Annotated in this window: 43 protein-coding genes and 1 tRNA gene (2 of these 44 cut by a window edge); 26 read left to right on the top strand and 18 right to left on the bottom strand. The window is 62.5% G+C overall.

Features of this window, described 5'->3' with window-relative positions; all coding sequences use genetic code 11:
* Together P5205_08970 and P5205_08975 are read right to left on the bottom strand one after the other, a co-directional pair.
* Positions 1 to 1270, bottom strand: partial view of a glycoside hydrolase family 38 C-terminal domain-containing protein gene (locus P5205_08970; GenBank protein ID HSA10487.1) — the start only. It extends 2993 nt beyond the left edge of the window; 1270 of the gene's 4263 nt are visible here — the first part of the coding sequence; the start codon lies at positions 1268 to 1270; its stop codon lies off the left edge, out of view.
* Between the two features lie 339 nt (positions 1271 to 1609).
* Positions 1610 to 2869, bottom strand: a complete 1260-nt coding sequence (locus P5205_08975; GenBank protein HSA10488.1) for an OFA family MFS transporter — start codon at positions 2867 to 2869, stop codon at positions 1610 to 1612.
* A 210-nt stretch (positions 2870 to 3079) separates the two neighbouring features.
* Here P5205_08975 and P5205_08980 point away from each other — a divergent pair, with 210 nt between their 5' ends.
* The 6 genes from P5205_08980 (at position 3080) to P5205_09005 (ending at position 9137) form a co-directional block, all read left to right on the top strand.
* Entirely contained in the window at positions 3080 to 4243 is a 1164-nt protein-coding gene (locus P5205_08980; GenBank protein ID HSA10489.1) for an ABC transporter substrate-binding protein, read from the top strand.
* Positions 4244 to 4324: 81 nt separating this feature from the next.
* Positions 4325 to 5218 carry a branched-chain amino acid ABC transporter permease gene (locus P5205_08985; GenBank protein HSA10490.1) on the top strand — a complete coding sequence of 298 codons (894 nt, stop codon included), beginning with the start codon at positions 4325 to 4327 and terminating at the stop codon, positions 5216 to 5218.
* Between the two features lie 4 nt (positions 5219 to 5222).
* Positions 5223 to 6338, top strand: a complete 1116-nt coding sequence (locus P5205_08990; protein HSA10491.1) for a branched-chain amino acid ABC transporter permease — start codon at positions 5223 to 5225, stop codon at positions 6336 to 6338.
* Between the two features lies 1 nt (position 6339).
* Complete coding sequence (locus tag P5205_08995; GenBank protein HSA10492.1) at positions 6340 to 7149, top strand: ABC transporter ATP-binding protein; 810 nt, start codon at positions 6340 to 6342, stop codon at positions 7147 to 7149.
* A 6-nt stretch (positions 7150 to 7155) separates the two neighbouring features.
* Positions 7156 to 7878, top strand: a complete 723-nt coding sequence (locus P5205_09000; protein HSA10493.1) for an ABC transporter ATP-binding protein — start codon at positions 7156 to 7158, stop codon at positions 7876 to 7878.
* Positions 7879 to 7949: 71 nt separating this feature from the next.
* Positions 7950 to 9137 (top strand): hypothetical protein, encoded by a 1188-nt coding sequence (locus P5205_09005; protein ID HSA10494.1) that lies wholly within the window; start codon positions 7950 to 7952, stop codon positions 9135 to 9137.
* A 48-nt stretch (positions 9138 to 9185) separates the two neighbouring features.
* On the opposite strand, the gene P5205_09010 is transcribed toward P5205_09005, so the two are convergent.
* Complete coding sequence (locus tag P5205_09010; protein ID HSA10495.1) at positions 9186 to 10277, bottom strand: agmatine deiminase family protein; 1092 nt, start codon at positions 10275 to 10277, stop codon at positions 9186 to 9188.
* A gap of 316 nt (positions 10278 to 10593) precedes the next feature.
* Between P5205_09010 and P5205_09015 the strand changes: the two genes are divergently transcribed.
* Positions 10594 to 11376: a hypothetical protein gene (locus tag P5205_09015; GenBank protein ID HSA10496.1), complete on the top strand. Its 783-nt coding sequence runs from the start codon at positions 10594 to 10596 to the stop codon at positions 11374 to 11376.
* Positions 11377 to 11395: 19 nt separating this feature from the next.
* Here P5205_09015 and priA read toward each other — a convergent pair whose 3' ends face one another.
* The gene (gene priA / locus P5205_09020) at positions 11396 to 13741 is read right to left on the bottom strand and encodes a primosomal protein N' (GenBank protein HSA10497.1); all 2346 of its coding nucleotides are present in this window, start codon (positions 13739 to 13741) and stop codon (positions 11396 to 11398) included.
* Between the two features lie 44 nt (positions 13742 to 13785).
* Here priA and P5205_09025 point away from each other — a divergent pair, with 44 nt between their 5' ends.
* Genes P5205_09025 through P5205_09035 form a run of 3 tightly spaced genes read left to right on the top strand, consistent with a single transcriptional unit; the run spans position 13786 to position 16769 of the window.
* Positions 13786 to 14688, top strand: coding sequence for an ABC transporter permease (locus tag P5205_09025; protein HSA10498.1), 903 nt, complete (start codon positions 13786 to 13788; stop codon positions 14686 to 14688).
* A complete protein-coding gene (locus P5205_09030; protein HSA10499.1) occupies positions 14685 to 15479 on the top strand; it encodes an ATP-binding cassette domain-containing protein in 795 nt (264 codons plus the stop codon). Before P5205_09025 ends, P5205_09030 begins: the two co-directional genes overlap by 4 nt.
* Before the next feature lie 12 nt (positions 15480 to 15491).
* Entirely contained in the window at positions 15492 to 16769 is a 1278-nt protein-coding gene (locus tag P5205_09035) for an MlaD family protein (GenBank protein ID HSA10500.1), read from the top strand.
* 58 nt (positions 16770 to 16827) lie between these two features.
* On the opposite strand, the gene P5205_09040 is transcribed toward P5205_09035, so the two are convergent.
* The 3 genes from P5205_09040 to P5205_09050 form a co-directional block, all read right to left on the bottom strand.
* On the bottom strand, positions 16828 to 16998 hold the full coding sequence (locus tag P5205_09040; protein ID HSA10501.1) for a hypothetical protein: 171 nt from the start codon (positions 16996 to 16998) through the stop codon (positions 16828 to 16830).
* A 674-nt stretch (positions 16999 to 17672) separates the two neighbouring features.
* Positions 17673 to 18407 carry a M48 family metalloprotease gene (locus tag P5205_09045; protein HSA10502.1) on the bottom strand — a complete coding sequence of 245 codons (735 nt, stop codon included), beginning with the start codon at positions 18405 to 18407 and terminating at the stop codon, positions 17673 to 17675.
* A gap of 227 nt (positions 18408 to 18634) precedes the next feature.
* Complete coding sequence (locus P5205_09050; protein HSA10503.1) at positions 18635 to 19828, bottom strand: PIG-L family deacetylase; 1194 nt, start codon at positions 19826 to 19828, stop codon at positions 18635 to 18637.
* Positions 19829 to 20054: 226 nt separating this feature from the next.
* Between P5205_09050 and P5205_09055 the strand changes: the two genes are divergently transcribed.
* Entirely contained in the window at positions 20055 to 21557 is a 1503-nt protein-coding gene (locus tag P5205_09055; GenBank protein HSA10504.1) for a sulfatase-like hydrolase/transferase, read from the top strand.
* Positions 21558 to 21634: 77 nt separating this feature from the next.
* Here P5205_09055 and P5205_09060 read toward each other — a convergent pair.
* Positions 21635 to 21708, bottom strand: a tRNA-Gly gene (locus P5205_09060).
* A gap of 128 nt (positions 21709 to 21836) precedes the next feature.
* On the opposite strand from P5205_09060, the gene P5205_09065 reads away from it, so the two are divergent.
* The 3 genes from P5205_09065 to P5205_09075 all read left to right on the top strand — a co-directional run bounded on the left by P5205_09065 (position 21837) and on the right by P5205_09075 (position 25025).
* Complete coding sequence (locus tag P5205_09065) at positions 21837 to 23225, top strand: dihydroorotase (protein ID HSA10505.1); 1389 nt, start codon at positions 21837 to 21839, stop codon at positions 23223 to 23225.
* A gap of 21 nt (positions 23226 to 23246) precedes the next feature.
* Complete coding sequence (gene carA, locus P5205_09070) at positions 23247 to 24395, top strand: glutamine-hydrolyzing carbamoyl-phosphate synthase small subunit (GenBank protein ID HSA10506.1); 1149 nt, start codon at positions 23247 to 23249, stop codon at positions 24393 to 24395.
* A 114-nt stretch (positions 24396 to 24509) separates the two neighbouring features.
* Entirely contained in the window at positions 24510 to 25025 is a 516-nt protein-coding gene (locus tag P5205_09075) for an FHA domain-containing protein (protein HSA10507.1), read from the top strand.
* 1 nt (position 25026) lies between these two features.
* On the opposite strand, the gene hemB is transcribed toward P5205_09075, so the two are convergent.
* A complete protein-coding gene (gene hemB / locus P5205_09080) occupies positions 25027 to 26034 on the bottom strand; it encodes a porphobilinogen synthase (protein ID HSA10508.1) in 1008 nt (335 codons plus the stop codon).
* Between the two features lie 305 nt (positions 26035 to 26339).
* Positions 26340 to 26597 (bottom strand): hypothetical protein, encoded by a 258-nt coding sequence (locus P5205_09085; GenBank protein HSA10509.1) that lies wholly within the window; start codon positions 26595 to 26597, stop codon positions 26340 to 26342.
* A gap of 149 nt (positions 26598 to 26746) precedes the next feature.
* Between P5205_09085 and P5205_09090 the strand changes: the two genes are divergently transcribed.
* On the top strand, positions 26747 to 28942 hold the full coding sequence (locus P5205_09090) for a hypothetical protein (protein HSA10510.1): 2196 nt from the start codon (positions 26747 to 26749) through the stop codon (positions 28940 to 28942).
* Between the two features lie 544 nt (positions 28943 to 29486).
* On the opposite strand, the gene P5205_09095 is transcribed toward P5205_09090, so the two are convergent.
* Entirely contained in the window at positions 29487 to 29903 is a 417-nt protein-coding gene (locus P5205_09095; GenBank protein ID HSA10511.1) for a YlbF family regulator, read from the bottom strand.
* A gap of 272 nt (positions 29904 to 30175) precedes the next feature.
* Between P5205_09095 and P5205_09100 the strand changes: the two genes are divergently transcribed.
* The 3 genes from P5205_09100 (at position 30176) to P5205_09110 (ending at position 39451) form a co-directional block, all read left to right on the top strand.
* Positions 30176 to 31354 carry an anhydro-N-acetylmuramic acid kinase gene (locus P5205_09100; protein HSA10512.1) on the top strand — a complete coding sequence of 393 codons (1179 nt, stop codon included), beginning with the start codon at positions 30176 to 30178 and terminating at the stop codon, positions 31352 to 31354.
* Between the two features lie 13 nt (positions 31355 to 31367).
* Positions 31368 to 32468: a sugar kinase gene (locus tag P5205_09105; GenBank protein ID HSA10513.1), complete on the top strand. Its 1101-nt coding sequence runs from the start codon at positions 31368 to 31370 to the stop codon at positions 32466 to 32468.
* Positions 32469 to 32716: 248 nt separating this feature from the next.
* Complete coding sequence (locus tag P5205_09110; protein HSA10514.1) at positions 32717 to 39451, top strand: M36 family metallopeptidase; 6735 nt, start codon at positions 32717 to 32719, stop codon at positions 39449 to 39451.
* A 68-nt stretch (positions 39452 to 39519) separates the two neighbouring features.
* On the opposite strand, the gene P5205_09115 is transcribed toward P5205_09110, so the two are convergent.
* Both P5205_09115 and P5205_09120 read right to left on the bottom strand, forming a co-directional pair.
* On the bottom strand, positions 39520 to 41181 hold the full coding sequence (locus tag P5205_09115; protein ID HSA10515.1) for a DUF4038 domain-containing protein: 1662 nt from the start codon (positions 41179 to 41181) through the stop codon (positions 39520 to 39522).
* Positions 41182 to 41388: 207 nt separating this feature from the next.
* Positions 41389 to 42456: a serine hydrolase domain-containing protein gene (locus P5205_09120; protein HSA10516.1), complete on the bottom strand. Its 1068-nt coding sequence runs from the start codon at positions 42454 to 42456 to the stop codon at positions 41389 to 41391.
* 118 nt (positions 42457 to 42574) lie between these two features.
* Here P5205_09120 and trxB point away from each other — a divergent pair, with 118 nt between their 5' ends.
* The 3 genes from trxB to gnd all read left to right on the top strand — a co-directional run bounded on the left by trxB (position 42575) and on the right by gnd (position 46980).
* A complete protein-coding gene (gene trxB / locus P5205_09125; GenBank protein ID HSA10517.1) occupies positions 42575 to 43501 on the top strand; it encodes a thioredoxin-disulfide reductase in 927 nt (308 codons plus the stop codon).
* 628 nt (positions 43502 to 44129) lie between these two features.
* Entirely contained in the window at positions 44130 to 45398 is a 1269-nt protein-coding gene (locus tag P5205_09130; protein HSA10518.1) for a hybrid sensor histidine kinase/response regulator, read from the top strand.
* Positions 45399 to 45525: 127 nt separating this feature from the next.
* Positions 45526 to 46980, top strand: a complete 1455-nt coding sequence (gene gnd, locus P5205_09135) for a decarboxylating NADP(+)-dependent phosphogluconate dehydrogenase (GenBank protein HSA10519.1) — start codon at positions 45526 to 45528, stop codon at positions 46978 to 46980.
* Between the two features lie 147 nt (positions 46981 to 47127).
* On the opposite strand, the gene P5205_09140 is transcribed toward gnd, so the two are convergent.
* Positions 47128 to 47898 carry a DUF1080 domain-containing protein gene (locus P5205_09140; GenBank protein HSA10520.1) on the bottom strand — a complete coding sequence of 257 codons (771 nt, stop codon included), beginning with the start codon at positions 47896 to 47898 and terminating at the stop codon, positions 47128 to 47130.
* A 110-nt stretch (positions 47899 to 48008) separates the two neighbouring features.
* Here P5205_09140 and P5205_09145 point away from each other — a divergent pair, with 110 nt between their 5' ends.
* Positions 48009 to 48317 (top strand): DUF167 domain-containing protein, encoded by a 309-nt coding sequence (locus tag P5205_09145; GenBank protein ID HSA10521.1) that lies wholly within the window; start codon positions 48009 to 48011, stop codon positions 48315 to 48317.
* Here the strand turns inward: P5205_09145 and P5205_09150 are convergent.
* Together P5205_09150 and P5205_09155 are read right to left on the bottom strand one after the other, a co-directional pair.
* Positions 48314 to 50677, bottom strand: a complete 2364-nt coding sequence (locus P5205_09150; GenBank protein ID HSA10522.1) for a serine/threonine-protein kinase — start codon at positions 50675 to 50677, stop codon at positions 48314 to 48316. The two genes, P5205_09145 and P5205_09150, sit on opposite strands and share 4 nt — an antisense overlap.
* A 45-nt stretch (positions 50678 to 50722) precedes the next feature.
* Entirely contained in the window at positions 50723 to 51478 is a 756-nt protein-coding gene (locus P5205_09155) for a sigma-70 family RNA polymerase sigma factor (GenBank protein ID HSA10523.1), read from the bottom strand.
* A 221-nt stretch (positions 51479 to 51699) separates the two neighbouring features.
* Between P5205_09155 and P5205_09160 the strand changes: the two genes are divergently transcribed.
* On the top strand, positions 51700 to 51999 hold the full coding sequence (locus tag P5205_09160; GenBank protein ID HSA10524.1) for a DUF167 domain-containing protein: 300 nt from the start codon (positions 51700 to 51702) through the stop codon (positions 51997 to 51999).
* Positions 52000 to 52017: 18 nt separating this feature from the next.
* Here the strand turns inward: P5205_09160 and P5205_09165 are convergent, their stop codons facing one another.
* Positions 52018 to 52878 (bottom strand): fumarylacetoacetate hydrolase family protein, encoded by an 861-nt coding sequence (locus P5205_09165; protein ID HSA10525.1) that lies wholly within the window; start codon positions 52876 to 52878, stop codon positions 52018 to 52020.
* Positions 52879 to 53073: 195 nt separating this feature from the next.
* On the opposite strand from P5205_09165, the gene P5205_09170 reads away from it, so the two are divergent.
* Complete coding sequence (locus P5205_09170) at positions 53074 to 54072, top strand: sodium:calcium symporter (GenBank protein ID HSA10526.1); 999 nt, start codon at positions 53074 to 53076, stop codon at positions 54070 to 54072.
* A gap of 8 nt (positions 54073 to 54080) precedes the next feature.
* On the opposite strand, the gene P5205_09175 is transcribed toward P5205_09170, so the two are convergent.
* Positions 54081 to 54506: a hypothetical protein gene (locus tag P5205_09175; protein ID HSA10527.1), complete on the bottom strand. Its 426-nt coding sequence runs from the start codon at positions 54504 to 54506 to the stop codon at positions 54081 to 54083.
* Between the two features lie 209 nt (positions 54507 to 54715).
* On the opposite strand from P5205_09175, the gene P5205_09180 reads away from it, so the two are divergent.
* A complete protein-coding gene (locus P5205_09180) occupies positions 54716 to 56605 on the top strand; it encodes a hypothetical protein (GenBank protein HSA10528.1) in 1890 nt (629 codons plus the stop codon).
* 77 nt (positions 56606 to 56682) lie between these two features.
* Positions 56683 to 57671, top strand: the 5' portion of a protein-coding gene (locus P5205_09185) for a Gfo/Idh/MocA family oxidoreductase (protein ID HSA10529.1). The gene runs 325 nt beyond the window's last position; the window shows 989 of its 1314 coding nt (coding positions 1-989); the start codon lies at positions 56683 to 56685; the stop codon falls past the right edge of the window.

The raw sequence follows: 57671 nt of genomic DNA on the forward strand, positions 1-57671 counted from the left end.
GGTCGGCCCACTGGTTGTTGCTGTCCTTGGCGAAAGTCTTGATCCGGGCCGGCTCAGCCTGCCGCATGATCTCTTGGAAAAACATCGCCATCGTGGCTGAAACCAGGCGCGGATACGCGTAACGGGCGTTCCACCGCCGAATCTTCTGCACGTTGTCGAGCGTGATGAGCTGGAAATCCGTTCCATCCTGGCACAGCAGCGTATCGTAAGGCCAATTGCTGCCCAGGCGTGCGATGAGCGACTGGAGGTGATTCTCGCTGGCGTCGCCGAGGTTGTCCCCGGCATAACCGCCGTAGTCAATGGAGCGAACCAGCACCTTGCTCCCGCCGTCCGGCCCCTGCCAATAGAACACCGGCTCCGCCGAAGCCGGCCGCAGACATTGCCCGACGCCGTTATGGCCATGAAACAGATAAGGCACTCCGGCCTCGGCGCAATACGTCGCCAGCGGCCAGGTCAGGCCGATCACATCGTCAATCTGCGCCGTGTTCCCCCGCGCCACGCCGAGCAAATCGGGCGTGTGCCGGCCGCCGAGATAGAAGAGCCGAGCCATCAACTCCTGGCTCATCTGTTCGGTGTTGGCCGTGTTGTGCAGGGCGCCGACCTGGATTCGGCCCTCCCGAATCCGCCGCGCCAGCTCAACTGCATCCGTTTCGCTGTGGCTGCCCAGGAAGCTGGTGATCGGCTCGCTGGTCTCGATCACATACCGAAACTTGCTATCCTCGTCCCAGCCGTCGGTTTCCGCGCAGAACTGCAGCGGGCGCTCGATATTGGCGTGGCGAATCTCGGTGCGCAGCCGGTGCGGGTAGTTGCCGAAACCCAGGTCATGGTGCGAATACGAGACGCAGTAGACCTTCCACTTCTTCTGCGGCCGCCAGCCGAGCTCATGCCGGGCGAGCACCCCCGCCGCCCCCTTCGGCAACAACTCAACAATAAGTTTCGCGGGCGCGGCGAGGTCGGGGACGTGGACGGTGTTGGTTGACCTGCCCGCCGGCACCTCGCCAAGGTCTTCGGTGTGCGCAACGGACCCCAGAGTCATCCTGACCTCCAGGGCGGCGGCGGCGCCGGCATTATTGAGGTGCAGCTTGGCGACCTGCCGCAACGGTTGGCCCGACTCCACCCGGGGAAAGAACGGAGTGGCATCCACCCGCTCGATTGAAATCTGCCCTAGGGCCTCGACAGGACAAAACCAGAGGAACCAGGCCGCCAGCGCAAACCGACAGCCGTTGATAACCCTCGGAAGAACACAGCCTGCGGGATGCAACTCGTTCATGGCGGGCAAGTGTAACGATAGCCCCGTGCAGTTCAACAACAGGGCACAGAAAGTGATCCACCCGGCAAGTTGCTTGCCGGGAAGGCCGCATTGCCTCAAATCCCCGCTGCTTCGGCAAAAGCTGTCGCACCGTCATCACTTGGGCGGCCAACCCGGTTGCTGCTCGCCATCCGGCATCTGAAACCGCCCAGTCCTGGAGGGAAATCCCCCGCCCACAAGGGAGTCTCACCGTATCCTAACCGGATCCACACCGTATCCACACCGTAGATACAGCCTTGACATCCCCGCCAGGCTCAAATGCTGCGCTTATACGGGGGGTAGTCAGCACAAGTTGCTTTTTTACAGCACGTTATGAAGTCCGTTCGGACTTGCGCCCTTCTGTCGGCTGGGAGTCCTCAAGACCAGGGCCAGCGCCGCGCCCAGCAGTAACATGATTCCGCACGTGACAAACGCGTAGGAATAGGACCCGAACAGATCGCGGACCCGCCCTCCAAGGACTGAGCCAGTCACGCCGGCCACCCCAAAGGCGGTGAAGACCAAGCCGTAATTGACGCCCAGGTTGCGAACGCCATAGAAGTCCGCCGTGGCGGCCGGGAAGAGCGTGAAGATCGTGCCGTAGCACAGCCCGGTGCAGGCGGAGCCTAACAGCAACAGGGCGGGAGTTTTATACTGGACGAAGAGAAACATGTTGATCGCCTGCAGGATGGACGCGAGGACCATCGTGTTGGTGCGGCCAATGCGGTCGGAAACGAAGCCGCTCAGAAAGCGGCCGCAGGTGTTGAAAACCGCCACCACCATGACCAGCACAAAGGCGCTGTCCCATTCGGGCGCCTGATCCTGGGCCACCAGTGTGACATTGCCGATTATCAGCAGACCGGCGGAGGCCGACAGCACGAACATGAGCCAGAGCTGGTAGAACTGTCCGGTCCGCAGCATCTCATGCCAGTCCAGCTCGCAGCGCGGCGCGGATTCCGGCCCGGACTGAGCCTCAGTAGCCGCCGTTGGGGCCGGCGCGTAACCGGCGGGTGGATTGGCGAGCAGTTGGGCCAGCAGGGAGACCAGCACAATGGTGCCCAGGCCCAGGATCAGAAATGTCTGCTGAATGCTGGTGATCTTGAGCAGGTAATCGGTCAAAGGCGACATATACACCGCGGCAAGCCCAACTCCGCTCACCACGATGCCGGTGATCAGCCCCTTCCGGGCCGGCGCGAACCATTTGATCGCCGGCGGCGTAGTGGCGCAATAACCCAGCCCGATGCCCATTCCCCCGACCAATCCGAAAGTGACCATCATCAGCCCGTAGGTGTGGACAAAGGAGGACAGCACCATGCCCAGGCCGAAGATGATGCCTCCGAGCATTGCCACATAACGCGGCCCGATCCGGTCTTGCCAGCGCCCGGCGAAGATCATGGTGATCGAAAAGGAAGCGGCGGAGGCGGCAAAAGGCAGCACGGCCTGAGTCTTCGTCCAATGCCACTGCACCGCCAGCGCTTTGCCCATGACACTCCAGGCGTAAAGGGCGCCGATAATCAGGTTGACTCCCAGCGCCGCCAACACCACGGTCCAGCCGCGCATCGGGGGCAGTGTTCGTTCCTGCATATAGGTCGCCGGCGTTGGTCAGTGGACGGTCGTCGAGCTGTTCGGGGCGCAAGCCTACGGCCCAAACCCCCGCCTGGACAATAACATTCCCGGCGTTGACATTGGCCCAATGCCTCTGGCAATCTGCCGTGGCTGGCACGGGTGGGCCGCGATGGGGCCTCAAACCCGGCCAGGCCTTTGCTGGTCGCTCAACATTAAACTCAAACTGATATGAAAAGAATTCCAGCAGTACTAATCGGAGTCTGTTCGCTCTGCGTCCTGTTGTTCTCCCCCGGATGCGCCCCACCCGACTCCTCCCAGCCCGTCAAGATCGGCGCCCTGTTTTCCGTCACCGGCCCTGCCTCCTTCCTGGGCGCTCCGGAGGAAAAGACGGTGCAAATGCTGGCCGAGAAGATCAACGCGGCAGGAGGCGTCAACGGGCGAAAGCTGGAATTGGTGATCAAAGACACCGCCGGCAGCACCGAAAAGGCGGTCTCCTTCGCCAAGCAGTTGATCGAGGAGGAGAAAGTCCTGGCCATTATCGGCCCCTCCACCAGCGGTGAAACCATGCAGATCAAGGCCATCTGCGAAGAAAACCAGGTGCCCCTCGTCTCCTGTGCCGCCGCCGAGACCATTGTCAACCCGGTGGCCAAGTACGTCTTCAAGGTACCCCAGAAGGACAGCCAGGCCGTGACCTGGATTTACCGCACGATGAAGGAAATGGGCATCAGCAACATCGCCATCGTGAGCAGCACCGACGGCTTCGGCGCGGCGGGCAAAAAGCAGCTCGAGGACCTGGCCAAACCGGAAGGCATCACGATTCTCGCCAATGAAGTGTATGACAAGCAGGCGACGGACCTGACCGACGTGCTGACCAAGATCAAAGGCAATTCAAGCGTGCAGGCGGTGGTCAACTGGTCCATCGTGCCGGCCCAGTCCATTGTGGCTAAGAACATGAAACAGCTTGGCCTGAACGTGCCGCTGTTCCAGAGCCACGGCTTCGGCAACCTTAAATATGTCCAGCAAGCCGGCGCCGCCGCCGAAGGAATCCTCTTCCCCGCCAGCCGCTTGCTGGTCGTGGAAGATCTGCCCGCCAACCACCCGCAAAAACAGGTGTTGGCTACTTACAAGAAGGACTACGAGACCCGCTACAAGGAAGACGTCAGCACCTTCGGCGGGCACTCCTACGATGCGCTGATGGTGGTGGTCGAGGCGCTCAAGAATGCGGGTGAGCCCGACCGGCAGAAACTGCGCGACGCCCTCGAGAACCTCCAGGGCTTCGTCGGCACCGCCGGCGTGTTTAACTTCTCCGCCACCGATCACACCGGCCTCGATCTGACTGCCTTCGAGATGCTGACGGTCAAAAACGGCAAGTTCACCCTCTATAAAAAGTAGCGCCGATGATGCCGGCTGGATTTGACGGCACCACGCCCCGGCGGACTGGCCGACCGGGGCTTTTTCCTTGATGCGCGGCCAATGGAAAGCGGAAGCCTAGCGCTGCAGTACCTGCTGTCCGGCGTCACCAAGGGCAGCATCTATGCCGTGGTCGCGATCGGGTTCAACCTGATCTACAGCGCCACGGGCGTCATCAACTTTGCCCAGGGCGAGTTCGTCATGCTCGGAGGAATGGTGGCCGTTACCCTGGCGCATTACGTGCCGGTCCCGGTGGCCGTCGCCGGCGCGGTGGTCATTGTCGCGCTGGTTGGCTGCGCGCTCGAGCTGGCGCTGTTCCGCCGCCTGCAGCGGCATTCCGTCCTCCACCTGATCATCATCACCATGGGCTTGTCCATCGTCATCCAGGAAGTCGCGCTGCATATCTGGGACGAAAAGGTGCGTTCACTCCCCTATTTCACTGGCAGCGAAGTCTCCTCCGTCCGGTTCCTGGGCGCGGCGATATCACCGCAGGTCTTGTGGGTGCTGGGCACGGTGGCGCTGGTCGTCCTGGTTCTGCATCTGTTCCTGCGCTACACCCTTCAAGGCCGGGCCATGCGCGCCTGCTCTTCCAGCCCCGAGGCCGCCATGCTCGCCGGCATCAACATCCCCAACATGCGCACCCTCTCCTTCGGCTTGAGCGCCGCCCTGGGCGCCCTGGCGGGTTGCGTCATCTCCCCCATGACGATGACGCACTACGAAATGGGCGCGCCGCTGGCGATCAAAGGCTTTGCCGCCGCCATCCTCGGAGGGCTGGGCAACCCGATGGCCGCCGTCGCCGGCGGGTTGCTCGTCGGGGTGCTGGAGTCCACCAGCGTAAGCTGTCTCCCCGCCGTCTATAACGATGTCACCGCCTTTGTCATCCTGTTGCTCGTGCTCTTCGTCCGGCCGCAGGGGTTGTTTGGCGCGCCGGCGGCGGACACCGTGAGGGAGCACTGATTCGATGCATCGCTGCCGAGAGATTCTTCTCTTCGCCCTCTTCCCCATCGTGGTGGTGGGCGCCCAGCTCGTCATGCGGGCGACCGGAACGGAATACTGCCTCACGCAGCTGACCATGGCGATGTATTACGCCATAGTGGTCATCGGGTTGTGCCTCCTGATGGGGTATGCGGGCCAGGTATCGCTCGGGCACGGCGCATTTTTTGCCATTGGCGGCTATACCTCGGCGGTCCTGACCACGCACGACTTGTCCCGCTTCAAAAGCGCCCTCTGGACCGGCTGGCTGGAGCAGGCGCGCCTGCTCGTCGAGAAGCAGGACCTCTATGGCAACGCATCCCTGACCGTGTCCCCGTGGACCGCCTTTCTGGCGGCCATGCTCGCGACGTTCCTCATCGCCCTGCTCATCGGCTATCCGGCGCTCCGCCTGCGCGGCCATTACCTGGCGATGGCCACGCTGGGTTTCGGCCTGATCGTCAGCAAGATGCTGCTGGGCAGCAATATCACCGGCGCCGCCGACGGCATCAACGGCGTGCCCGGGTGGACGCTGCTGCCGGGGCTGACGGTCACCGGCAAGCGCGCCGCCCGCGTCGAGAACTACTACATCGCTTGTGGCCTGGCCCTGCTCGTGTTGTTGTTCCTGCGCAACCTCATCCGCTCCCGCATCGGCCGCGCGCTGCAAGCCATCCATGACGGCGAAAACGCCGCCAACGCCATGGGCATCAACACCGCCGCGTGCAAGCTCAAGGTCTTTGTGCTCAGCGCGCTGCTCGCGGCGATGGCCGGCGTCTTCTTTACCCATTACACCGGCGGCATCGCCCCCGCCGAAGCCGGTGCCCTCAAATCGGTTCGCTACGTGGCGCTGGCGGCCGCGGGCGGCATGGCCAATCTCTGGGGCGTGGCCGCGATCAGCCTGGCCCTGAATTACTTCTCCCTGCGGGGCTGGTTCGGCAGCTACGATAACGCCGTCTTCGGGGCCATCCTGATCCTGATCATCTCCCTGGCGCCCGAAGGCCCCCTCAAACCCCTCGGCCTTTGGCTCCGGCGCCTCACCGCCGCGCGCGCTCCGAAACCTGACGGCGGGTCGGGTCATCCTTCGTGCAATGCGGAAAGGAGCCCCTGACATGGCGCTGCTTCAAGTCGAGGGCGTCCGCCGCAGTTTTGGCGGGCTGGTCGCGGTGGATGGCGTTTCACTCGCCGTCAACGCGGGCCAGATCAAAGGCGTTATCGGCCCCAACGGCGCCGGCAAGACCACCCTCTTCAACATCATCTCGGGCTTGCTCAAACCGGACGCGGGCCAAATCAAGTTCAAAGACCGCCCGATCACCGGTTTCAAGCCCTACCAGATTGCGCGCGCCGGCATCTCGCGCACCTTCCAGAATCCCAGCCTGTTCCTCCGGATGAACGTGCGCGAGAACGTCATGGTCGGGCGCCACAGCCGCGCGCGCTGGGATTTCATCGGCTGCGGCCTGCGCTGGCCGGGCCAGCGCGGAGAAGAGCGCGCCATTCGCGACGCTGCCCAGGCGCAACTGGAGGGCGTGGGCCTGGGCCACCTCGCCGACCGGCCGGCGGGGGCGCTGCCATTCGGCCAGCGCCGGATGGTCGAGCTGGCCCGGGCGCTGGCCACCGAACCCGAGATGCTGCTTCTGGATGAGCCTGCCAGCGGACTCAACACGCGCGAAAAGGAAGACCTCGCCGACCTGATTGGCAAAATCCGCGACCGCGGCATCACCATCCTGCTCGTCGAGCACGATATGTCCGTGGTGATGGGCCTGTCGGACGACATCCTGGTCCTGCACAACGGCCGCCCCATCGCCGAGGGCACCCCGCAGGTCGTGCAAAACGATGCCAAAGTCATCGGCGTTTACCTGGGCGGCGAACTGCAAGCCGTCACCACCGGCAGAGATGCCTCGCCGATGCGCCCGCTCAATTAGCCCCTCATGCTACTCCAGGTCAAAAACCTCAGTTGCGGCTACGGCAGCCTCGAAGTCGTCCACGGCGCCAGCCTGCATGTCTGCGCCGGCGAAATCGTCGGCCTGCTCGGCGGCAATGGCGCGGGGAAGACCTCCCTGCTCAAGGCCATTATCGGCCTGCTGCCGCCTTGGTCCGGCGAGGTGTTCATTGACGGCCGCCCGACCACCGGCGCCCCCCCGTGGCGCAGCATAAGCAATTCCACCGTGCTGGTGCCCGAGGGCAAGATGATCTTTGCCGAAATGACCGTGCGCGAGAACCTCCTCATCGGCGGCTACCACAATCCCGACCGCGCCCTGCAAATGCAGGCCGTGCTCGACCGCTTTCCCCGCCTGCGCGAGCGCCTGCACCAGGTAGCCGGCACCCTCTCGGGCGGCGAGCAGCAAATGCTGGCCCTGGGCCGCGCCCTCATGGCCCGACCCCGGCTGCTGCTGCTGGACGAACCCTCCATGGGCCTGGCCCCTCTCCTGGTCAAGGAGATCTTTGCCTCAATCCTCAGGATGAAGGACCTTGGCCTCACCGTGCTGCTGGTCGAGCAAAATGCCATCGCCACCCTCCAGATCGCCGACCGCGCTTACGTCATGGAGACGGGCGAGATCGTCCTGGAAGGCGCCGCCGCGGATTTCACCCACAACCCCGAAGTCAAACGCGCCTACCTCGGCAAAGGCAACCGCGAAACCCCGGCCTCGTAGCCCTTGAATGCCAGCATGCATGGACGCCCATCCAACCCATTCAACCCGTCTAACTCGCTTAACTGAGATCCATGAGCACCTTTGACCGCCGATACGAACTGATCTCGCGCGCCGAGCTGGAGCAAATGCAGCTTGAGCGTCTCCAGGCCCTGCTGGCCCGTCTCCGCCGCAACGTCCGCCGCTACCGCGAGAAACTGGGCGACTTCCGCCTCCAATCCCTCGCCGACCTGCCGCGGCTGCCCTTCACCACCCAGGAAGACATGGTGCAGAGCTTTCCCTACGGCATGTTCGCTTTCCCGCTGCGCGAAGTCATCCGCCTGCACTCGACCCTTGGCCCGGACGGCAAACAATTGGTCATTGGCCATACCCGCAACGACCTTGCCCAATGGGGCCGCCTGGTCGCCCGGCAGCTCGCTGCCAGTGGCGTCACCGCTAACGACGTCATCCTTATCTCCTTGGGCGGGCTGACGCAGTCCGGCGCTGTGGGTTATGTCCGGGGCGCCGAACTCATCGAAGCCTCGGTCATCGCCGAAGACCCGCTGCACATTGATTACCAGCTCGCGATGCTCCAGAACTACCGCCCCACCACCCTCATCACCACGCCCACCAACGCCCTCGACCTCGTGCACGCCATCGAGGAGCGCCGCATTGACCCGCAATCCCTTTACCTGCGCACCGTGCTCCTGTCCCGGCCCGTGGACAAGGAAACCCGCGAGCAGCTCGCCGCCGGCCTCTTCGCTGCCATTCGGTGCAACTTCGGCCTGGGCGAAATCCTCAACCCCGGCCTCTGCGTCGAATGCGAGGTCGGCCTGTTCCACATCCACGAAGACCAGTTCCTGGCCGAGGTCTGCGACGGCGAGCTCGTCCTCACCACGCTGGCCCGCGAAGCCATGCCCCTGCTGCGCTACCGCACCCGCGTCGCCGCCGAACTCTGCCGCGACAAATGCGCCTGCGGCCGCACCGGCGTCCTGTTCCAGCCCGGCCCGCGCCTCGACCGCCGTTGCCGCGTCCGGGAAGTCTCTTTCTACGAAGCCCAGGTCGCCGAGGTGCTCGCCAAAACCCGCGCCGCCGGGCTCCGGTTCCACCTCGAAACCTCCGAACGCCAGCTCCAGGTCACCCTGGAACTCTCCGAGGAATACTTTGCCGGCGCCATGTGGCCCGCCATGGACCCCAAACGCGACATCGAGTCCGAACTCTTGGCCCGCCTCGGCATCCAGGCCGAAGTCCGTTACATCGCTCCGCAGTCCCCGCCGGCTTGAAGCCGCGTTGCGTCGCGGCGCTGACCTGCTCCATCGGCAGGATGGTAATCAAGCCGGCTGCTGCTGCGTCAGGCAGTGCACGGTGCCCCGGCCCAGCACCAGGTCCACGGCGTGCAGGCCCACGACGGGGCGGTCGGGGAAAAGTTCGGCCAGGATGCCAAGGGCGACGCGGTCGTTGGGATCGTTGAAGGTGGGCACGAGGACGGCGGCGTTGGTGATGTAGAAGTTGGCATAGCTGGCGGGCAGGCGGCGGCCATCGAAATAGAGCGGCGCGGGCATCGGCAGCGATACTATCTCCGGGCGTGAGCCGTCCTCCAGCCGCAGGTCGCCAATGCGTTCCCAGTTCTCGGCGAGCGGACGGTAGTTAATGTCCGTGCGGCGGGTTTCCTTGATGAGCACAACGGTCTTCGGGTTGACGAAGCGGCAGATGTCGTCAATGTGGCCGTGAGTGTCGTCGCCCGCCGGCCCGGCGGCCAGCCAGAAAATGTGGGTCACTCCCAGATAGCGCTTCAGGGTGTCCTCGATGTCCCGCCGTCCCAGCCCGGGGTTGCGCACTTGCACTTTCGGATCGAGGTAGCACTGCTCCGTGGTCAGCAGCGTCCCGCGGCCGTTGACTTCGATGCCGCCGCCTTCCAGAACGAAGGCTCGGCCGTTGCAGCGGGCGTGGAATATATGCTTGCGGAACCGCCTGGCTGCGGTTTCCGGAACGCGCCGGTCTTTCTGCCAGTCATCGTGCCTGGCCCAGGCGTTAAAGTGAAAGTGCACGATGGCGGTCTCACCCCGCGCGCCGCGCCGCACGAAGGTCGGGCCGGTATCGCGTATCCAACCGCGCTCGGTGGGATGGGTGATGAACTGGACGCGGCGCAGGTCGGCGCCGGCGCGCGCGAGATAGCTGCGCGCGAGCTTCGCGTCAGCCTTGCCGTTGACGAGGAGGCGGACCCTTTCGCCCGGGGCGATCTTGCGAACGATTTCCCCATAGACCCAGCGCACGGTGCCGACCTTGTCAGGCCAGTCAACGGAATTATGCGGCCAGGCCAGCCAGGTGGCTTCGTGTTTCTCCCACTCGGCCGGCATCGCAAACCCCAGTGCGGCGGGTGTCGAGGGCGCCTTGACTCCAGTCTTGTGTCTAGTCGTGCCCATACAGAAGCGAACTAAAGATGGACACAGATGCGCGCGGATTCTGCGGGCCGGACTGCGGAGTGGCATTGCACGGCCGCGGGCCGCTATCGAGGCGCGGTTCAGTATCGTTCCTATCTGCGTCTATCTTGATTTGGCCAGTAACAGGCATGGTTTGTGATATCGTGCAACGGCGACCGCCTTAGACTGCCCGGAAAACGGTTCTAATGCAAAAGCAAAAGCGCCCGGGCCGTCTCAATCAGCCCCGCCGGGAGCCGCGACGATGGTTGACACGCCCCGACCTTGCAGTCTAATTAGCTGCGACGCTGCCGCGCGAAGTATGGACACCGACAAGACGCAAAAGCCCTTTCCCTGGGGGACGGCGATCATCGCCGCCGCCGCCGTAATCATCGCCGCCTTCGCGCTGGTCGCCTATCTCAAGACCGCGCGCGGGGTCAAGGATACCGTGGACAAGGTGATTGGCACGGTACCCGAGATTGCGCGCAACTTCATGACGGGCAACATCACGCATACGTTCCGCGAGAGCCTGCCCCGCATCACCTCCACCAAGGGCGACATCCTCGAACTCGCGGTCTTCCGCTGCGACGAGACCTTCAAGCGCACCGATGAAAAGTGGGCCGGCTGGGGCTGGGTGTATTTGGGAACGACTGTCGCGGAGATTCGGGTGCCGGTCTCCTTCCGTTACCACTTGCGACTCTCCGACCCCTGGCGGCTGGCGGCGCGCGACCAGGTCTGCCTGGTGCTGGCGCCCCCCATCCGCCCAAGTCTTCCGCCAGCCATCCACACCGCCGAGATGGAACGGAGGGCGGAGAGCGGCTGGGCCCGCTTCGACAAGAACGAGCAGCTCGAAACGCTCGAACGGAGCATGACCCCCTTGCTGGAGCAGCGAGCAGGCGACTCTGCCCACCTCCAGCTTGTCCGCGAGGCCTGCCGCCACTCGGTCGCCGAGTTTGTGCAGAAGTGGCTGATGCGCGAGGGCCAGTGGCAAAAGGACAAATTCACCTCCATCGTGGTGCTTTTCCCCGACGAAGCCGCCATATCCTCCGACCAGGACCTGCTGCGCTTCCGCCACGAGCCGACCCTGCGGCTGGAAAAGAACTGATTGCGGGGAGTGCCCGGCGCTACGCCAAATCCACCGGGTCAACGTCAACAGCCAGCGAGACATCTTCCGGCAGCGCCAGCGAACGCGTTAGTTGCGCCAGCCGCTGGCTCAGGGTGGCCATGCGCAGGGCCCGCAGCATAATCTGGTAGCGATAGTAGGTCTCGGCCCGGAGCAGCGGCGCGGGCGCGGGGCCGGCCATGATCAGGTCTTTGATGCCGCCCACTGCCTTCTCCAGCTCGTGCTTCAGATGCTCGGCGGAGAGCCGCACCTTCTCCTCGTTGCGGCCCTTGAGCGTCAGCAAGGCAATGCGGCTGACAGGCGGATATTTCAACGGCTCGCGAAACTCGAGTTCCTGTTCATAGAACCCCTCGAAGTCATGCCGCCGGGCAAATTGGATCGCCGGATGAAACGGCGTGAAGGCCTGGACAAAGACCTCGCCCTCGATGTCGCCCCGGCCTGCGCGCCCCGCCACCTGAGTGAGCAGTTGAAAGGTCCGCTCCCCGGCGCGGAAGTCTGGCTGATGCAGCGCCAGGTCGGCGTAGATGATCCCGACCAGCGTGACGTTCGGGAAATGCAGCCCTTTGGCGATCATTTGCGTGCCGACGAGTATGTCAATCTTGCCGGTGCGGAAATCGCCCAGTATGCGGCGGTAATCCTCCTTGCGTTTCAGCGCGTCGGAATCCATGCGCACGGTGCGCGCCTGCGGAAAGAGCTTGGTCAGCGTGGCTTCAACCTTCTGGGTTCCCAGACCGGCGTAGCGGATCGCCGGGTTGCGGCACTTCTCGTTGGGGCAGGCGGCTGGCACCGGGGCTACATGGGCACAGATGTGGCAGCAGAGCTTCTGTTCGTGGCGGTGGTAGGTGAGCGAGACGCTGCAATTGGGGCATTCGGCGGCGTAGCCACAGAGGGGGCATTGCAGGGAAGTGGAGTAGCCGCGCCGATTCAGGAACAGAATGACCTGCTCCTTCTGCTCCAGGCGCCGGGCAATCGCTTCCTTGAGCTGCGGCGAGAAGATGGGAATTGCCTTCTCCGGCCGCGCCGTTTGCCGCATGTCCACAATCCGCACCACCGGCATTTTCTTGTTGTCCGCCCGCTCGGGCAACTGGAGCAGGGTATACTTGCCCTTGCCGCAGTTGTAGTAGGTCTCCAGCGAGGGAGTCGCCGAGCCCAGCACCACAACCGCCCCTTCCATCTGGCCGCGCACGATAGCGACGTCGCGCGCGTGGTACCGGGGCGCCTCCTCCTGCTTGTAGCTGTGCTCGTGCTCCTCGTCCACAATGATGAGGCCAAGCGGCTCGACCGGCGCGAAGATGGCCGAGCGCGCGCCGATGGCGATGCGCGCCCGGCCCTGGCGAATCTTGTGCCACTCGTCATGCCGCTCCCCGGCAGATAAATGGCTATGCAACACGGCCACCAGTGTCCGCAGCGGACCGGAGCTGAACCGGGCCTTGAAGCGCTCGACCGTTTGCGGCGTGAGCGAGATTTCCGGCACCAGGACAATCGCGCCTTTGCCTTGTGCCAGCGCGTGGGCGATGGCTTGCAGATAGACCTCTGTCTTGCCGCTGCCGGTGACGCCGTGCAGGAGAAAGGTCAAGGAGCGCGGGACAAGGGAAGCGGCCGCGGGAAGTGCCGGGATGCACCCATCCTCGGGCGCAGCAGGCCCCGGCCCGCCCGGGGACGGACGCACCCCGCCAGTACTGCGAGACTGCGCCTCGATTGCGTCCTTTGTGCCTCCGTCCATTGCGTCCTTGATGACGGTGAGGGCTTTGGCCTGCGCCGGGTTGAGCGTCAGTGGTAACGTGGGGAGAATGTGTTCGTGCGCATAAGGGTCGCGCTCGACAATCTCCGGCGCAACCGTAGCTAAGCCGCGGTCCTCCAGGTGGCGGACCGTGGCGGCGGTGGTCTTTGCCAGCGTCAGCAACTCGCGGAGTGGCAGCGCACGCCGCGCTTGGAGGATGCGCCAGACTTCCTTCTGCCGCTTGGGCATCTTTGGCGCCTCGCCAGGGAGCGGCACGGCGCGGACGTGCAGACGCTCACGCCAGTTGACCTGCTCATGGCGGACGGCGACCGGCAGGACGCTCTTCAACGCCGTCTCCGGCGCGCAGCAGTAATACTCACCTATCCAGCGGGCAAGTTTGAGGATTTTAGGCGTAACCAGCGTCTGCGCGCCGATGACTTTGAGGATGGGCTTGAGAGTGGCGCGTTCCGACTCCTCGGCCAGCCCGGTGATACACCCCAGCACCTTGCGCGAGCCGAACGGCACCTGGACGCGGCTGCCGACTTCGACCTGGTCCGCCAGTTCGGGCGGAATGTAGTAATCGAACTCCTTGCGGAGGGCGATTTCCAGGGTGACGCGGGCGATCATCGAAATATCTGTACCACTCGCCCGGGTCGGTTCCAATCAGCAAAATGCGCTTTGACCGGCGTGGGCCGCGACTCTACGCTCTCCGCGTGGAAAAGGGAATCGCCAGCACCGCCGGGCTGTTGCGCGCGCGCATCCTGCTGCGCCTGCCGCTGCCGCGGTCGTTGACCCGCTATTTGGGGCGGATGCTGTTCCGTTTCCTCTTGACGCTGCAGGGGCTGGGCTCCTTTGCCTTGATTACACTGGGGGTGATGATCAGCCGCTTCCGCGTAGCGCGGCAGGTGATCCGCCCGCTGGTGTTCGAGCAAACGGCCCGGGCCGGGCTCTGGCTTATGCCGATGTTTACGTTTATGGCCGCGGCGCTGGGCCTGGTCGTCATTGGCCAGACTGTATCGTGGCTGGCGCCGGTCGGCGCCATCAATTACCTGGGCACGGTCATGGTCGTGGTGGTGGTGCGCGAACTGGGCCCGCTCGTGACAGCCCTGCTGGTACTGGCGCGCATTGGCACGGCCAACGTGGTCGAACTGGGCACCGCCCGGGCATTGGGCGAAGTCGAGGCGCTGGAGGCGCTGGGCATTGACCCGGTGCATTACCTGGTCGTGCCGCGCGTGGTAGGCATGGCTCTGGGTGTCTTCTCGCTGACCGTTTATCTGATCCTCGGGGCTCTGCTCAGCGGTTATCTCTGGGCATTCGTGCAAGATGTTCCCCTGCGCCCTGACGACTATTTTCGCCAACTGGCCAGCGCCTTGAGTGGAGTGGATTTCGCCCTGCTGGCCATCAAGACCTTCCTGTTCGGTTCCATCATCGCGCTGGTGACCTGCTACCACGGCCTCGCGCAGCCTCTGCGCCTTGAAGAGGTGTCCGACGCGACCGTCGCCGCCGTCGCGCAAAGCATCATTGCCTGTGTGCTGGCGGACGCCCTGTTCATCATCATTTACCTCGTGACTTGACGACTCCCGTTCCAGCCCAGCCGGGTGTTCCGGCGATTGAGATGGCCAACCTGGCCTTCGGGGCGATGGCCGACGCGGAAACCACGGTCGCCGAGGACATCAACTGGACCGCCAACCCCGGCGATTACTGGGCCATTGCCGGGTTGCACGGCGCGGGCAAGAGCGATTTCCTCATGCTGGCCGGCGGCTTGATTCCACCCCAGCGGGGTGAATACCGATTCTTCGGGGAACAAATGCCCATTTTCGATGATGCCCGCCTCCACACGCGGCTGCGCCTGGGAATGGTGTTCGAGGGCGGACATTTGTTTAATCGCCTCACCGTTCTGGAGAACGTCGCGCTGCCCCTCCGCTATCATCAGAACCTGGGGAAAGCCGAGGCGGCGGTGGCGGTGGAGGAGTTGATGGCATGCCTGGAGTTGGAACCCTGGGCCCACCGGCTGCCGGGCACACTGGGCCGCGGCTGGCAGAAACGCACCAGCCTGGCCCGCGCGCTCACGCTCAAGCCGGAGGTGTTGCTGGTGGACAATCCGCTGGCGGACCTGGACCCGCGGCACGCAGGCTGGTGGATCAACTTCCTGGATCAGTTGTCCAGAGGCCACCGGCTGATGCAAGACCGGCCGGTCACGCTGGTGGTCACCACGGCTGATTTCCGGCCTTGGAAACAGCACGCGCGCCAATTCGCGCTACTGCGGAACCGCAGCCTTCAGGTGCTGGGCGACTGGGCGCAGGTGGCCGCCGCCACCGAGGACCATGTGCGGGATTTATTGACGGAAGGAACCCAAACGGAGTAATCAAAAGCCGGAATGGCCCTCCAAGACCTGACACCGCAATTGCGCACGCGCCTGAGCCGCATGGAACGGGCGGTCGGCTGGTTTGTGGCCCTGGCGATGGCGCTGCTGGTGTTCGGCTTCGCCTATTACGTCTACCACACAGCCGAGCGCAAAGGGTGGTTCCTGACCAAAGCCCCTTATTACACCTTCACTGATCGCGCCACCGGGCTCAAGGTCGGGGACCCGGTCATGCTGATGGGCCTGACAGTAGGGCAGATTACCCGCATGGAACCCATGCCGCCCGAGGAGTTTCAGCACAACATCTACGTCGAGTTCGAGATCAAAGATCCCTATTACGGTTATCTCTGGACGGTGGGCTCGCGGGCCAAGGTGACGACCGCTGACTTGCTGGGCAAACGCGTCCTGGAGGTCACCAAAGGCACCGGCGGCTACCCAACCTACATCTTCTACCCGTTGCGCGAGGTAACCCTGTCGGAAGCGCGCGGCCTGACAGACGCGTCCAACTGGCTGCTGGCGCAGGAGGTCTGGGACGAAGCCAACACCAACCTGCTGGCCAAAGCCAAGACCCCGCTGGGCAACTTCGCCGCTCTGGCCGCCGCCGGCTGCACGAACCTGCTCATTATGAACACCGCTGAGCAACGCAAGACCATGACCGGTGTGTGGAACGACGAGGAAGGCCGTTACGACTCCTACACACGGAAAAGCAAACCCTATCCCTTGCTGGCGGATGAATCGGCGGCGGTCACCGAGCGGCTGGAGAAGCTGGTGGACGAGATCGAACAGGCCCTGCCGAATATCCTGCGGCTGACCAACCAGCTTGCGGCGGTGCTCTCCAACAGCGCGAGCCTGACCTCCAATCTCAATACCGCGGCCTTGGGCGTCCAGCCGTCGGTCAGCAACATCGCTGCTCTCACCGCGCGGCTGAACCAGCCCGGCGCGCTGGGCGAGTGGTTGTTGCCGACCAACATTAGCCGCCAGCTCGAAGGCACTCTCGGCACCGCTGACACGACCCTCGCCCGTGTGGACACCAATCTGACCGCGATCGCCGAGAACCTTGGCCGTTCCCTCGACAACCTGGCCAACCTGACCAGCAACCTCAACAGCCAGGTAGAGGCCAATACAAACATCCTGGGCGAAATCTCGCGCACGATTGTGGATGCCGACACCTTTATCCAGGGCCTCAAACGCCACTGGCTCCTGCGCTCGGCGTTCAAGGTTAAAGACACTAACGGGCCGTCAGCTACCGCGCCCGGACCGCTGCGCTCCCCGAAGGATACCGGGCGGCGCTAACGGTCACTCCTCAAGGGGGGTTCCGTTGCTCAAGGAAGGGACGGCGGATTCGTGCCCTTCAGGCCAGAACCAGCAGGCAGACCAACCCGCAAACGCACAACAGCAGGAAGCCGACGACCACGCCGTCAACCAGGCCAAAACGCGCTTGCTCCGAGTGGTTCGACGGAACAACGGCCGCTTTGATGTAATCGCCGCCCTTCCGGTTTGCCGTGTAAACGATCGCACTCATGCCTGTTCGCCAGCATTCCGCGGGCCATGGCTTGCGCCGGTTTCGCCGGCAGATGCGTCACCGCGCTTTTCTTCCAAAACCGGGATTTCGGGCGCGCGCGCCCAAGTCTTAAAACTGGACATGCCGCGGCGGATCATGAGTCGGGCGCTGGAGCGGGGTCCGGGGCGCCTGCAACCGGAAGGGCACCAGCATTGGGGGATGCATGAGATGAGCTTCAAAGCCACCGGCTGCAGCATTCGCAAAGTCGGCCTCTATCCTTGGCGGATTGCGGAGCTGGATCGCTAATTATCGCAGTCTATTCATACAGTCCCTTGTTCCTGGACCGAATCGCTGCCCCGGTGCGGCAACGCTGCGACACCCGTTATGCCCCTGTGTGTATCCCATGGGGAGCGATCCCCATGGGATACACACCGTAGTCCCGCCGGATAGGCGCCGCCCCAGCGCCGTAGCTGGCTTGGCTGGAAGGTGCCTCAGGCTTGGGGGACGGACGGAGCCAGTCGTAAGGGCGGCAGTCGGCAGGCGTGGCTGGAGACACCCGGCTTGCGGCGTATCCCTTGAGCCTACCAGCCTGGCGAGACTATTCTAAACGATAGTGGCCAAGTTGGATTCTGTGCCAGAGGCAGGCAATTCGTTAGTGAAATCGCGAAATCACGAATTGAGGATTAAGGTGTGGATCAACCGAGCTTCTGGGCACGCAGCCTGGCGATTCGCTCTGCGAACGGCGGGTGGGTAGTCAGGTAATCTCCTGCAACGACGCTGACGTTCTGCACTGAGCTCCCCCGCGCAAGTTTCTCCAGCAGGCGCACCCCTGCCAGCGCGTCACCCCCGGCGCTTCCGACCAGTGCCGCGGCAAATTCATCTGCCTCCAATTCGTCCTCCCGGGAGAAGGCACTGCTCAAGAGTTGCCGCCCTGCCTTGCTCAGCCACGCGCTGGCGGCATGCCTTCCAGGGAGTTGGCGAAGCAGCAGCGAAAGCGCGGCGTCTTTGACAATCCGATTGAGGGTGTGCCGCAGGGCGATATGCGCCATTTCATGGCCGAGCGCGAAAGCGATTTCATCCCTTTGCCCCTGGCACAGCTCCAGCAGCGACCAACTCACAAACACAGGCCCGCCCGGCAGGGCTACCGCACTCGGCTCCCGCTCCGCCGTGACCCGGACAATGAAGGGGATCCTCCGCTCCTTCATGTTTGCCGCCAGCCAGCGCCCAATGTGAGCCGCAAACGTGGTGGTTTCATTCTCCCGAACCAAAGGGACCCGTTCCAGGAAAGCCGCCGCCAGGTCGCGGCCCAGCCGTATTTCAGCCCGCAACGAGTCTTCCTCTGACCCGCCTACGAGATCAAAGGCGTTCTTGGCCTGCGCGGCTTTCCGGCCGAGCGTGTATCCGATCGCCTCAAAAAATGTTCGCGACACGGCACGTTTCCTGGCGACCTGCCAGCTTGCCCCGGCCAGGTTGGAACCAGCCAGGGATCACGGCGATAACTTCGTTTGCGCTAAGTTCCACGACTATGATCGTTGCACCCAATCTCACCTCTGGGCAAGCCGCCATTCAGGTTTCCAATGGTCGGGAGACTAAATCCGTCGGCTTCCCTCCTTCCGGAAGCGGCGCGAGATCTGACGCATCGGGGGTCGAGAACGGGTCAGGGAATGACGGCGCGATAGTAACGCCGGGGTGCATTGGCTGGTTCCACGAACTGAAACTTGTTCGTGCCCGATACGTTGGTAGCCATGGGCTGCCACACGCTCGATTGCATGTTGGTAGTGGCCTCGACCACGTAGGTTTGGCCGGGGGCCGCCTCGACCGTAATCTGGACTGAACTGTCGGCACAGCGGGCGATATTCGTGAAGCACGGAGGACGCCCGGGCTCGACTACAATGTGCTCGAGAAAATCACCCGCCGCCACCCCCGCCGGGACGGTGTAACCGTTGACAATCAGACTATTGCTCAGGACAGTGTCAGGGCCGACGGTGGAGGCATAAAGGCCCCACCATTCCGAGGAATACCCGTCGAAATTCTCGCCAACCCGGTAAACAGTCGAGACATCCGGGCGGCCTTGTGAAACATGGCAATCCAAGCCGAGATCCGCGACCTGACGCGGTGTGCGGTTGGTCAAGTCCGGAATTGCATCTTCTCCGAACCGATGGAACAGCCGGTTAACCGGGTACAGGTGAAGGTAGAGTTTCTTGGCCTGCCACGGCGGCAGCCCGGCCAGGTTCGGCGCGGCGGCTCCCGGGTCGGCGGCCACAAAGAACGCGTTGGTTGCCACATACGCGGTTGCGCGATGATTGTCGTGGCCGTATTCGCCCTTTGTGTCGTGACTGATGATAACTTCCGGGCGATAGCGGCGAATCTGCTCGGCGAGATAATGGATCGCCCTGAGCTTCCCGGCCTGAACGTCGCTGCCGTCGCCTTGGAGTACTCCGTCGGCCCAGTAATCCCAAGTGGCGTCAATCGTATTCCTATAAGGATTGGGATTGAGGCTTTGCGAAGGCACATCGCGGAACCGCGGGAAAAGCGGCTCATAGCGCAGGCCGTAGGTCCAGGCCGCACAGCGGAGTTCTTCCTCGCGAACCGTCAGGTTGGATGGAATCCAATCGCCGCTGGTCAATGACACCAACAGCGTCGGAAGCCGCCTGGCGGCGCTGTAATACGTCAGCGCCCCACCGAAGAAGATCCCTTCGTCATCCGGGTGGGCGTTCACTGCCATGATGACAATCTTGTCAGGCGGCGGTTCCCACGGATAATCGGCCATCAATCGGAATTCACTGAGCGCCAGGAATGCTCCCGTAACCGTGGCAATCTTCAAGACGGTCGTGACGCTCGCGGGCTTCATTCGCTGTCCCAGAGCCTGAACACTTCGGGCGGACATGCAAGTCCACAATTCGAGCGAATCACTCAAACACTCAGTTCGACGGATAAGCCGGACACCCGGGGAACTTGCCGCTAGATCGGCGACCTCATGCCTCCCCCTTAAGCGTGGCTGAGCGCAATATCCTTGATCCGCGTCGCGAGCGAACGCAGAGTCAGGACGACAACAGCAAGCTAAACAACAACCGCGTATGGATTCCAAGTCTGAGCATCTTGAAAACCGACGAAACCGCTTTTGTCCAGTCTATCCTGCGCTACTCCTATTCCTGACAATTGGTTTACCTCCCGCTCTGCACGCAGCGGTCGCGAACAGCCGTCCGAACATCCTCTTCCTCTTCGCCGACGACCAGCGGGCTGACACCATTGGCGCCTGGGGCAATCCACATATAAAGACACCAACCCTGGACAAGCTGGTTGACGCAGGATGCAGCTTCCGGCGCAATTACATCTTTGGTGGCAATAGCGGTGCGGTTTGCATGCCGAGCCGGGCCATGCTGATGAGCGGGAGATCCTGGTTCCAGGTAGATACCAAGAAGATCAGCGATGCAAAGTTGATGCCCGAGCTGCTCAAGGAAAACGGCTATGTAACCTTCGGCACCGGCAAATGGCACAATGGCCAGGAATCCTGGCTGCGGGCATTCCAGCGGGGAAAGACGGTGATGTTCGGGGGCATGTCCGACCACTCCAAAGTCCCAGTGCAGGACCTTGGTTCGGACGGCAAGCTCACTCCCGAGCGCACGGGTGAGAAATTCTCCAGCGAGCTGTTTGCCGATTCGGTGATCGAGTTCCTCAAGAACCACGACGGCCAGAGGCCATTCTTCGCTTATGCAGCCTTTACCGCGCCGCACGACCCGAGGATGCCGCCGCCCCGGCAGCTCAAGTTCTATTACCGCAACAAACCGCCGCTGCCACAGAACTTCCAGCCGCAATTCCCCTTCGATAACGGCCACATGACCAAGTGCCGGGATGAGAACTTGGCGGCCTGGCCCCGCGCCGAGGCGGTGATCCGCGACCAACTGGCCGAATACTACGGTATGATCACCCACTTGGACCGCCAGATCGGGCGCATCCTCAAGGCCCTCAAACAGAGCGGCATGGCGGACAACACGATCATCATCTATTCCGCCGACAATGGCTTGGCCCTCGGCAGCCATGGGCTGCTGGGCAAGCAGAACGTCTTCGAGCACAGCATGCGCGTGCCGCTTATCTTCGCCGGTCCGGGCATTCCGGCCGGCAAATCCATGCAGGCATTCACCTACCTGCTCGACATCTTCCCGACCGTCTGTGACGTCACCGGCGTCAAAGCTCCGGATCGGATCGAGGGCGAGAGCCTTCGCCCATTGTGGGAAGGAAGAAAAGAGAAGGTCCGCGATTCAGTATTTCTTCCCTATATCCAGATTCAGCGTGCGGTCCGCGATGAGCGATGGAAGCTGATCGCCTACACCCAGGTCGGTCATCTCCAGTTATTCGACCTGCAACGCGATCCGGAGGAACAAACCAACTTGATAGACTTGCCGCAACATGCGGGAGAAACCCGACGGCTCCTCGCCTTGATGAAAGAATGGCAGGCCCGATTCGGCGACACGCTCGAAGTGCCGGCGGCCAGCAAGCCGTTCAAACCAATAGACCTGACCGGCAAGCAGCGCACGCCCGATCAGTGGCAACCCGATTGGATCCTGAAGAAGTATTTCTGAGACCAGAGGCAGGCGGGCTTAGGCTCGAGCCAGGCCGTAATGTCGCTCCCCCAGTTGGGAACCCAAACCACTGAAACTGGAGCGGGTGATGGGAATCGAACCCACGTGGCCAGCTTGGAAGGCTGGAGCTCTACCATTGAGCTACACCCGCGTCGCACTGGAGATGAATGGTAACCGCGAGCGGCGCGATGTCAACCCCCAGCCCGAGCTCCCAAGCCCCCAGGGCGGCTGGAACGTCAAAGCTTGAACTCCGAATGCGTGGCTGTAATCTGCGGCCCCATGAATTCGCTGCTGCTGACCAGCGGACGGGTCATTGACCCCGCCAACCATTTGGACGCCCGCGCCGATTTGCTGATTTGCCAGGGGAAGATTGCCGCCGTAGGGCCAGACGCAGCCGCCAAGGCTCCCGCTGACGTCGAAAGGATGGATGTCAAGGGGTTGGTGGTTTGCCCGGGGTTGATTGATTTGCATGTCCATTTGCGCGAGCCCGGACAGGTGGCCAAGGAGACCATTGCCACGGGCACTGCCGCCGCTGCGCGCGGCGGGTTTACGTCGGTGGTCTGCATGCCCAATACTTCGCCGGCGATTGATAATGCCGGGACGGTGGCTTTGATCCACGAGCGTGCCAGGGAGCAGGGAGTGGTCAATGTTTGCGTCGCCGGTGCCATCACCAAGAGTCTCGCGGGCGAAGAACTGGCGCCGATCGGCTCGCTCAAAAGGGCAGGGGTGGTGGCGATTACCGATGACGGGCATTGTGTGCAGAATAACGAGTTGATGCGCCGGGCGCTGGAATATGCGAAGATGTTCGATCTGCCGGTAATGGACCATTGCCAGGATTACTCCCTGGTAACGGAGGGCGTGATGCGCGAAGGCTATTGGAGCACGGTGCTGGGCCTGCGTGGCTGGCCAGCAGCCGGAGAAGAGATGATTGTGGCGCGGGATATCCTACTGGCTGAAATGACGGGAGCGCGCGTGCATTGCCAGCATGTCAGCGCGGCGGGCAGCGTGCAGTTGCTGCGCGAGGCGAAGAAGCGCGGCGTGCCGGTGTCCGGCGAAGCTTGTCCGCATCATTTTACGCTCACGGATGCGGCGGTGGCTGGCAGCGAGAAATTCTTCGCGACAGATGGCAAGGCCGTTTTTGGTTTGGATTCACGCCGCGGTCCGCTGCCGAGCTGGCCGGTGTATGACACAAACTTCAAGATGAATCCCCCGCTTGGATCGGCGCGTGATCGGGAAGCCATTCTCGAAGGGCTGACCGACGGCACCTTGGAGGCCATTGGCAGCGACCACGCGCCGCATTGCGACTACGAGAAAGACGTGGAATTCGACTACGCGCCGTTCGGCATCACCGGCCTGGAAACCGAACTGGCCCTCTCGCTGATGCAGCTTTACCACACCAATCGCCTCAGCCTGGCTGATGTGATCGCGAAGCTTACGGTCGGGCCCGCCAGGCTCCTGCGCCTGGCAAGCGGGACGCTAAGCGTCGGCGCGGTGGCCGATGTGACGGTGTTTGACCCGAACCGCGACTGGGTATTTGAGCGTGCAAACACCGCGAGCAAGGCTTCGAACAGCCCCTTCTATGGCTGGCCGCTGCGCGGCAAAGCGGTTGCCACGATTGTAGCTGGCCGGAAGCTATGGGCCGAGAACGCTACACTGGCACCGGCGTGACTGCGTGCTGATGGCTTTGGAATGAACGCTATTTTGGCTCTGGAAGACGGCTCGGTGTTTCACGGCACTGGTTTTGGCGCCCGCGCCTCGGCCTGTGGAGAGGTTTGTTTCAACACCTCCATGACCGGCTACCAGGAAATTCTAACCGATCCCTCTTACAAAGGCCAAATTGTCACGATGACCTACCCCCTCATCGGCAATTACGGCGTCAATCGGCGCGATGTGGAATCCTGGTGCTCGCATGTCGCGGGATTTGCCATTCGTGAACTCTCGCCCGTCGTCAGCAACTGGCGCGCGGAGATTTCGCTGGCGGAGTACCTTGAGCAGAACGGTATTCCAGGCATCGAAGGCTTTGACACCCGGGCGCTGACCCGGAAACTTCGTGTGCGCGGGGCGCTCAAAGGGTTCATTTCGACGGAAGGAACCAGCGCCGCGGAGGCGGTGCAACGAGCCAAGGATTGGCCAGGTTTATTGGGCGTTGACTACGTCAAGGAGGTGACCCACAAGGAGCCATTTCTCTGGGATCAGAATGAAGAGCAGAGCGCGAACTTCAAGCTGGCCCGTGGGGCTGACGCAGCTACAGCACACGAGCCCCTCCCAAAGGCGGACATGCCGATTGTGGCGTATGATTACGGCATGAAGTACAACATCCTGCGCCGGCTGCGGCAGCATGGTTTCAAGACCCAAGTGGTGCCGGCGACAGCCACGGCCGCCGAGGCGTTGCAGTTCAAGCCGGCAGGCATTTTCCTTTCCAACGGGCCGGGGGACCCGGCGGCGCTCGGATACGCTGTTCAAGCTGTCAGCGACCTAATCAAGACCGGCCTGCCGATCTTCGGGATATGCCTTGGCCACCAGATTCTGGGGCAGGCGTTCGGCGGGAAGACCTTTAAACTGAAGTTCGGCCACCGGGGCGGCAACCAACCCGTCAAGGACTTGGAATCCGGCAGGGTCGAGATTACCGCGCAGAACCACGGGTTTGCGGTGGATCCAAGGACGCTGCCGGCGGATGTGGTTGTGGATCGCATCAACCTTAACGATCAGACCGTCGAGGGCATGCGCCACAGAACTAAATCCATCTTCTGTGTGCAGTATCACCCGGAGGCGTCGCCGGGGCCGCACGACTCCACGGGCCTGTTTGCCCGGTTCCGCGCGATGATCGAGAAGCGTTGACTCAGGCATGGCGATGCTGACAAGCTGAGCACAGTGGCCCGGCTATTCTTGCATCTCACGTTTGCGTTTGACTGTGACTGGTCAGTAATGATAATCACGGCACTGAACTGAATTATGGCCAAACTTGTTGTCCTCAGCCCGGGAATGACGGGACGCAGCCAGGAGTTGAAGCTGGACAAGACCACTATCGGCCGGGTCGAGGATAACACGTTCCAGATTGCCGAGCCTTCCGTGTCCAGTCACCACTGCGAAGTGGTGTTGCGCGGCAGCGAGGTGGTGGTCCGGGACCTCAACTCCACCAACGGCACCTTCATCAACGGCGAGCGCGTGACCGAAAGCGTGCTCAAGCCCGGCCAGATTCTCCGCCTGGGCCAGATCGAAATGCGCTTTGAGACGGACGCCCCCGCGGCGCCCTCAAAGAAGCCGCTCGATCATACACTCGTCATGCAGCGCGGTGTCAGCCTCAATGAGCTGGAGCAAGGCACCCACAGCGGCGGATTTGGCACCAAGGGCGCCGGGTTCTCGAAGAAAGACGACAAGGGCAACAAGATCTTCTGGGGTGTGGTGGGCCTCGTCGGCGTTATAATCGTTGTGGTGCTCCTTTACGCCCTGACGATCGCTGGCAAGTAGATCAGGCCTCCTTCAACCAGCGGGCAACGTCCGCGGCTGCGTAGGTAATCAAGATATCCGCGCCCGCGCGGCGCATGGCCAGCAGACTCTCCAGCGTAACGGCGCGTTCGTTGATCCATCCCTTGGCGCCGGCTGCTTTTGCCATCGAATATTCGGCGCTCACCGCATAGGCGGCGGTCGGGTAGCCGAACTCGGCTTTCACGCGGTAGAGCACGTCGAGGTACGCCAGCGCCGGCTTGACCATCACAATGTCCGCGCCTTCCTGAATATCCAGCGCCACTTCGCGCAACGCTTCGGCTGCGTTGGCGGGGTCCATCTGGTAGCTGCGGCGGTCGCCGAATTTCGGCGCGGATTCGGCGGCTTCGCGAAACGGGCCGTAGAAGGCGGAGGCGAACTTGGCCGCGTAGGACATGATGGGCGTTTCCTGGAATCCGAGCCGGTCGAGTTCCGTTCGAATGGCGCGCACGCGCCCGTCCATCATGTCGCTGGGCGCCACCATATCCGCGCCGGCCTGCACGTGGCTGGCGGCAGTGCGGGCGAGCAGCTTCAACGTGGGGTCGTTTAGGATGCGGGGCCCGGACTTGTTGCTCTGGACGACGCCGCAATGACCGTGCTCCATGTATTCGCACAGGCAAACGTCGGTGATGACCAGCAAGTCGGGCAGTTCCTTCTTGAGCAGCCGCACGGCCTGCTGCACCACGCCGTCGGCCGCATAGGCGCCGGAAGCCTTTTCGTCTTTCCGGTTAGGAATGCCGAACAGCAACACCGCCGGGACGCCACATTCGTGCGCCCTGGCGGCTTCGCGCACCAACTCATCCGGCGACAACTGAAACACCCCCGGCATTGCGGCAATGGGCCGTCGCAGCTTGCGTCCACTGCGGACGAACAACGGCAGGACTAATTGCCCGGCGTGCAGTCGCGTTTCCCTCACCAACTGTCGCAACAGGGGTGATTGGCGCAATCGCCGGGACCGGTAGGCCGGAAACTCTCCCACAGGATACAAACGCATAGCGGCATTCTACGTCCGCTCGCGGAACTTCAAAAGTCAAATTGCGGAGGTTGAATGACATCGCTTGCTGGTCCGGCGCAAATGAACGGAGCTTTGCCCGGCAATTGGCAGCCCAAGAGCCGCAGGCCTGGACCGGCCGGCTTTCAGCTTTGGGGGGACACCCAGGCAACCTTCGGCGCCAGGGCCGATGCCCGAACTGTCTCAATATCGGGCACAGGCGGGGGAAGATTGTCCTGAGGTACTGGTCTAACAGGCTCCGCCGGCACCGCCTCACCGAGGCCCAAGCGCGTTGCGAATTGCCGCCCTTACGGTGCTTGCAGCGTGGCTCCGGTCCCCTGGTTGGGCTTCACGTGGTTGATCTTCACCTGGAGCGGAATGGCCGGCTGGGCTTGCTTGTTGAACGAGATGCTCAGTTTGCGCCGGCGCGAGTGGTCGTGCCCCTCGCGCGCGCGAATCTGTGTCAGGACCGCGCCGGGAATTCGCGGCGGCGGCCGCCGGTTGGAGATTTGGGCAAAGCCGCGCATCTCCAGCAACAATTTGAGCATTTGTACTTTGTCGGCCATACACCTTATCCGGAGGACCTGCCCGCAGTTCACGTGCCAGAAGGCTGTGCTCCACGCATTGGAGCCGGGCGCCAGGGGTTGGAAATGCCGCTTGGCAGGCACGCCGGGTTTTGCTTAGCTCACGGCGCCCAATGATAAGATCGCGGTTCATGCTCGCCCTCTCCCTGTGCGTCCTGGCGCTCCCGGGGGCGCTTCCCGCGCAGCAGCAGCCCGCTTGGGAAATGGAAGCGCTGACCGATCAGGGCTGGGCCGAGTTTGATTTTCAGACTGGTCTGGGCCTCGGCACCAACGGCGTGCTGGTGCGATTCGGCACTGCCTTCCTGACCGCCGACCAGGTCAGTGTCAACCAGCAGTCGGGCCTGGTGGCGGCCGATGGCCAGGTCCGCATCCAAAGCGAGAACCAAGTCTGGGCCGGCGAGCATATCCGCTATAACTTCAAGACCCGCCAACTCGAGGCGGAGCAATTTCGCACCGGCAAACCGCCGGTATTCGCCTCGGGCGAGGGCCTGCACGGCGACCTGACCAACCGCGTCTATATCGCCACCAACGGCGTCGTGACCACCGACGATGTGGCCGAACCCACGGTCAAGGTTCGCGCCAAGCACCTCAAGATTATCCCCGGCGACCGAGTCGTGGCCCGCCACGCGACGCTTTATGTGGCGGGGGTTCCCTCGTTCTACTTCCCTTATTACTCGCGCAAGCTGGCGCCGCGTTCCAACAACTTCCGCTTTGTGCCCGGGTATCGCAGCAGTTTTGGGCCATACCTGCTCAGCAGCTACGACTACTTTTACAATGACGTGCTGGATGGCACCATCCACGCCGATTATCGCGAGCGGCGCGGTTTCGGGGTCGGGCCGGACCTCAATTATCACTTTGGCCGCTGGGGCGATGGGTCATTGCGGTATTACTACCTGCACGACCAGGATCCCGACGCGGATGACACGTATGGCGGGATTCCGGACAACCGGCAGCGCGTTTACTTCACCTATCAAGCCAATCCCGCAACCAATTTTACCGTCAAGGGCGTTGTCCGTTACCAGGGCGACACCAATATTGTCCGCGAGTTCTTCGAGGGAGAATACCGCCAGAACCCGCAGCCCAGCACATACGTGGAAATCAACAAGTTCTGGCAGAATTTCAGCCTCGACACCTATGTCCAGCCCCGGGTCAACGACTTCCTCGAAACCGTGGAACGTTTGCCGGACGTCCGGTTGACCGGCTACCGCCAGCAGTTGGGGGCCCTGCCCGTGTATTACGAAAGCGAGAGTTCCGCCGGCTATTACCGCCGCCTGTTCGCGGAAACCAATTCGAGCTTCTCGACGCCTGATTTCTATGCGGCCCGAGCGGACACCTACCATCAACTGCTGCTGCCGCAAACCTTGTTCGGCTGGCTCAACGTCACCCCGCGGGTCGGGGGCCGCCTCACTTACTATAGTTCGGCCTCGGGCACCGGCGCCACCACCGGCGAACGGACCCGCGGTGTCTTTAACACCGGCGCCGAGCTGTCCTTCAAGGCCTCGCGGCTCTGGCCGGAGGCCCATAGCGACCTCTTTGAACTCAATGGCCTCCGCCACATCGTCCAGCCTTCTGTCAACTACGTCTATGTGCCCCGGCCCAACTACCGGGGCGTTCAAGACCTGCCGCAGTTTGACTATGAACTGCCGAGCCTGCGCCTCCTGCCGATTGATTTCCCCGACTACAACTCCATTGACTCCATTGACAGCCAGAACGTGATGCGCTTCGGGCTGCACAACAAGCTCCAGACCAAGCGCCACGGGAAGGTTGTCAACCTCCTGACCTCCGACCTCTATACCGACTGGCGACTGAAACCCAACTCCCAGCAAACCACTTTCGCCGATTTTTACTCCGACCTCAGCTTCAAACCGCGCTCCTGGCTGAGTCTCAACTCGGAAACTCGCTACAGCATCCAGGGCGGCTACTGGCGGTTTTCCCACACCACCCTTAACCTGCACCCCCACAAGTCGTGGAGCTGGACGCTGGGCCAGCTCTATCTTCGCGACGATTTCAGCACCGAGCCCACCGCCTTTGGCACCGGCAACAACCTCTTCACCAGCTCGCTGCTGATCCGTTTCAACGAGAACTGGGGGCTGCGCACCGCACACTGGTTTGAAGCCCGGACCGGAACGTTGCAGGAACAGAGCTATTCCATCTTCCGCGATCTTCGAAGCTGGACCGCGGCCCTCAGTTTCATCCTGCGCGACGATCCCAACCACCCGCAGGATTTCACCGTCGCCTTCACATTCTGGCTCAAGGCGTTTCCGCGGTTGGGTCGCGGCCCCGAGGCTGGCTACCACGCCTCCCTGGCCGACAGCCTGGATCCCTGATCCTGCCATCCATCTCCCCACCGGATGGTTGACAACGCTGAGGGGGGCGTACCCTGGCGTTGGCCTGCAACAGGCCGGAGGATGGCTTGTCAATGCGGTTAGGCTACGGTGTGGTTCCCATGGGGGCCGACCCCCATGGGAACCACACCGTAGCACCACCATGCCGTCACCGTATTCTAAAGCCAAAGGTGCCGGGGTCAGCAGGGACTGGAGGAGGTTGGCAGGCAGTATAACTGTCCTAAAAATGGACAGTGCTCGGTTTGGAAGTCGGGGGTGCCAATTCGGTCATGGTTGACCGGATGAGGGGGTTATATGCCACATCCAAGTGCAAATGGCGCTGATGGGTTGCGAGGTCTGTGGAATTTGCGTCCGCCGGGCATTATGCCCGGCTCCACGGCAGGCAGGATGCCTGCCGCTTCCGCGCTGAGTGGTTTCCGGAATGTGGGTGTGGGCTGGCAGGACAACGCGCGCATCGGGAGTGCGGCAGGCTCCTGCCCTGCTTGCTTTCCCTCGCGAGGCCCTCGTCACTGCTGAGGGGCTGGCGTCAGCAACTGCAGCCGCAGCTTCCGTGGTTGCAGCCGCCTTCGCCCAACTCGTCTTCAGAGGGCAGGCGGCCCAGTTCGAGGGTCTTGCTGACGTATTGGTGGATGGCATGTTTCACCTGGTGCAGTTCCTGTTGGGCATCGAGGAACTCGCGGGCCACCGGGTTGTTCAGCACCGCTTCGCGATGCTGCTCGAAGTCCGAGATTTCCTCATCCGTCAGCGGCATGGACTTCTGTTGCTTTTGCTGCAGTGCCTGGCCTTTGGATACGAGATTGTCGTACTGGGCCCGGGTCGTTTCATCCGCCATGAACCTGTCAATGTGCTGTCGGAGGGTCTTCAGCTTCGGCTCCTCCAGGATGGCCTGGCAGAGCTCACGGGTTTTCCGGTCAATCGGAGTTTCTTCAATCGTCAATGCCATATCAAAAATGCGGTTCGCCTGACTGCTCGTTGACACGGGCGCTTGGCCATTGGGCGTGTCAGCCCTTCAATACAACACATCACCACGCGAAAAGCAAATGTTCGCCGGCTGCAACTGTGTCCGCAGGGGCCCACACCGCCCGCCGCGCCTTGCTTTTGCAGCTCAACTTGGAATTGAGGGAAGCTTTCGCAGGGACATGCGCATTCCTCTCCGGCGCAAGGCGCGCGCTTGTTAGGCGACGCCGGGTTGTCTAGGTTCTCGGGGTGCACTTGATCCGCAAATCACCTCGCGGCGCCCGGCTTGTGGTCGGGCTGATGTCCGGCACCTCGGCGGATGGCATTGACGCGGTGGCGGCGGAGATACAGGGGGACGGACGCCGGTTGCGCGCGCGGGTGCTGGCGCACACGCATCAGTCTTTTCCGCCGATGTTGCGGCGGCACATCCTGCATGTGTGTCTGCATGGGACAGTAGCCGAAATCTGCGAGCTGAATTTCCTGCTGGGCGAGCAATTTGCGCGGGCGGCCCTGGCGGTCATCCACCGGGCAGGGCTGAAGCCGGGGGACATTGCGGCCATCGGCTCGCACGGGCAGACGATTCATCATCTGCCGAACGCGCAAACGCCTTCGACTTTGCAAATCGGCGAAGCGGCGGTCATCGCGGAGCGGACGGGGATCTCCACGATTTGCGATTTTCGCGTGCGCGACATGGCGGCCGGGGGGCAAGGCGCGCCGCTGGTGCCTTATGCCGATTGGGCGCTGTTCACCGACGCCAGGAGGCCGCGCATCGTGCAGAACATCGGCGGCATCGGCAACCTGACCTTTCTGCCGCCGCGCGCCGAGCTGGACGACGTGGTCGCGTTCGATACCGGTCCGGGCAACATGGTGATGGATGCGCTGGCAACGACGCTGACTCGCGGCCGGGAAACGTTTGACCGCAACGGGCAGCGGGCAGCACGAGGGCGCGTGGCGGGAAGGCTCCTGGCGGAGATGCTGGCGCATCCGTTCCTGCGGCGGCCCCCGCCCAAGACGACCGGCCGCGAGGAGTTCGGCGAGCCGTTCATGCGCCAGGTGCTCTCGTTCGCGCGGCGGCTGCGGGTGCGCCCCGAGGATTTGATTGCCACGGCGACCGCTTTCACCGCAGCCAGCATTGCCGACGCCTACCAGCGCTTCGTGTTCCCGAGGCTCAAGGCGGGCGACCTGGCCCGCCTGCAAGTCATTTTGGGCGGCGGCGGAGCGGAGAACCCGGTGCTGCGCCGCATGCTGGCGGCGCGGCTTGGCGTGGGCGAGTTATTGACGCACGAGGATTTCGGCATCGCCAACGCCGCCAAAGAAGCGCTGGCCTTTGCCCTTCTGGCGCACGAGACTTTGCGGGGCAAGCCGGGCAATGTGCCGAGGGCGACCGGGGCGCGTCGGGCGGCAGTCCTGGGCAAGATCGTGCCGGGTACAAACTAAGGAAACAGAGCTTATGGCCATACTGGATATCAAACCGGACGGTTCGTGCAAATACGACCTCGTCGCGCTGGGCGAAATCATGCTGCGGTTCGACCCCGGCGAGGGGCGCGTGCGCACGGCGCGCGCGTTCAAGGTCTGGGAGGGCGGCGGCGAATACAATGTCGCGCGCGGCTTGCGGCGATGTTTCGGGCTCAAGACCGCCGTCTGCACGGCCTTTGCGGACAATGATGTGGGCCGGTTGCTGGAGGATTTCATCCTCCAGGGCGGCGTAGGGACCGAGTTCATCAAGTGGGCGCCTTTCGACGGCGTGGGGCGCACTGTGCGCAACGGTCTGAACTTCACCGAGCGCGGTTTCGGTGTGCGAGGCGCAGCAGGCACCTCGGATCGCGGCCACAGCGCGGCCAGCCAATTGAAGCCAGGCGAATTCGACTGGAACCACATCTTTGGCCAGTGCGGCGCGCGCTGGTTGCACACCGGGGGGATCTTCGCGGGGCTGAGCGAAACGACGCAGCAGTTGGTGATCGAAGCCGTGCAAGCCGCCAGGAAGCATGGCGTCATCGTCTCCTACGACTTGAACTACCGTCCGTCGCTCTGGAAAAGCATCGGCGGCGCGCGGCGCGCCCAGGAGGTCAACCGGGAGATTGCCAGGCACGTGGACGTGATGATTGGCAACGAAGAAGACTTCACGGCCTGCCTCGGCTTCGAGGTGGAAGGCGCGGACGAGCACCTCTCACGGATTGAGACGGCAGCGTTCAAGCAGATGATTGGGGACGTGGTGAAGGCCTACCCGAACCTCAGAGTGGTGGCCACCACGCTGCGGGCGGTCAAAACGGCGACGCGCAACGACTGGGGGGCGATCTGCTGGGCGGGCGGGGAGTTTCACGAGGCGCCGAATCGCCAGGACCTGGAAATCCTGGACCGTGTGGGCGGCGGCGACAGCTTCGCCAGCGGGCTGATTTATGGCTTGCTCAAGTTTAACGATTCCCAGCAGGCCGTGGATTATGGCGCCGCGCACGGTGCGCTCGCCATGACTACCCCCGGCGACACGTCCATGGCTTCGCTCAAAGAAGTGGAAGCGCTGGTGAAAGGCGGCAGCGCACGCGTGCGGAGGTGAGGGCTTGCGGAACCGCGCCGCGAGGGGTAGGGTGTCTCCAAGCGACAGACGGTTTCCCCGGTGCTGGCAAGGCACGAGGCGATTGACGGAGCTGTCCCTTGGAAATGCGTCCGGCAGGCAGCAATCGTAACGCAGGGGCAACTGATTTATTGAACGACCTGCAGGCAATGGCAACAGGGGATAGCAGTAGCAACGCCGGAAATTGAAAGGCCGGCGAGAGTAGAGACATCAACCATAAAGGAGTTTGGATGAGACCACTTTCCATCCGCGCGCTGGCACTGTCGGCTTCGTTGCTGGTCGGCAGCACAGGATTTGCCTTTGTTCAACCAGGGAATCCACCTTTGCCCAACCTGGACAAGCGGCAGAAGCAATCGCCGCAGCTGGCGCCTGCCCAGGCGGCCGCGCTGACCGAACTGCGGGCCCAAGTGCCGAATGTGACTGTAGATTTTGAACCGGTAACCGCCGCGCCCAAGAGCGTGTCTGTGCGGAACGGCTTCTTAAGCGGGCCCGGCGGGCTGGGCAAGGGGATTTCAGCCGGCAGCCTGGCAGGCTTTGCTCCCGCCGACCCGAATCGGGTGACCAAGGCGTTCTTGCAGAGCCACGCTTCGCTTTTCGGCTTCGGACCGGAGGCCCTGGACCAGGCCCGCGTCAGCCGCGAACACGTCACCGCCCGCAACGGGTTGCGCACCGTAGTCTGGGAGCAACAGGTAGACGGCATCGCCGTGTTCGAGGCAGTCCTGATTTCCCACACGACGAAAGACGGCGAATTAGTCAACCTAAGCAGCCAGTTCGTGCCCAAAGCCGAGGCGGCTGCCGAACGAGGCACTCCCAACCGGGCGGCGCTGCTTGCCGCCCCGCCCCTCTCCGCACTCCAGGCGGTGGCCTTGGCAGCGCAGAATGTCCGGGTTGAACTGCAAGCGGAAAATGTGACTGCCTTGGCGGCGGCGGCCAATTCGAGTCAACGGCAGAAGTTCAAGGCGCCGGGATTGAGTGGCGAGGGCGATGCGAAGTTAATCTGGCTGCCGATAAACCAGCGCACGCTGCGCCTTTGCTGGGATGTGGTCCTCACCAGCCGCGCGCGCGGCGAAATGTACCGGGTGCTCGTGGATGCGCAATCGGGCGCGGCGCTGGTGCGACATTGCCTGACCGAATATCACACTGACGCCAGCTACCGGGTTTTTACCAGCGACAGCCCATCCCCGTTTTCGCCCGGCCATGCCACGCCCGCTACCGCCCAGCCGCCGCTGGTGTCGCGGGAATTGTTGACACTCTCGGCCGCAGATACCAACGCCTCGCCGCTCGGCTGGATTAGCGACGGCGACAATCAAACCCTCGGCAACAACGTGGATGCCCACACCGACCGGAACGCCGACGATTCGCCTGATCTGCCGCGCCCGCAAGGCTCGCCCTCGCGGGTATTCGACTTCCCGATGACGCTGACCAGCCAGGATCCGACCAATTATTCGCCCGCCGCAGTGGTGCAGCTTTTCTATCTGAATAATTGGATGCACGACAAGCTGTATGAGCTGGGATTCACCGAGGCGGCCGGCAACTTCCAGAGCGACAATTTCGGGCGCGGGGGCCTGGGCAATGATGCGGTGCAGGCCGACGCCCAGGATGGAAGCGGGTTGAACAACGCTAACTTCTCAACCCCGCCGGACGGCTCGCCCGGACGGATGCAGATGTACATATTCTCCGCCCCCAACCCCCGTCGCGACGGGGACCTGGACGCGGAGGTGGTTCTGCACGAGTACACCCACGGGCTGAGCAACCGGCGGGTCGGCGGAGGCGTGGGCATGAGCGCTTTGCAGTCCAGGGGCATGGGGGAGGGATGGTCCGATTTCTATCCGCTGGCACTCTTTAGCGAGGCGGACGACGACGTGAACGGCAACTATGCCGCCGGCGCCTACGCCAGCCACCAGCTTGGCGGCTCGGGCAACCTGTATAGTTATTACTTCGGCATTCGCCGCTATCCGTTCACGACGGACATGAGCAAGAACCCGCTGACCTTCAACGACATTGACCCTTCGCAGGCCGACTATTGTTCCTCAGGCGCCCCCTATCACACGACCATGTTTGGCACGTGCAGCGCGGGCACCGCCAGCGAGGTTCACAACATGGGCGAAGTCTGGTGCGTCGCCCTATGGGATGCGCGGGCCAACCTGATCAACCGCTACGGCTGGGCTGGCGGCAACCAACTGATGCTGCAACTGGTTACGGATGGCATGAGCCTTTCGCCACCCAACCCGACCTTCCTGCAGGCGCGCGACGCCATTCTTCAGGCCGACCTGGTGAACAACGGCGGGGCCAACCGGAACGAGTTGTGGGCTGCCTTTGCCAAGCGGGGCATGGGCTTCGGGGCGACTTCGCCGGCCAGTTCCACGACTGCCGGCGTGCATGAGTCTTTTGACCTGCCTGACGATTTGTCCATTACCCCCAACGCCAGCTTGATCAGCAGTGGTCCGGTCGGCGGGCCGTTCAGCCCCAACTCGATCAGCTTCACCCTGACCAACGCCGGAAGCAGCTCGTTTGACTGGGCAAGTGTCAGCCCCGCGACCTGGCTGGACCTGGCTCCTGCCAGCGGCACGCTGACGCCGGGCGGCGAGGCGGTTACGGTGACCGCCAGCGTGAACGCGTCCGCCAACAGTCTGGCGACCGGCCTTTACCCGGCTACGGTCTGGTTCACAAACTTGAGCAGCCAAGTGGCGCAAAGCCGGCAGTTCCTGCTGCGCATCGGGCAGCCGGACTACTTTACCGAGCTCTTCGATGACAGCCCGAACGACCTGGCATTTCAGTCCTTCACGTTTACCCCCGACGGGAGCGCCAGCTTCTACTCGGTGTGCCGGGAGGCAACCAACAATTTCCCAACCGATCCAACCGGCGGCATCACAGTGTCACTGAGCGACGATTCCTATGCCGCGGTCACGCTGACGGGAACCAATACCGTGGCCATCTACAGCACGCGCAGAAGCACCTTCTACATCGGCAGCAACGGCTACCTGACGCTGAACTCCGGCGACTCCGAGTATAGCGAATCGGCCGACAGCCACTTTGATCGCCCGCGCGTTTCAGCCATGTTCCACGATCTATATCCTCCTGGAGGCGGCACCATTTACCGTCAGGAACTCAGTGACCGGGCTGTGGTCACCTTCCAGGGCATCTCTGGTATCGGCACGACTCTGCCGAACAGCTTCCAAATCGAGCTTTTCTATGACGGTCGAATTCGGCTGACCTACCTGACCGTCAACTGCCTTTACAACATGGTAGGTTTGTCCGCCGGACAGAGCGTTCCTGCCGGTTTTCTAGAGAGCGACTTGAGCGGCATTGCCCCCTGCACGCCGCCGGATTTCTTGCAGGTCGGTCCCGGCACAGGCCTCGTCTCACAAGGGTATGAAGGCGGCCCCTTCACGCCTTCGAACACTTCCTACACCCTGAGCAACGCAGATACGAATTCACTCGACTGGTCGGCTTCGGCCAGCCAACCGTGGGCCACTGTGGATCCGCTTGACGGGAGCCTGGCCCCTGGAACGACGACCAACGTCACTGTGGCGATCAACGCCAACGCCCAAAGCCTCAGCCCCGACAATTACAGCGCCACGGTCACGTTCAGCAATCTGGAGACGGGCTTCCAGCAAACCCGCAATGTGTCCCTGCTGGTAGCGGCCATCCCCGGTGAAATTGGAGTGCTGGATTCGATTCTCCCGAATGACGACACGAACATGCCCTTCGGGCCGGTCATTGTGGGCTTGAACCGCACCGAGCATATCACCATCACGAACTCGGATGATACGTATGGGCTGGTGATTTCAGGGATCAACCTGGGGAACTCATTCTCTGGACTGTCCGGGGCGGCGGCAAGCGGTGCAGTCGAGCGGGTCGGCACGGCCTTGGACGTGAATCCCGCAGACCTGCAAAAACCCTTTGGGCAGAATGCGGCCAAGGGCACCGGGCCGTCATCCTGCGCCTTCCGGTGGGAGAATCCGCTGACAACCGATGCCAGAATTCTGGTTTACGCGGACGATTACTTTCATACCGCGCCAAACACATACGAGGATCAAGCGCTGAGCCTTTTAGGCCTGTCCTATACCGCCTATTACAATGGGGCTTTCACCAGCTTCGAGACTGCCCTCGCGACAGGCGGCCCCTGGGACCTGGTGGTGTTCGCCAACGACAATGACATTTGTCCACAATCCACGTTGGATGCGTTGCTTGCTTACGTCAATGCCGACGGCAGGCTCATTGCCCACACATGGAGGATGGGCACGTTTTCCAGTCATCAATTGTGGTCGGCATTGGGGGCGGTGTATGTTTCCGACGACACGACGCCGCCCGATCCGGTTTATTGGTGGGAGCCAACACATGCGCTATTCACTAATCCTGAACAAGTGCCGATGTTCACTGCCCTCGCCGCTGTCGGCTACGGCACTTACGGCCAGCGACTAAGCTTGGTGGCTGGCAACAGCGCGCCGGCCGGGTACACGACCACTGCGACTGCCAGCGCCGTGGCGATTGTGGTGGCGCCGAGCGGCCAAACGATCCTGAAGGGCTTCCTGGACGCACAGAATGGGGCCGATCTCGACAGTGACGGCAAGCCGGATGGCGTGGAATTGTGGGCGAACCTGATCAGCAGTCAGCTTGTTCCCCCAGGGTTTCAACTGGCCGGGCTGCCGGATTTCCCGGTCACGGTTGCTCCGGGCAGCAGCCTGACCTTCGACGTAATCTACGCGCCTCAAGTTGTGGTGACGAACACGGGGGTCGTGACGATCGAGAGCAACGATGCCGAAACCCCGCAGGTGAAAGTGCTGCTCTCCGGCCAGGGGATACCGGATTACCTGTCGGTGACGCCCGCGAGCGACTTCGACGCACAGGGGCCGCCTGGCGGCCCCTTTACCCCCGCTTCGACCAGCTATGTCCTGAGCAATACAAGCCCCGTCGCCATCAACTGGACAGCCTCCCCGACCCAGAGTTGGGTGACCGTGATACCGGCCGGCGGCACGCTTGCCGCCAGCGAGTCGGTCAGCGTGTTAGTGAATCTCTCGGCATCAGCCAACGCGTTGACCGTGGGCCTTTGGGAGAACAGCATCACGTTTTCCAATCTGACCACCGGCATGCTCCAGCAACGGGCCGTTGCGCTGAAGATCCAACCGGCCTTTATTGCCCTCACCAACGCTGATGTGGCGCTATTGGCAGAAAGTTGCGGCTCCGGCAATGGCGCTATTGATCCTAACGAAACGGTCACACTGGAACTGGGCCTTGCGAACATGGGCAATGTGCCTGCCAGCAACGCCGTCGTCACCCTTCTGCCGACCGGGGGCGTGAATTCTCCCAGCGGTGCGCAAAGCTACGGCACTCTGCTGCCAGGCGGACCGGCGGTGTCCAATGTGTTCTCCTTTACGGCGACGGGCACATGTGGCGGGATGCTGGCGGTCACGCTTCAAGTCCAGGCTGGCACCAGCAACTTCACTGTTGCTTTCCCCTTCCGCCTGGGCGTGCCGGATGTTGTCCTTAGCGAGAGCTTTGACACCGCCACGGCGCCCGAACTGCCATCCGAATGGACCGTCGCGCTGAGTGGCGCCGGTTCGCCGTGGACGACCACTGCGCTTGGAAAGGACACTGCCCCGAACGCCGCATTTGCGCCGGATCCGAGCTCTACCTGCGACAATCAGCTCACCTCGCCTTCGTTCCTCGCGCCGGCGACCGGCGCACAATTAAGTTTCCGTCACGCCTACAGCACCGAGTCCTGCTGCGACGCAGGCTGGCTGCAGATCTCGATCGCCGGTGGCGCGTTCACCGACATCCTGACCGCCGGCGGCAGTTTTGTAACCAACGGTTATCCCGCCGGCAATGGGTGGCGGGGCACTTCGACCGGCTATCCCGCTTTTATCACTACCATTGTCAACCTGCCGGCGGCTGCCCAGAACCAGAACGTCCAATTGCGCTGGCGGTTTACCGCCGACGGGAGCGTGTCCGGGATGGGTTGGTACGTGGACACGATCTCGGTCGGGGGCAGTTACACCTGCTGTGTTGATCCAGGCATCCCGACTCATTTCACGTGGGATCCTATCGCCTCGCCGCAATGCGCCAGCGTGCCGTTCAACGTCACCATCCGGGCGCGGAATGATGCCGACGGCATCGCCACCAAGTTCACTGGCGTGTTGGCCCTCACCGCTGGCGACTTGCTGACGACCAACACTATTCTGGCGGCGCCTTCCCTTGTCTATTCCGTCGGCGGCAATCCCTATACCGCGGGATACTCCTTTGCCCCCAGCACCAACCTGACCGTGACACATGTGCGCCATTACTTCGGCACCAAGGTCTCGATCTGGACGGATGCCGGCACGCTCGTGGCCAGTCGAGACGTTACCAGCACGGGTGGAACTTGGCTGCAAACAGCCCTGGCCACGCCGGTCCAACTCACGGCCGGCACCACGTATCGCGTGGCCGCTTACTCAGGCGGCGGAACTTACTACTGCCGCACAGACCTGGGCTCGAACTTCCCCAACGGTATAATCATGCAAAGCTACCGGTCATCGGGAGACGCGTTTCCGACCGTATCGGATACCGCGAGATGGTGGCTCGTTGACCTGGCGTACACCGCGTTAGCCGGGTATCCCCTCACTCCGACTGTCTCGGGCAACTTCGTGCAAGGTGTCTGGACTGGCTCGCTTACTGTTGGGCAGACCGCGTCCAACGTCATCCTGCGGGCCGACGATGGAGTTAGGCCTGTCGCCGCCGCCAATCCCATCGAGGTGGTTGGCATGCCGGGGATCGAGACGGAGCGCTTTGGCAACATGATGCTGTTCATCTGGCCGCTCTGGCCTGTCGGGTCGCCGGCTTTCACGCTCGAATCCTCCACCAACCTTTTGCCTTTGTCCTGGGTGCCAATTGCCCAGCCGCCGCTTCAGATTGAGGACTCGTACGTGGTTCCGGTGTACATGTTTGAGCCGCAACGCTACTACCGTTTGAAACTCACTGGCCCCTGAACCCAGGCAGCGGCGTCACGAACGCCAGAAACCACGGATCGCCTTGCTGGCCGGCAGGCCCGGCGCCGCTATTTGCCCGCGTTCAACCGGAGCAGCCAGTCGCCGGCATCGGGCGTTGGGAACTGGCAGGAGCTGCCCCCGACCACGGCCACGGCGGCGTTATTCTCGCCACTGCGGGGATTAAACCAGCTCACCACCGGCGCCGCCGGCAGCGCCGACAGGACCATCTCCAGTGTGCGGTCCTCCGGCACGTAAACCAGGGACAGGGTATTGGGATCAGCACTGGCCGCGGCAATGAACCGTCGTGGTGACTCGGAGCCGGGTTGCGTGGCAATCGCCCCCGCTTGCGGACGCAGCCGCCAAAAGTCAATCGAGTTCATGTATTTCGCCAAGTGCGACATTTGCTTGGCGGCCGGCATGAACATAGCCTTGCCCCAGAAGGGCAGGTCGGTGCCCTTTATCTTATCCTGCGTCGGTTCGACCGTTGTGTCCCAGTCCGCCACTCCCTGGGCCGCATAGCTGATCCCGGCGGGCGGCGCCAGCAGCAGGCTCCAATAGACCGCGCGCCGCACGTCGTCCGCTGCGAATCGTTTCCCGGCTTGCGGCGTGGTCCCGTTCTCGCAGGGCGCAAAGGCGATCAGCGGTCGGGCCGGTTCCTTTTGCCATTCCGAGGCAAAAGGCCCGGTCACAGCCCACTTGAACGCGTCGTCCGTGACATCCGTGATGCTGGGATAGCCGAATACATCAACCCAATTCTGATCCCGGAACTCGTCCAGGGCCCACTGCGTCTGACCGGGAAACAGCACGACTGGCGCGTGGACGCTGTCGCCGAACACCGCCTGCCCAATCTTCTTCCACCGCGCGACGTTCTTGCCTGTGGCGTCCCCTTCGAAGGCCAGCAGCCAGGCCACCGGCTCCGATCCCCAGCGGGCGACAACATACCGGACGAGCAACTCCGCCTGGTCATCGGGCAGCACCATGCTCGGATCCGTTGGCGCCTGCGTTTCCAACAGAGGAACAATCGCGCTCAGAATACCCGCCTGGCTCAGCACCTCCAGTTTCGCGTCCAGCCGCTGGAAGAAGTCGGGATTGATGCCAATCCGCTCCGGGAAACCAGTCCAGGCGACTTGCTTCCTGGCGTCCGACCCGGGCGCAACCGCCCATTGGGCCACCGTGAACCGTTGGCGGGTGCGTGTCTGCGCGTAAAACTGCCAGTCCTTGAGTTCCGCTGCGCGCGCCCCGGCCCAGGCTGTATCCGCAAGCCAGAAGAACGGCGTGCCGTCCGCATGTTCGAGATACCGGCGGTCGTGGGCAACACGCACCTGGCCATGCCTCTGGAAACGGGTCAGCCCAATCGCGGCCGAGCAAAGGAAACTCCCCTTCTGGCCGTGCAGGCCGGGATTGGCGGCGTCGGAGCACGTTGTTTTGAAGCTCCAACGGCCCGGTTGGTCGGGCGAGAAACGCACGCGCCAGGTCCTGCCGCCGTCCCAGAATCCGTCCACTTCCCTCAATTCGCCCAAAGGCGAAGTGAACAGCACGGTGACCGACGCGTCCTGCAGGGCGTTCGAATAAAGCACGCTGCTCTTGAATTCCTGTTCAAAACGGCTCCATTTAGGAATGACCGGCGTATTGGCCGCAGCGGCAGCGTTAAAGCTCCCCGCCGGCAGGACCAAAAGGGCCAGCGCGGCAAATCGTGACCACCTCGATATAACGTTGCGTATCATCTGCATTCCTTTCGTTTCGTTCACGGGACATCAGACAACAAACCGGGGAACGTGTCAAACTCTGGCTGGTGCGGCAGCTCGGTCTCGGCATCCGCCTCTGCGCCGCGGACAACTGCGACACATTGCCCGCCACGCCGGATGAGACCAGGGCCCCCCTGGCGACCAATAATTGCGGCAGACCCTGCAGGGAGCGCACCAGCCACCCCCAACGTCCTATTTCGCAGTCCGGGGCTGCTTGAAATAAAACGCCGCGATTTGCCTGGCCAGAGGCGTCGCAATCTCCTGATCGGTGTTGGTCAGGATAATAACGGTCAGCCGATCGTCCGGGAACCGCTGGAGCGAGGCCGAAAAACCGGATGTGGATCCCCCGTGGCCAATATTCTTGTGTCCCTCCGACTCACCGACATTCCAGCCAAAGCCATATTTCTTGAGCGTGCCGTCATTCAGCTTCGTCGGCGTCCACATCTGTTCCTTGCTGGCAGCCTTCAGGAGGCGTTCCCCATCCAGGGCCGCGTTCCATTTGGCCAGGTCGCCCACCGTGGAAGCCATCGCCCCGGCGGCGAACACCTCCGTCAAATCCGAGTCCCGGTTGATCCACACCTTATTGGTCTGCTCATATCCGGCAGCCCGATTACGAATGACCAGGCTTGGCAGGCGGTTGGTCGTCGCGAGCATTCCCAGCGGCTGGAAGATGCGTTGGCTCATGAAGTCCCAGTAGTTCTTCCCACTGACGTTCTCGATGATGTGCCCCAGGAGATTGTAACCCGTGTTGCAGTATTTCCACGACTCACCCGGCTGGAACTCCATCGGCTGCCTGCCGATGGCTTCGATGAACTGCTCTTGCGTCAGGCGCCGCCACAGTTGAAAGCCGTTCAGGCCGGTGTAGCTCTTGATGCCTGATGTATGCGTCAACAGATGCCGGATCGTCACGTCCGCCCACGGCGAAGGAGTGTCCCGCAAATGCCGGCTGATCTTGTCGTCCACCGAGAGCTTGCCCTCCTGCGCCAGCAGCAGAATCCCCGCCGCCGTGAACTGCTTCGTAATCGAGCCGATCTCAAAGACCGTGTCCGGCGTGGCCCGCACGTTCAATTCGACATTGGCCAGGCCGTAGGCCGCCGTCTTGACCGTCTTTCCGTCCTGGATGATCTTCAAAGCGAGGCCGGGAATCCGGTGCTGCTTCATCTGCTCCTTAATGTGCTGATCCGCCCGGTCCGCGAGCGCAACCTGCGACGCCAACACAGTTCCGGCAACCAAAACGCAGGGCCAACTCAAATATCTCATGGCCGAATCATAGCCGGGTCCCGGGCGGCGAGACCATCGCAAACTCCGCGCTCTTGCCGCCGCCGGCCCTACTCACCGCTTGCCAACCGCGCGCCGCAAAACTAACTTGCGCCTTCCTATGGAAAAAATCGTCATCATCGGCTCGGGCTGCGCCGGCTTGACTGCCGCGCTCTACACAGCGCGGGCAAACCTGCGCCCGCTGGTCCTGACCGGCCGCCAGCCGGGCGGCCTCCTGACCACCACGACCATCGTCGAGAACTATCCCGGCTTCCCGGAAGGCATTGACGGCTACGAGCTGATGGTGCGCCTGCAAAAACAGGCCGAGCGTTTCGGCGCGCAGGTCAAATTCGGCACCGTCGAAGCCGTGGACCTTTCCCGCCAGCCCTTCAAATTGACAGTGGATGGCGAGCCCGTTGAAGCCGAGGCCCTCATCATCGCCGCGGGCGCGAGCCACCGGCACCTCGGCCTGGAAAGCGAGCACAAGCTCGAGAACAAGGGCGTGACCTACTGCGCAACGTGCGACGGCGCGCTGCCCATTTTCCGCAACCAGCCGCTGGTGGTCGTTGGTGGCGGCGATACGGCCTGCGAAGACGCCCTCTACCTGACGCGCTTTGGCTCGATCGTGCACCTGGTCCACCGGCGCGACACCCTCCGCGCCTCCAGGATCATGGCCGAGCGCACACTGTCCAACCCGAAGATCAAACCCCATTGGGACTCCGTTATTACCGAAGTCCTCGACGTAACCCAGGACAAGGTCACGGGCGTCCGCCTGAAAAACGTCAAGACCAGCGCCGAGACCGTTCTCGACTGCGCCGGTCTCTTTGTGGCCATCGGCCACCTCCCCAATACGCAGCTCTTCAAAGGCGTCCTCGACATGGATGAGGGCGGCTACATCATCCCCCGGCGCGGAGCCGCCACCAACGTGCCCGGTGTATTCGTGGCGGGTGACTGCGCCGACCGCGTCTATCGCCAGGCCATCACCGCGGCCGGGCAAGGGTGTGCGGCGGCCATTGAGGCGGAGAGGTATTTGGCCCACCGGCACTGATCCCTGCCCGCAACCCCGGCATCAGCCAGCCCGAGGTCCTTCTTCCTTCAACCGCATTGAAGCATTCGCCGCGCGCCGCCGCCGCGTCCCGCGCGCTTGCGGGTTGCCCCCGAAAACCCGGCTGGACACCCATCGATTTAGTTTGACGTTGCTGGACAGCAACCCCTGGCGCGCATGGGAACCACACCGTATACGCACCGTATCCACACCGTATCCACACCGTAGGTTCAATCACGTAAGCCATTGCGGCCCCGGAGCTTACGCAAACTCACCCCTTCACCCTCCATACAAACCCGCACAAGCCCCTTCTGTACAGTGGTTTATAAAGATTTTACCCCGTTAACGACGCCTTCAGGAGTTGCAGCTGATTTTAGGCACGAAGCATGCTCAGCTGTCCTCGTCGTAGTGCCGGTGTCGCCGCGATGTCTACTTTCGGGACACTCTGCCTTGGATTTGAGACAATGAAATCGTCCGCAGTGCCGTTGAACCTGTGCCGTGGCACGGGCGTCGCCGGCATAAATTCCCGAGCAACAGGCGTCGGAAATGGGCAGGCAGGGCTCGTTTCTGCTCGACCGCAAAAACCTATGTCGTAGAATCACGCATACTATTCAAGAAAGGGCATTTCAAAATGGCAGTCACTGAAGATTTACATGCCAACTCGCCGGCACCCGAACGCCTCGGTTCGCTGCTGATCGTGGACGACGACCTTGGCGTCCTCGATTCGTTGCAGATGACCTTCAAGGGCGAATACGAGCTGTTCCTGGCCAACGACATGCCCACGGCCATTAAGCTCGCGGAAGAAAATGAGATTGACGTCGTCTTGCTGGACATCCGTCTGGGCGTCGGGGTGTCTGGCGTGGACGTGTTGGAGCGGCTCAAGTTCCTGAAACCGGACATCGAGGCAGTGATGATGACGGGCCAGGCTCCAGCCGACACGGTGCTCCAGTCGTTGCGGCTGGGGGCCTGCGAATACATCTACAAGCCTTACGATCTCCAGACCATGCGCGCCGCCGTCAGCAAGGCGATGCAGCGCCGCACACTCGGCAACGGGCACGCCGGCAACGGGGAAAAAGTCCAGCAGTTGGTCGCCGAGCTGCACAACCAGCGCATCGCGGAACAAATCGCCCAAACGCGCAGCGACATCTTCGCGAGCATCATCCACGACATCAACAATCCGCTCGCCGTCATAAACGGTTACGTGCAGCTCCTGGACGAGCGGATCAGCCGCGCGGAGCAACTGGCGGGCGAGGAGCTGGAATTCATCAAGAAACGGATGAGCGCCGTCCTGCGCCAGACCAGGAACTGCGTCGCGATTTCCCAGCGTTACCTCGACCTCCTGCGGAACCGCTCCGCCACCGACGCGCCGCCCGTCAGCGTCAGCCACTTGCTCGAGGATCTCGATCCCCTCGTGCGCATCCACCCGAGCGTCAACGGAAACGAGTTCAGCGTCACGCCGTTCGGCGAAGACGTGGCCGTCAAGGGAGACGGCACGGATCTCATGCAGATTCTGAAAAACCTCGCGGTCAACGCGTTCCAATGCTCGCCGCAGCACAAACGCGTCGAGATTTGCGGCGAGGTGCTCCGCGCGCCGCTGGACCTGGCCTCCTTGAAGGAGGGGCCAAACGACCGGCTGATCAATGTGGAGAGCATGGACAACACCGCGCCGCTGGTGAAAATCCAGGTGCGCGACACCGGTCCAGGCATTCCAGTGGAGGTGCTGCCGAAGATCTTCCGGCCCTATTTCACCACCAAAGGCTCGCGGGGAGGCACCGGCCTTGGGCTCAGCATCATCCAGTTGCTGGTCAAGAAAGGCAATGGGGCGCTGCATTGCCACACCCAGCCGGGCAAGGGAACAACCTTCACGGTCTACCTCCCGGGCGCGGGGCTGGCGAACTAGGCAGTCAGCAATCGGATTTCAGCTCTCGCCGCAAGGCTGCGCCTCAGGCAGCCGGCCTGGCCCAAGAATGCGCTGGCGCATTCCCCGGACTGTTGTATCGTTCGGCATTCCTGCAACAATACACAATATGGAACCACAAGCTGACATCGCCGTAATAGGACTGGCCGTAATGGGCCAGAATTTGATTCTCAACATGAACGACCACGGATTCACAGTCGTGGCGTTCAACCGCACCGTTTCGAAGGTGGACGAATTCCTCAACCAGGAAGCCAAAGACACCCGCGTCCTCGGGGCGCATTCCATCCAGGAAATGGTCGCCCGGCTGAAGAAGCCGCGGCGGGTAATGTTCATGGTGAAGGCCGGCAAAGCCGTGGACGAGTTCATTGAGCAGGTCCTCCCGCACCTTGAAGCGGGCGACATCATCATTGACGGCGGCAACTCCCTTTTCCAGGACACGATCCGCCGGACGAAATACGTCGAATCCAAAGGCCTGCTCTACATCGGCACCGGCGTTTCCGGCGGCGAGGAAGGCGCCCGTCGGGGCCCGAGCATCATGCCCGGCGGCTCGCCGGCAGCCTGGCCGCACGTGAAGGAGATCTTTCAAAAGATCTCCGCCAAAGTTGATGACGGTTCGCCCTGCTGCGACTGGGTGGGCGAGAACGGCGCCGGCCATTACGTCAAGATGGTGCATAACGGCATTGAATACGGCGACATGCAGCTCATCTGCGAGGCCTACAACCTCATGAAGACCGGCCTGGGCCTGAGCGCCGATCAGATGCACCAGGTCTTCGCCGAATGGAACCAGGGCGAGCTCAACTCCTACCTCATCGAGATCACCCGCGACATCCTCGGCGTCAAAGACGCCGACGGCCAGCCGCTGGTGGACAAAATCCTCGACACCGCCGGACAGAAAGGCACCGGCAAGTGGACCGTGATCTCCTCGCAGGACCTCGGCATCCCCATCACGCTCATTGCCGAAGCCGTGTACGCGCGCTGCATCTCCGCGCTCAAAGAGGAACGCGTGGCCGCGGCCAAAAAGCTCAAAGGGCCCCGGCCCGCCATCAAAGGCGACCAGAAGGAGCTGGTGGAAGCCATCCGGCACGCGCTCTACGCCTCGAAGATCATCTCCTACGCGCAAGGCTACATGCTGATGCGCGCCGCCGCTAGGGAACACAACTGGAACCTCAACTACGGCGGCATCGCCCTCATGTGGCGCGGCGGCTGCATCATCCGCAGCGTCTTCCTTGGCAAAATCAAGGAAGCGTTCGACAGGAATCCGAACCTGAGCAACCTGCTGCTCGATCCATTCTTCCGCAAGGCGATCAAAGATTGCCAGCGGTCATGGCGAAAGGTGGTCGCGCTGGCAGCCCGCAAGGGCATCCCCGTGCCCGCATTCAGCACCGCGCTGGCGTTCTACGATTCCTACCGCAGCGCATGGCTCCCCGCCAACCTGCTCCAGGCCCAGCGCGACTACTTCGGCGCGCACACCTACGAGCGCGTTGACCAGCCCCGCGGCCAGTTCTTCCATACCAACTGGACCGGCCACGGCGGGACCACCGCTTCCAGCACCTACACCGTTTAGGGATTCAGCCTGCACACTGGCACGGCCCGCTCGCCGAGCGGGCCCTGCTGCTTCTGCAGAGTCGGGCTTGAGCCGTAAAGCGCGACCGACGGCTTCTCCCCCCTTCTCCCTGCATGGCGGGGAGAGGGGGAACAAGGCAAAGCCGTGCTACCCGCCGTTCCCCGCGGGCGCGCTCACCCGCCGATACTTGATCTCGCGCAACGCCGCTGCGGTTTGCCAGGCGGCCAGCCCGAAGGGCTGCGACAACTCGATGTCGCCCGGCCGCACCGAAAGCCTCCTGTCCTCGGTGTCCAGGTCCACCAGCTTCTCGTTGTCAACCCATGCCTCGATCTTCTTCTCCGTCACCCGCACTCGGATGCGATACCAGCGGCCGGTCTCGAAGTTGACGAACTTGGTCGTCTCATTCTCCGCGGCGTCCATGCCGTCCACGCTGGAAATGCCCAACAGCGAGCCTCCCCAGCCGCCGACAATCAGGCTGCAGCAGTTAGTCCCGACCGGCACCGTCAACCCGCAAAAGAAGTCCGAACCCATCAGGCGCATAGCGTCGAGCGCCACCTCATAGTTCATCGTGGGAAACGCATTGGTCCAGTTAATGCCCGTGAACGGGTCGCCCATGCTCAACACGATCACACCGTTCTGGCAGAGCACTTCGCCGTGCCCGGCAAACGGCGTCTCGCGCCAGCCCGCCAGGCTCCTGCCATCGAACACCGCTTCCCACCCCGCGCCCTCAAACGGCGCGGGCGGCCGGGCCGCGCCTGGTGGCAGCGCCACGGCGGACTCCGGTTCGGCTGCGGGCGCCGGCGCGGCCGGCGCCGCTGGTTGCGCCACGGGCGGCGACGCCGGCTGGGTGTGCTCGGACGCGCAGCCCGCCGCCAGCAACCATCCTGCCGAAAAGGCCAATAACCACTTAGACATCATGTTCACGTTCCTCATGCGGTTTCAAGGCGCCACGGCCCGCAGCGCCCTGCCAGCCGCGCACTCCATACTAGCTTTCTGCCCCACCCTGGGCCAGAGTTGATTTGCAACCAATGAGCACACCGCCCTTTCTTCGCGCCCAACCCGACGGGGTCCTGCTGTCGGTCAAGCTCCAACCACGGGCCTCCGCCAACGAAATCGGCGAAGCCCTCGGCAGCGAACTCCGCATCAAAGTCACCGCTCCGCCCGTTGACGCCGCCGCCAACGAAGCCCTGCTCAAGGTGCTGGCACTGCAATTGCACTGCCCGCGAAACCGGGTGGATATCCTCCGCGGCCACACCTCGCGCCATAAGGTGATCAAGCTCTACGGCATGACCCCGGAAGCGGGTCCGGGAACACTCGACGCTGCGCGGGTGAGCTAACGGGGGGATGGCTCCGCGGCGAACGGACGGCCAGTGACGAAGTCACGCGCAGCATCAACCAGCTTGTAGCGAATTTTGACGCCTTGGGCGAGATTGGCATTCAGGACTTGCAGCATGCCCTCGCGGCCTTCGCGTGTTTGGAAGCCGTAAGTGTTGATTCGCGTGTTGAAAACATCGGTGGCTGGAGCTTGGGACCTGATCTTCGCAGCCAGCGCATCTGCCGTAAGCGAGTTCCACTCCTGGTCTTTCAACTTGATGAGCAGCAGGTCAACGCGGATCAGTGCGCGGTTGGCGTCAAGGGCATCAATCCCACGCTCTCGCATCCAAGCTTTCCCCTCGGCGGAGTTGAGCCAGTCATAGCGTGCCGGCTCCCGGTCGTTGGCTGAGGGTGCCAAAGGCAGGTCGATGAGCTTGCCCGTGTCGAAATCAATCGCGCCAGTAACCACCAGCTCGTTGACCGGGCCAAAAGTCAGTTGCTGTTCCAGAGGTAAGCCCATTTCGTAGGCCGCATGCACCTGAAACTGCACATTGCTGAGTGCCCCCCAGCCATTGAAGAACCAAAAGCCGGAGCCGTCATGGCGCAGGTTGAGACCTCCCGGAACTTCTGAGTCTTCTGTTATTCGTCGCAAACCGATTATTGTGCAATAACCTCCCGGAAACCCCGGCGAATAGACCGCCACCTGGACCTCGCGATAAGCGTATCCGGCGGCATCCAAATGACTCCGAGCTTCTCCTGCGAGTCTCTGATTCACCGCTGAGATGCGGGCGGATTCGGCTTCCCGGCGAGAGCGATTCGTCAGCAAAACCGGTGTGCGATCCGTCAGAAAAAGGAACGCACCGAGTGCCACGGCGACCAGAAGCAATAGCGACACAACGGCTATGAGGAGGGACTTCGTTGCAGAAACCCGGCGCGGTGTGGGAATCGGCTGGGACGGCGTAGTTCCTGGTTGAACGGACTCGCCGCTTCTGAAAGCCTCCCGCACCTCTTTTTTTGTCAGCACGATCAGCGCCCAAACGCCGAAGGGCACACCCAGCAGGCAGCCGGGAGGTGTGATCATGGCTAGAATGCTCACGGCCACTGACAAGCCGTAGGCCTGCAAGCGCAGCATGCGCGACCCGCCAACGATCACTAACCCGCCCATGCCTGCCATAAGCATTATCGGCACCACCATCGCTATCGGTCCACCGTGAGAACCTACCGAGAGCGTGGCGGCTATTGGCAGCAAAACGTTAATGACTCCACTGATGATCAGGCCAATGGCCGGGACTTGTAGCCCGCGGCGGGATTTCCCGATGGCCGCCGCGCTTGCGCTTGAGTGCGCCTGACCGCCGGGGGGGTGCGCACCAGACGATGTGCTCGCAATCGTTTCCACATCCTCCTTGACCCGGCTGGCCTGCTGGTAACGCCGTTCCGGCTCCTGCTCCAGCGTCCGCAGCACCACTTCGTCCAACCGCGCATCCACGAGGACCTTCTTTGACGGAGCTTCGACTTTGCCCGCGGCCGGCAACTCGCCGGTTAGCATTTGGTAAAAGACCACACCCAGAGAATAGATGTCGGCTCGATGGTCCACCTCGGTCGGATGCTCGCGTTGTTCGGGCGCCATATACTGAGGGGTGCCCATCACCGTGCCCGCGCCGGTGCTCGCGGGTGAGATAGCTGTTGCCTCTCCGCTGGCGGCTTCGGCTGTGCCGACCAGCTTTGCCAGGCCGAAGTCCGCCACCTTCACATGACCCTGCCGGTCCAACAGGATGTTCTCCGGCTTGATGTCCCGGTGAATGATGCCCTGGTCGTGGGCGTACTGCAGCGCGTCGCAAATCTGCGGCACGATGGCCAGCGCCTCGCGCGACGACATGCGCCCCGCCTCAAGTACCCGCCGCAGGTTTACACCGTGGACAAACTCCATCAGAAAGTAATACAGGGGCTGAGGATGCGCGGTCTCGCGGCTGGTGTCGCCGCCGGCCCGGCCAAATTCGTAGAGGGTGACAATCCCGGGATGGTTCAGCCTGGCCAGAGCCTTGGCCTCACGAGCGAAGCGCTCGGCGAAGGAGGGGTCCTGTCCAATATCCGGGGGAAGAATCTTGAGCGCGACAATGCGGTCGAGTTCCTTCTGGCGCGCCTTATAGACCGCGCCCATCCCGCCCTGACCCACGAGCTCGAGGATTTCAAGCTGCGGGAACAGGGAAGCCAGCTCGGTTACGGGAGGAGGGGTGAAACGAGGCCGCGGGCCGGAGGGCTCGCCAAGCGCCTCGGTCTGGGTGGCCTGGAGGAACTGGGCCGCGCAGCGGGGGCATGGCCCGGCCTTTGGACCGGGCGGCAGCTCGGCGCCGCAACGCTGACACTTTGAAGCATTTTCGCTCATGTCCTCAGATAAGAAATGCCCGCCGAATGTTACATCGCATTTTGTCTAGGCCTGGCTCAGGGCCTCGAGGACCTGCCGCATTTCGCTCTCGACTTCCGCCGGGTCGGCAACGGTATTGGCGATGGTTTCGCGGAAGATCTCCCGAAAGCGCTTGCGTAGGCGGTGCAGGGCTACCCGCGCCGCCCCCTCGGTCGTTTGCAGCCGGGAAGCGATTTCGGCGTAAGGCAGCGCCGAACGGTCTTGCATCAGGTGCGGCTCGAGATGATCCCACTCGCCGGCCTTGCCGGCACTCGAATGTTCGCGTTCCAGGCGGCCCAGGGCTTCTGTGAGCAGGGTCAGCGCCCAGCGCCGGTCGTAGATGCGGTCGGGAGTCAGCGCTCCGCCGCGCTCGTCTTGGAAACGTTCTTCGGCCAGTGAGGTGTCGAAGGACAGATGAGTCTGCAGCCCGCCGCGCTTTTGGGCGCTGAGACGGTCCCATTCATTGGCGAGAAAGCGCTTCAAAGCCATGCGCAGGAAGGTCCGGAAGCGTCCTTTTCCCGGGTCCACCGCGCGCAGGTAATCTTTGGACAGAAGCCGGGCAAAGAACTCCTGCGTGAGGTCCTGCGCCGCATGCGGTGGGTAGCCCGATGCGCGCACGAATGCGTAAAGCGGATACCAGTAGGTGCGACAGAGGGTATCCAGTGCCTCATCCGAGCCCGCGGACGCCTTGTCCTGGGCTTGGAGCACGACTGACCAGTGGGTGGTGACGAACTGCGGTCGCAAGGGGGCCGTCGACGATACGCTGCTGTCTGACGTTGGCATTAGGACGTAATAAGCAATCCAGCCGTCTTGTTACCTGATGAGACTGTGAACAGTGCCGTACGTCCAGTGAATTTGCTTTTGCGCGCCGCGCGTACTCAGCGCTGCGCGGGTGAACCTGCTCCCCACAAACTTGCCAACGCACTTATCGCCTCGTTCATAGTTTTCCTGGGCATAAACTCTAGCTTTCCGTGCCGCGCTGGGCCAGAATTGATCTGCAACCAATGAGCACGCCGCCGTTTCTTCGCGCCCAACCCGACGGGGTCCTGCTGTCGGTCAAGCTCCAGCCGCGGGCCTCCGCCAACGAAATCGGCGAAGCCCTCGGCAGCGAACTCCGCATCAAAGTCACCGCTCCGCCCGTTGACGCCGCCGCCAACGAAGCCCTGCTCAAGGTGCTGGCACTGCAATTGCACTGCCCGCGAAACCGGGTGGATATCCTCCGCGGCCACACCTCGCGCCATAAGGTGATCAAGCTCTACGGCATGACCCCGGAAGCGGTCGCCGAAAAGCTGGGCAAGACCTAGCCCGGATCTCCTACCCTCTCACTGCGCAACGACCGGATTTCTCAGAATCCCGGCCCCTTCAAGCTCGACTTCCGCGACATCGCCGGGCTTCATCGCGGAGGTCTTGCCCGGCGTGCCGGTGAAGATCAAGTCGCCCGGATACAGGGTGACATACTGGCTGATGTAGCTCACAAGGGCGGCCACGTCGTGAATGAGATGATCGGTCTTCTCTTCCTGGACGACCTGGCCGTTGAGGCGCATCGTCAGCTTGAGATTGCCATAGTCAACCCCGGTGAGGATCCAGGGGCCCACCGGGCCGAAGGTATCGGTCCCCTTGGCCCGCCACCACTGGATATCCTTGCGATCCTTGTCGTTCTGCCAGATCCGCTCGCTCACATCGTTGCCCGGAGTAACGCCGAAGACGTGGTCCAGCGCCTTCTCTTTGGGCACCTTGCGGCAGGTCTTCCCGATCACAACGACCATCTCAGCTTCGTAGTGAACGTCTGTGGAATCCCTGGGCAGGACAATCGGCTCCCCAGTGGCGATCAGGCAGGAGGGGCCTTTGTGGAAGGCCTGCGGGATCTGGAACAGCGGAGGAACCTTCTCATTGCCCAGGTGACTCCTGTAATTCCCGGCTAACGCCAGAACCTGCGTGGGCGTGGTGGGCGTGAGCACTTTGACCTCCTTCAGCGGGTGGCGAATCCTGGTCTTGGACCATTTGCCGAACATATCTCCCGTAAGCTGCCGGACCTGATCGCCCTCGAGCATGCCGTATGCAATCCTCTCCCCTTTCTGAAAGCGGAGAAACCGGGCCGGCTCGGCGGCATCAGTGATCCTGGCTGCCGCGAGCAGGACCAGGCAGGAGCAGATCAGTGAGAATGGCCTTTCCATTGTGTTCATGCTCGGGGAGTGTAGACCGCAGAGCGCGCGCGGCAAGGGTTTCTCCGAAGCTCACTGTCAAGGAGGCGAATGCCGGCCTCACCCGCAGAGCGCCAGCTTGCCGCCGGCTGGCACGGTCATTGGTATTTGTGGCTTTGCCTGGCTCAACCAAAACCATCTTGGCGGGGCTCGGCCCGTTTGCCAGACTGCGCCGCCTTGAGACCGTTCGTAACCTGGATGGAAAGCACGGGTGCCTTGGCGCCGTGGTGCTTTCTTGGCCTGTTCGTAGCCGCCTCCTTTCTCATGATCTGGCGGCTCGAGGCGATGAGCGAGAGCGGTGTCGAGGGCACGGTCCTCGGCACGCTTGTCATGCCCTACTGCTCGGGCATGGGCAACCTGATCTTCGCCTTCGTCCTCGGCGCCAAAGGCGGCCCCGGCGCGGAAGTGCTGACCAATTCCCTCGTCAACAACGTCACCAACATGACCCTGATCATTGGATTGCCCACGATGCTCTGGGGCATGAGCGTGCTTCCGGTCGCCAGGTCTGCCAGGAAAAAGAAGCCCAACACCAGGGAACACCGTATCAACCGGCTATCGCTCCTGCTCACCCTGACCGCTGTCCTGTTCTTCACCGGTGCGGTCTGGGCCCTGGCGCGCAACGGCACTCTTGATTTCGGGGACGGCCTGGTTCTCGTCGGGTTGTTCCTGTTCTGGCAGTGCTTCCACGTGTTCGACGTGCTCAAGAACAACGTCCGCCAGAACAAGTCCTTTAGCTGGATGCTGCCTCTCGACCTGGCCGCGCTGGCCATCGGCGCTTACGCGATCTACCTCAGCACCAATTGGCTGGTGGGCTGGTTGTCAGGCATCCAGACAGGTTTTGTCAGCGCCCGGCATCTGGGGTGGCTCAGCGGCTGGCTCATGGTCTTGCCCAACGCCCTACTCGCCTTCTACTACGCCCGGCGCGGCAATCCTGAAGTCGTCTACACCTCGCAGGTGGGCGACGGCCATATCAGCATTCCCCTGTGCATTGGCATCTTCGCCCTTTACCATCCCATTAAGGTGCCGCCGTTCTTCCACACAGGCGTGGCCATCCTCCTCGGAACCGCGGTGGTCCACTTCTTGTTCATAGCAACCCTTGGGCGGCTGCCTCGCTTTATGGGGTGGATCCTGACCGGCACTTACGCCGTCTTCCTCTACCAGGGACTGGGGACCTAAAGTCCGGATTAGCGCACCGTGCGCAACGGATCGCCCCGGAACTTCTCGCTCAATTCCACATAGGGCACCTGCGCCGCCAGCCAAAGCGGATCCTGGGCGATCGCGTCCATAGTTTGGACGGTGTTGTTGCAAATCAAGTAGATCCCCCGCCCGACTACCATGAACGATTCGAACGCCGACCCCACTCCCTGGCGCGCAAATTCGAAATCCCCCACTCCGTGCTCAACGTGGATAAGCCCGTCCCGCAAGTCCCCCATGTCGGTCAGGAAGTTCTTCTGGAACCCCCTCTTCCGGGGCCCGGTGTAGGACAGCAGTCGTCCCTTGCGGCTCGCCAGCGAAATTATCGCCCACTCGTCAAAAACGACCTTCTTATACCGGGCATTCATCTGCTCGGCGCACGTTTCAGATAACTTAATAGCCTGGTTCAGTGTCATAGCTAGGCGCTTGGCCTGCACTCTGCGATACAGCAAATCCAGGGCCATGTAACCGGTAGCCCCGGCCCGGCCCTTTGCCGATTTCCTCGACCCAATCCCCTCCAAAGTGCCAGCCCGCACAGGCAAGCACTCCTGAGGCGCCATCGTCGCAGGGAAGGCTTGCAGCGACCGATTTGGATCATTAGAGTGACAGCCGACACGGTCGGCGCATGAGTGACATTCACACGCAGGCATTCGGGACAGTCGGATCCGGTCGCGGGGGCGAGATAACCGTCAGCAAGAGCATTGCCGCCACCGCCGGCGGCAGCGCGGCGGAGGTCTATACGATGACCATCGGGGGCGAGACGATCTCCTTGTTGCCATTGCGCAATTGGAGCCAACTGGACGTTTACAAGTGGAGAGCGCGCGGGAAGCTGCCCGGAACCCCCGCCGGCCTGGAAATCACTTTCGATCACGTAAGGGTGACCGGTGAGACGGTGTCCATTAGAGACCCTGAGGGCGCCGCCAAGCTGCAGAGGCTGCTGAACGAGTGGCTGGCTTTCGCCCGAGGCAGCCAGGAACTGACGCAACAAATGGCCCACCCGACGCCGGTGCCTGTTGCGGGAGCGGCCTCGGTTCAGCCGGCCAACCTCCCCCCGCGCTTCCGGGTGGAGATTGACAAGGAAGGGCGGGTGCACATTCACTGCCTCCAGGGCAAGGAGACGCTGGCCACGATCGGGTTAAACCTCCCCGGCCTGAACAGCCTCATCAACCAGGGCCTGATGCATAAGCCCCATGCCCTGCAGGTGGGTGCGCTCCATGACTGGGTGGAATTGGACGGGGAGTTCTTCAGCTTCGAGAAAGGCAACAACGACTCCGCCAAGCTCGAAAAGGTCCTCAATGAACGTTACGTGTCCACCGCCGCGCTCGGTCAGGGCAAGGAGGTGGTGGTCTTTTCCAATGTCGCCTCCCCGACGGGTTTTGACATCCAGTTCGCGGCCAAAGTAGGCGGCGTTATCGAGCGCCGCCGGTGGCCGCTGAATGAGGAATCCCTGACGCTGTTACAGTCCCCGGATAAATGCGGGCTGCTGCCCAGGCACCTGGTGATCAAGCTGTCGCCGCCAAGCTTGATTTTCAAACGCAGGACCCCCGATGGGGGTGAACGCTATCTAGACGAAGGGCCGGAGCACACCCTGAAGGTGGTGGGAGATAATGGCGAGGAGCGATTTATTGACTTGAGCCAACCGGTGAATTACCTGCGGCTCACGGCGGTGCAATTGACAGCGGTCTTCAATCATCCGGCCATCAATTTGCACGGCGGGATTTCGCCTCAGGCCAGTGGTGCGAGTCAAAGCCCCAGCCCGGCTCAGGTGGTGACGCCATCGGATCGGCGGCCCGGGCCGATTGTCGTGAAGCTGCCGCAGCCAAAGGTTGAAACGAAACCACCGGAAGCCCCCAAGCACGAGCCCAAACTCGTTAGCGCCCAACCCAGACCTGCCGAGTCTGCCGCCCAACCGGTCCCGGCAGCCAGGCTGTTGCCGAATTTGTGGCTGGAGGACGTACTCGGCCGGCCTTCGATCCGGCATGATTGGTTTACCTTGCTGATCTACCGCAAGATGGCCGAACATTACGGCAATTCTCATGAAGATATGTTCGGGCCCATTCCTTGCTGGGCCAGCCGCCTGGGCGATGTGGACGATGTTTGCGACCGGGCATTTCGCGGGATCTTCCTTACGCAGAAGGGCGGGCTGGCTTACCTCAACCAGGGACATATTGCGCGTTTTCACAAGGAAGTCGCCTTCGTGGGGACCCTGGAGTCCGCCATCGAAGGGATTGGTGTGGGCCTCAAAGCGGTCGGCGCAGACTCGCAACAACGCGTCGTCTTCATCGTCACCGACCATTACCACGCTCACTTCGGACTGCCCGATCAAACCGTTGTCGAGGAACTCAAGCACCTCAGGGAATATGGCGCGCTGCTAATGAGTGTGGACGAGGTCCTGCACAGCCCCGAACCGATCGAGGTGGTCTGGACCGTTCCGGCTGAGCAGCAAGACGCCGATGATCCCCAGGCGGTGGAGAATGCAAGGCCCGGCAGCGCTGCTGCGGTCCAGGCGCCGTAGCCAGCCGCAGGGCGAGAGTGAAAGACGGCTGCCTGCTGACGGGCGCGTTGGTTTGACAGGCGGCTTGGCGGTTTGCCATGCTCGACGCGTTTGATGCAATGAAAAGCCAGCCTTTCACCCGCCGCGCATTCCTCAAGACCGCTGCCGCCGCAGGAGCGGCGGTCGCCTTTCCAACCATTGTCCCCACGAGCGTGTTCGGGCGGAACGCGCCCAATAGTCGCATCAGCATGGGATTGGTCGGCATGGGGCTGATGATGGGGTCGCACCATCACATCATGCTCGGGCGCGCAGAAGCGCAGGTGGTGGCAGTGTGCGACGTGGACCGCGGCCGGCGCGAGCGGGCCAGGACCCAAACCGAGAAGTCTTACGCGGCGCCAAAGGCCAGCGGCGCTTACAAGGGCTGCGACGCTTACAACGATTACGAGCGCGTTATGGAGCGCGCGGACATTGACGCCGTGGTCGTGGCCACGCCGGACCATTGGCACGCAATGATTTCGGTGGCGGCGATGCGGAGCGGCAAGGATGTTTATGTGCAGAAGCCCATGACGCTCACGGTCCAGGAGGGCCGCCTGATGAGCGACGTCGCCCGGCAATACGGGGCGATATTACAGGTGGGTTCCCAGCAGCGTTCCGAGCGCGCTTTTCGCAAGGCGTGTGAGATCGTCCGCAACGGCTGGATCGGCAAGGTCCACACCATCTACACGCACATAGGTGAATTCCCGCCCGCCCAGACGCTGCCGGAGGAGCCCATCCCCGACGGCTTCGACTATGACCGATGGCTGGGGCCGACGCCCTGGTATCCCTACCACAAGAAGCGGGTCGAGGGCAATTACGGTGGCGGCTGGCGCTGCTTCTGGGAATACGGCTCACGCAAGAACGGCGATTGGGGCGCGCACCACTTCGACATTATTCAATGGGCGCTCGGCATGGACGATTCCGGTCCGGTTAAGTTCATCCCCAAAGGACTCGAGGGCGCCGAGTATCAATCCCACGTTTACGCTGACGGCACGCGGGTCTGGAAGAACCATCCGGTGAAGAGCGGTCAGATGATCCAGTTCATCGGCGA

It is taken from the genome of Candidatus Paceibacterota bacterium (assembly GCA_035452965.1).
Taxonomy (GTDB): Bacteria; Verrucomicrobiota; Verrucomicrobiia; order Limisphaerales; family UBA8199; genus UBA8199.

Coding starts and splice junctions, on each gene's coding strand:
- P5205_08975 (HSA10488.1), bottom strand. CDS start 2,869: ATGCAGGAACGAACACTGCCCCCGATGCGCGGCTGGACCGTGGTGTTG.
- P5205_08980 (HSA10489.1), top strand. CDS start 3,080: ATGAAAAGAATTCCAGCAGTACTAATCGGAGTCTGTTCGCTCTGCGTC.
- P5205_08985 (HSA10490.1), top strand. CDS start 4,325: ATGGAAAGCGGAAGCCTAGCGCTGCAGTACCTGCTGTCCGGCGTCACC.
- P5205_08990 (HSA10491.1), top strand. CDS start 5,223: ATGCATCGCTGCCGAGAGATTCTTCTCTTCGCCCTCTTCCCCATCGTG.
- P5205_08995 (HSA10492.1), top strand. CDS start 6,340: ATGGCGCTGCTTCAAGTCGAGGGCGTCCGCCGCAGTTTTGGCGGGCTG.
- P5205_09000 (HSA10493.1), top strand. CDS start 7,156: ATGCTACTCCAGGTCAAAAACCTCAGTTGCGGCTACGGCAGCCTCGAA.
- P5205_09005 (HSA10494.1), top strand. CDS start 7,950: ATGAGCACCTTTGACCGCCGATACGAACTGATCTCGCGCGCCGAGCTG.
- P5205_09010 (HSA10495.1), bottom strand. CDS start 10,277: ATGGGCACGACTAGACACAAGACTGGAGTCAAGGCGCCCTCGACACCC.
- P5205_09015 (HSA10496.1), top strand. CDS start 10,594: ATGGACACCGACAAGACGCAAAAGCCCTTTCCCTGGGGGACGGCGATC.
- priA (HSA10497.1), bottom strand. CDS start 13,741: ATGATCGCCCGCGTCACCCTGGAAATCGCCCTCCGCAAGGAGTTCGAT.
- P5205_09025 (HSA10498.1), top strand. CDS start 13,786: ATGCGCTTTGACCGGCGTGGGCCGCGACTCTACGCTCTCCGCGTGGAA.
- P5205_09035 (HSA10500.1), top strand. CDS start 15,492: ATGGCCCTCCAAGACCTGACACCGCAATTGCGCACGCGCCTGAGCCGC.
- P5205_09040 (HSA10501.1), bottom strand. CDS start 16,998: ATGAGTGCGATCGTTTACACGGCAAACCGGAAGGGCGGCGATTACATC.
- P5205_09050 (HSA10503.1), bottom strand. CDS start 19,828: ATGAAGCCCGCGAGCGTCACGACCGTCTTGAAGATTGCCACGGTTACG.
- P5205_09055 (HSA10504.1), top strand. CDS start 20,055: ATGGATTCCAAGTCTGAGCATCTTGAAAACCGACGAAACCGCTTTTGT.
- P5205_09065 (HSA10505.1), top strand. CDS start 21,837: ATGAATTCGCTGCTGCTGACCAGCGGACGGGTCATTGACCCCGCCAAC.
- carA (HSA10506.1), top strand. CDS start 23,247: ATGAACGCTATTTTGGCTCTGGAAGACGGCTCGGTGTTTCACGGCACT.
- P5205_09075 (HSA10507.1), top strand. CDS start 24,510: ATGGCCAAACTTGTTGTCCTCAGCCCGGGAATGACGGGACGCAGCCAG.
- hemB (HSA10508.1), bottom strand. CDS start 26,034: ATGCGTTTGTATCCTGTGGGAGAGTTTCCGGCCTACCGGTCCCGGCGA.
- P5205_09085 (HSA10509.1), bottom strand. CDS start 26,597: ATGGCCGACAAAGTACAAATGCTCAAATTGTTGCTGGAGATGCGCGGC.
- P5205_09090 (HSA10510.1), top strand. CDS start 26,747: ATGCTCGCCCTCTCCCTGTGCGTCCTGGCGCTCCCGGGGGCGCTTCCC.
- P5205_09095 (HSA10511.1), bottom strand. CDS start 29,903: ATGGCATTGACGATTGAAGAAACTCCGATTGACCGGAAAACCCGTGAG.
- P5205_09105 (HSA10513.1), top strand. CDS start 31,368: ATGGCCATACTGGATATCAAACCGGACGGTTCGTGCAAATACGACCTC.
- P5205_09110 (HSA10514.1), top strand. CDS start 32,717: ATGAGACCACTTTCCATCCGCGCGCTGGCACTGTCGGCTTCGTTGCTG.
- P5205_09115 (HSA10515.1), bottom strand. CDS start 41,181: ATGCAGATGATACGCAACGTTATATCGAGGTGGTCACGATTTGCCGCG.
- P5205_09120 (HSA10516.1), bottom strand. CDS start 42,456: ATGAGATATTTGAGTTGGCCCTGCGTTTTGGTTGCCGGAACTGTGTTG.
- trxB (HSA10517.1), top strand. CDS start 42,575: ATGGAAAAAATCGTCATCATCGGCTCGGGCTGCGCCGGCTTGACTGCC.
- P5205_09130 (HSA10518.1), top strand. CDS start 44,130: ATGGCAGTCACTGAAGATTTACATGCCAACTCGCCGGCACCCGAACGC.
- gnd (HSA10519.1), top strand. CDS start 45,526: ATGGAACCACAAGCTGACATCGCCGTAATAGGACTGGCCGTAATGGGC.
- P5205_09140 (HSA10520.1), bottom strand. CDS start 47,898: ATGATGTCTAAGTGGTTATTGGCCTTTTCGGCAGGATGGTTGCTGGCG.
- P5205_09145 (HSA10521.1), top strand. CDS start 48,009: ATGAGCACACCGCCCTTTCTTCGCGCCCAACCCGACGGGGTCCTGCTG.
- P5205_09150 (HSA10522.1), bottom strand. CDS start 50,677: ATGAGCGAAAATGCTTCAAAGTGTCAGCGTTGCGGCGCCGAGCTGCCG.
- P5205_09155 (HSA10523.1), bottom strand. CDS start 51,478: ATGCCAACGTCAGACAGCAGCGTATCGTCGACGGCCCCCTTGCGACCG.
- P5205_09160 (HSA10524.1), top strand. CDS start 51,700: ATGAGCACGCCGCCGTTTCTTCGCGCCCAACCCGACGGGGTCCTGCTG.
- P5205_09165 (HSA10525.1), bottom strand. CDS start 52,878: ATGAACACAATGGAAAGGCCATTCTCACTGATCTGCTCCTGCCTGGTC.
- P5205_09175 (HSA10527.1), bottom strand. CDS start 54,506: ATGACACTGAACCAGGCTATTAAGTTATCTGAAACGTGCGCCGAGCAG.
- P5205_09180 (HSA10528.1), top strand. CDS start 54,716: ATGAGTGACATTCACACGCAGGCATTCGGGACAGTCGGATCCGGTCGC.